This window comes from Streptomyces sp. NPDC096079 (genome assembly GCF_040303145.1).
Taxonomy (GTDB): Bacteria; Actinomycetota; Actinomycetes; order Streptomycetales; family Streptomycetaceae; genus Streptomyces.
In genome coordinates, this window is the sequence record NZ_JBEOST010000001.1 from 226745 (window position 1) to 282481 (window position 55737).

Here is a 55737-nt window from a genome sequence, read left to right on the forward strand (position 1 = left end):
ACCATCGGGTTCGACTCGTCGACCCGCCGGTTGACGGTGGAGACGATCCGCTCGATGGTCTGCATCAGCTGTTCGTGCGAGGCGAAGCGGAGCGGGAGGAGTTCCACGCGGCCGCCGCGCTCGATGAAGATCTGGTCGGGGCCGTTGACCATGATCTCCGTGATGGAGGCGTCTTCGAGGAGCGGTTCGAGGACGCCGAGTCCCAGCGCCTCGTCGACGACCCGGCGGATCAGCTGGGCCCGTTCGGCGGTGGAGAGGACGGGGCCCTCGCGGCTGATGATGTGGCCGAGGACCCGCTCCAGACGGGCCCGGCGCTCGGCCGCCGCGAGCGCCGACATCTCGGTGAGGTCGATCTCCTCCAGGAGCTTGGCCCGGAAGGCGGCGACGAGGTGGCCGTCCTCCCTGGCGGCCGCGGCGCCGCTCTCCTCGGGGGTGTTGATCCGGGCGCGCAGGCTCATGGCAGGTCCCCCTCGGACGACTCGGACGACTCGGACATCGGCATGGTGGCGGTCTTCCGCACGGGGTCGAAGCTCCAGAAGGGGACGACCGAGGGGATGCGTACGGTCACGGTGGCGACGGCCTCGTCCGCGGACGGGTCGACGCTCACGTCGGTGGCCCAGGCGGCGGCCGCGAAGCCGGCCGCGACGGGGTCGGGCGCGTCCTCCGCGTCGCTGCTCGCCGCCCGTGCCGCCGCCCGCGCCGCCGTGCCCGCCTGCTGGGCCGCGTACGCGGCGACGCCCAGCTGGAGGCCGGCGAGTCCGACGACGAGCAGGATCGGGAGGAACCCGAGGTACTCGATCGCGGCCTGCCCCCGGTCGCGCCCGCGGTTCCGGTCGCGCCCCCGGTCGCGGTCCCGCCCCCGTTCCCGCTGCTCTCCGCTCATGGCGTGGTGCCCCTTTCGTCCACGGCGGCCGCCTTGCCGTCCACCCGGAAGAGGCCTCCCACGCCCGGGACGAGGGCCGGCACCTGGAGGCTGACCACGGCGGTCACCATTCCGTCGCCCGTCGGGCAGTCCACCTCGGCCCCGTCCAGCCAGGCCCCGTCGAGGTGCCGCCTCGCCGCCTCGCCGCAGTCGTCGCCGACGGCCCCGGCGCGGGCCGCCTCGTCCGCCGCGTTCCCCGCCAGGGTGTACGTGTAGCCGACCAGGACGATCTGCCAGAGCAGCGCCAGGGTGAGCAGGATCAGCGGCACCATGCCGAGGAACTCCACCGCCACCTGTCCCCTGTCGTCGTCCCGGTGTGCCGCCCGCATCGTTCAGCGTCCTCCGGTGCGGCGGCGGAGGCCGAGCGAGCCGCGGTCGCCGGCGCGGGCCAGTTCCCTGCCGGGGGTCTCGGCGGCGGGCGGGCCGACCAGGCCCAGTTCGGCGGCGAGTGTCCAGAGGGCCTGCTTGACGGTCGACTTGGCGTCGAGTTCGTGGAGGCGGCCGGCGTCGACGACGGCCTGGAGTTCCTTGAAGTGGGCGGGGACGGTGACGCCCGCGACGCGGGTGCCGGTGATCTTCTGGACGAGGGGCGGCTGGATCTCGGTGGAGCGGTGGTGGCGGTTGACGAGGGTGACGGTCTCCTCGGCCTTGCGGACCTGGAGCCGTTCCCACATCCGTACCGTCCGTTTGGCGGCCCGGACGGCGATGACGTCCGGAGTGGTGACGAGGAGCGCGGTGTCGGCCATCTCGATGGCGGCGGCGTTCGCGCTGTCGAGCCGTGAGCCGCAGTCGAGGACGACGACCTCGTGCCGGCCGCGCAGGGCGCTGACGATCTGGCGGGCGGCGCGGTCGGTGACCTCCTCGCCGCGCTCGCCCTCCGCGGGCGCGAGGAGCAGCGAGAGGCCGGTCTCGTGGACGAAGACGGCGTCCTGGAGGACGCGGGGCGAGATGTCGGCGATGGTCGCGAGGTCGGCGACGGAGCGGCGGAACTGGACGTCGAGGTACGAGGCGATGTCGCCGCTCTGGAGGTCCATGTCGACGAGGGCGACGCTGCGTCCGGAGGCGCGGGCGGCGAGGGCGAGGTGGACGGCGGTGACGGTGGCGCCGACGCCGCCCTTGGCGCCGCTGACGGTGACGACGGTGCCGCCGGGTCCGGTGATCCGTTCGGCGCCGGCGCCGAGGTGGCGGCGGACGCCCAGGGACCACTGGGCGGCGGCCTGGACGCGGCTGGCGAGTTCCTCGTAGCCGAGGGGGAGGGTGACGAGGCCCCGGGCGCCGGAGTCCATGGCGGCGGAGAAGAGGACGGGGCTGGCGTCGGCGGTGATGAGGACGACGCCGACGGCGGGGAAGCGGAGGGCGACCTCGCGGACGAGTTCGAGCGCGGGGACGGGCCCGATCCGCTCGTGGACGAGGACGACCTCGGGGAGTTCGTCGAGGGAGGCGGCGGCGAGGCGGGCGAGGGTGTCGACGAGCTGGGTGGAGTCGGTGACCGGCTGGGCGGGTTCGGCGTCGGGGAGCTGGCTGAGCAGCGTGCTGACGGACCGGGCCGCGTCGGGGTCGCCGACGGCCGGCAGGATCCTGGTGGTCATACCGGCCTCACTTGTCCTTGTCGAGCGTGTAGGTGCGGTCGCCCTTGTCGACGGGGGTGCCGGCCGGGGAGCCGTCCGCGGAGGGGGCGACGAGGGCGAGGCGTACGTGCTCGGCGAAGGACTCGGCGTACGCGACGCGCTGGGTGTCGAGGGTGGAGAGCGCGAAGGTGATGGGGACGGTGGAGGTGGCCCGGTCGGCGCGGTCGGAGCGGGCGGAGACGGGGGTGAGCTGGCCGACGTCGAGGACGCGGGCGCCGGCGACGATCATCCGGGACTGGTCGGGGTCGCCCTTCTTCTCGCCGGCGAAGGTGGCGTAGATGTTGACGGTGGAACCGGTGTTGATCTTCCCGGCGACGCCGGTGGCGGCGTCGACCATGATCGCGATCTCCTGCTCGCCCGGCTTGAGCTGGGGCCGGTCGACGATCATGTCGCTCTGGAGGAGGGAGCCGGCCTTGAGGCGGGTGACGGCGATCTTGCCCTCGATCCGGCGGAGGTCGGTGACGGCGGTCGCGGAGAGCCAGCGCTCGGGCATGGAGATCTTCTCGAACTGGTCGGCCTTCAGCGGCTTGTAGGGCTCCACGTCGTCCTTGAGCCGGTACGCCGTGGTCTCCGGTCCGACCTTCGCGTTCACGTCGCTGATGACGGCGAGCACGCCGGCGAAGGCGCCGAGGGCGCACAGGACGGAGAGCAGCAGCAGGATCACGCCGCGGCGCTGGCGGGAGTTCATGACCGTACTTCCTCGATCGGAGACGTGGGGCGGTGGCGGGGACGGGGACCTCGGCGGAGGCGTACGGGACCGCTCACGGCAGCGCGGCGCGGGCGGTACCGGCGCCGGGGGCGAGGGCGCGCGCCCCCCGCTCGGCCGGCGGGCGCAGGGGGGCGGCGCAGAAGCCGCAGCGGTCGCCGATGAGCTCCATCCCGCACCAGTGGCAGATCTCCCGCCGTACGGAGGAGACGAGCTGGTGGAGGACGGGGAGGTCCGGGAGGTACGCGGCGAACTCGACGAGTTTGCCCGTGCCCCACCAGCCGGGCGAGGACGCGGGCAGGGGGGTCTCGTGGACGGGCCCGGGGATCCGCCAGGCGGGGACGAGGGCGGTGGTGGGCCAGTCGGTCTGCAGCTGACCGCGGGCGAGGAGCAGTTCGGTGCCGAACTCGGGTCCGGCGAGGGTCTCCCCGCCGGAGCCGGAGCCGAGCCGCACGAGCTGCGGGGTGGGTCCGGCGAGGACGGCGAAGTGGGCGCCGGGGAGCCAGCCCTTGAGGTGCGAGCCGAGGCTGACGGGGACGCGGTCGAGGCGGGAGACGGAGCCGAGGACGGCGCCGGCGTAGATGTAGTGGGCGAGCAGCCGGGCGGCGGAGGCGAGGACTCCGGGGCTGAAGTCGCAGCCGGCGAGCTGGCGCAGCTGGCGGACGAGGACGGCGGCGCCGAGCGGTGGCAGATCGGTCCTGACGAGGGCGATCCGGTCGCTCTCCAGGAGGGCGCGGACGGCGCGCAGCCGGTGCTCGACCGCGGGGGGCGCGGCGGTGGGGCAGACGACGACCACGTGTCCGTACCGGGCGAGGAGCTGTTGCATGTCCGCGAGGGAGGCGTCGAGCGGGCGGGTCTCGGGGGGCGGGAGCACGGCCGCCTGCGGGGTGCGGGGGTCGGTCGGGGGCAGCACCAGGTCGGCGCTGGTGACGGCGATCGCTGTCGGCACGTCGGACCCCCCGTCCCCTCCGGCCTCCGGTGCCCCGGGGGCCGCGGATCACTTACCGCGTTCGCGGCGTCACCGCAGGGTGCCGCCGTCTCTGCACCTTATCCACGTCCCCCGGGGTGGTGAACAGACAATCCGCCAAGCTGCCCCCACTAATTTGCGCCCTGACCTCGGCCGCCGGCATCCGTCCCGCCGCCCCGGCCGAACTCCGTTCCGTGCCGGAGGTATTGACAACGCGATTGGTCTGGACCAACTTGTTGCGACAGCGGTGGCCACCGCCGGTACCCCCCGTACCCGCACCTCCCCTCCGTACGACGACGTACGGCACCTCCACATCCCCAACTCCCCCACCGGAGGATGCACGTGGACCGCACCACCACCCGCCCGCGCGGACGGCGCCGGCTCTCCGGAGCCCTCGCGCTCGCCGTCGGATCCGGGCTCGTCCTCGTCGGCGGAGCCGGCACCGCGCAGGCGGCGGACGTCAACGTCGCCAAGAACGCCGGATTCGAGAACGGCCTCGCCAACTGGTCCTGCTCCGCCGGGAGCGGCGCCGCCGTCTCCTCGCCGGTCCGCACCGGCACCGGCGCGCTCCGGGCCACCCCCGCCGGGCTCGACAACGCCAAGTGCGTGCAGACCGTGGCCGTGAAGCCCAACTCGACGTACACCCTGAGCGCCTGGGCCCAGGGCGGCTACGCCTACCTCGGCGCCAACAACACCGGGACCGGCACCGGCACGGTCTCCACCTGGACGCCCGACAGCCCCTCCTGGAAGCAGCTCACCACCACCTTCACCACCGGGGCGAGCACCACCTCGGTCGAGATCTACACCCACGGCTGGTACGGCACCTCCCCCTACCTCGTCGACGACGTGAGCGTCTTCGGGCCCGACGGGGGCGGCGGCCAGGACCCCGACCCGGTCGTCCCGTCCACCCCGGCCGGCCTCTCCGCCGGCACGGTCACCAGCAGCTCCGTCGCACTGAGCTGGGGCGCGGTCAACGGCGCCACGGCCTACAAGGTGTACCGGGACGGTGCCAACCCGCAGACGGTGACCGGCACGTCGGCCACCGTCACCGGGCTCACCGCCGACACCGCGTACCAGTTCCAGGTCTCCGCGACGAACTCCGCCGGCGAGTCCGCGAAGTCCGCCGCCGTGTCGGCCCGCACCTCCAAGGCCACCGACCCGGGCCCCGGCCCGGCCGTGCCCAAGCACGCCGTCACCGGCTACTGGCAGAACTTCGACAACGGGGCCGCGAAGCAGAAGCTGCGGGACGTCCAGGCCGCGTACGACATCATCGCGGTCTCGTTCGCCGACTCGACGGCCACGCCCGGTCAGATCACCTTCAACCTCGACCCCGCCGTCGGCTACGCCTCGGTCGCCGACTTCAAGGCGGACGTCGCGGCCAAGAAGGCGGCCGGCAAGTCCGTGATCCTCTCGGTCGGCGGCGAGAAGGGCAACGTCACGATCAACAGTGACGCCACCGCGACCGCCTTCGCCGACAGCGCGTACGCCCTGATGCAGGAGTACGGCTTCAACGGCGTCGACATCGACCTGGAGCACGGCGTCAACGCCACGTACCTCACCAAGGCGCTGCGCCAGCTCTCCGCCAAGGCGGGCTCCTCGATGGTCCTGACGATGGCGCCGCAGACCATCGACATGCAGAACACGAGCTCGGAGTACTTCAAGACCGCGCTGGCCGTGAAGGACATCCTCACGGTCATCAACACCCAGTACTACAACAGCGGTTCGATGCTCGGCTGCGACGGCAAGGTCTACAGCCAGGGCTCGGTGGACTTCCTCACCGCGCTCGCCTGCATCCAGCTCCAGGGCGGACTCGCCCCGTCCCAGGTCGGCCTGGGCGTCCCGGCCTCCACGCGGGGCGCGGGCAGCGGCTACGTCGACCCGCAGATCGTGAAGAACGCGCTCGACTGCCTGACCAGGGGCACCGGCTGCGGCACCTTCAAGCCGGCCCAGACCTGGCCGTCGCTGCGCGGCGCCATGACCTGGTCGACCAACTGGGACGCGACGGCCGGCAACGCCTGGTCGAACGCGGTGGGCCCGCACGTGCACAACCTGCCGTAGCGGACCCGGCCCGTGGGCCCGCGCAGCGCCGCCGCTCCCCCGGCGGCGCTGCGTCGTCTCCTCACGCGGGCAGGTAGTGGCGCAGCACCGGGTCGAGCAGCCGGATCCAGTCGTCGACCCGGGCGGCCCTGCGGCCGTCGACCTCGCAGTCGTAGACCGAGCCGTCGTAGAGGGTGACGGAGACGCGCAGCACCCGGTCGCGCCGCACGCGCTCGTACCGTACGGCCCCGATCTCGCTCCAGAGGAAGTCGGCCTCCTCGCCGAAGAAGTTCAGGAACACGCCGGTGCCGTCGACGTCGACGCCGGAGTTCCGGTCGGCGGCGGTGAACCGCGGCGCGGGCTGCGGCGGGACCAGGGGCGGCGGGGGAACGTAGCGGTACGCGGGATGCGGTACGGGGGCGGGCTCGGGCGCCGGGAGGGATCCGGGTGCGGCACCGGGCACGGCGTCCCGGACGCCGTCCGGCCACGGCGGGGGCACGGCGTCGACGGGCCCGGAGGGGGTCGAGGAGGACGGGGGCGTCGACGGGGCCGAGGGGCCCGGGGGCATCGGGGCGGCCGGGGGCGCCGCGTCGGCGGGCCCCGCCGCGAGCCGGGGGTCCGGGACCACCGCCGGGGCCTGCGCCACCGGTCCCGCCGGCCCCGGCGCCAGCTCGTCCATGAGGGCGTCGGGCGTCGGCCGTTCGGCGGGGTCCTTCGCGAGGCAGCGCCCCACGAGCCCGCGCAGCGCCTCCGGTACGGCGCCGAGGTCGGGCGCCTCGTGCACCGACCGGTACATGAGCCCCATCGGCGTCCCGTCCCCGAAGGGCCGTCCGCCGGCCGCGGCAACGAGGACGGCGCCGAGCGCGAACACGTCGGCGGCTCCGGTCACCTCCTCGCCGAGGGCCTGTTCGGGGGCGAGGTAGCCGGGGGTGCCGAAGGCGCTGCCGGTGGCGGTGAGCCGGGTCGACTCCAGGGCGCGGGCGATCCCGAAGTCCAGGACGCGCGGCCCGTCGGCCGCCATGACGATGTTGCCGGGCTTGAGGTCGCGGTGGACGAGCCCGCAGGCGTGGATGGCCTCCAGGGCCTCGGCGAGCGCGGCCCCGAGGGAGCGCAGCCGCGCCTCGTCCATGGGGCCCTGGGCGGTGACGAGCGCGGACAGGGTGGGGCCCGGGATGTAGGCGGTGGCGAGCCAGGGGGCCTCCGCCTCGGGGTCGGCGTCGACGACCTGCGCGGTGTGGAATCCGCCGACCTGCCGGGCCGCGGCGACCTCGGCGCGGAAGCGGGCGCGGAAGGACGGGTCGGAGGCGAGTTCCGGCCGTGCGACCTTGACGGCGACGGCGCGCCCGCCGCGCGATCGGGCGAGATAGACGGTGCCCATGCCGCCTTCGCCTAGCTTGTGCTCGATGACGTACTTACCGATGAGGGTCCCCACGCGGGACAGTATGGCCGAACTGCATGCCTTGACCCGTCCATGACATAGCCGGACCATGTGGCCCGGACGCCCGGACGCGGCACGCACCGCGCCCTCACGCGCCCGCACACCGGCATGTGCCGGACCGTCACACCCGGACACCCGCACGACCTGGTCGCACTCCCCCACACTCCCCACCCAGGAGACAGCATGCGACGTCCCCTCCGCGGCAGAAGGGCCGCCACCCTCGCGGCCCTCGTGGCGCTCGCCCTCGCGGCGCCCCTCTCCGCCCTCAGTACGCCCGCCGGGGCCGACCCGGCGCCGACCGCCGCCCGCCTCGCGTCCGGCGCGGAGGAGGTGATCCGGCAGTACGAGATCGCCGGACCGTCCACCCCCGCCGAGCGCTCCGCGCTGACCGCCACCGGCGTCTCGATCGACGAGGTCGACGCCCGCTCGGTCGTCGTCAGCGCCAACACCGGGCAGCTCGCCCGCCTCAAGGCCCTCGGCTACCGGCCGGTCGCCCTCCCGGCCCCGCCGGACCGCCGCACCGAGGCCGACAAGACGGCCGGCCCGCTCGACTTCCCCTCCGCCGACGCGAAGTACCACAACTACGCGGAGATGACCTCGGAGATCGACCAGCGCATCGCCGCGTACCCCTCGATCATGAGCAAGCGGGTCATCGGCAAGACGTACCAGGGCCGGGACATCGTCGCCATCAAGATCAGCGACAACGTCGCCACCGACGAGAACGAGCCCGAGGTCCTCTTCACCCACCACCAGCACGCCCGCGAGCACCTCACCGTCGAGATGGCGCTCTACCTGCTCCGCGAGTTCGGCGCGGGCTACGGCACGGACTCCCGCATCACCGGCATGGTGGACAACCGGGAGATCTGGATCGTCCCCGACCTCAACCCGGACGGCGGCGAGTACGACATCGCGAGCGGCTCCTACCGCAGCTGGCGCAAGAACCGGCAGCCCAACTCCGGCTCCTCCTACATCGGCACGGACCTCAACCGGAACTGGAACTACAAGTGGGGCTGCTGCGGCGGCTCCTCCGGCACCAAGAGCTCCGAGACCTACCGGGGCGCGGCCCCCGAGTCCGCCCCCGAGGTGAAGGTCGTCGCCGACTTCGTCCGCTCCCGGGTGGTCGGCGGCAAGCAGCAGATCACCGCGGCCATCGACTTCCACACGTACAGCGAGCTGGTCCTCTGGCCCTTCGGCTGGACCACGGCCAACACCACCACCGGCATGACCCAGGACGACCGCGACGCCTTCGCGACCATCGGCCGGTCGATGGCGGCGAGCAACAACTACACGCCGGAGCAGTCCAGCGACCTGTACATCACGGACGGCTCGATCGACGACTACCTGTGGGGCACGCAGAAGATCTTCGCGTACACCTTCGAGATGTACCCGTCGAACGGCGGCGGGGGCTTCTACCCGCCCGACGAGGTCATCGAGCGCGAGACGAGCCGCAACCGCGACGCCGTCCTCCAGCTCCTGGAGAACGCGGACTGCATGTACCGCTCGATCGGCAAGCAGGCGCAGTACTGCGCGGCCTGACGGCCCGTGGGTGAAGGGGGTGCCCCGGCGGGGGCACCCCCTTCGTCCGCGCTCAGCCGAGGACGGCGAGCGCGTCGATCTCGACGAGGAGGCCGGCCGGCAGTCCGACGTAGACCGTCGTGCGGGCGGAGGCGGGGGCCTTGAGGTCCTGCTCCTCGAAGTACCGGTCGTAGATCTCGTTCATCTCCGCGAAGTGGTCCACGTCCGTGAGGTAGACGCGCATCATCATCACGTCGTCCCAGCTCGCGCCGCCCTCCTCCAGGATCGCCTTGACGTTGGCGAAGGTCTGCAGGGTCTGCTCGCGCAGGGTCGGGCCCGCGACCGTCGGGGCCCGGCCCTCGACGGCGGGCAGGAAGCCGACCTGGCCGGCGACCTGGAGGATGTTCCCCTTGCGCACGCCGTGCGAGAACCTCGCGGGCGGGGCGGTGTGGGTGGCGGGGGTGAGGGCGGTCTTCTCGGTCATGCGGTCGGTTCCTCTGATTCCTTCGTCGGGGCGGCGCCGGAGTACTCGCGGCTGATGGCGTCCGCGGTGTCGCGCACCTGCGGGAGGAGGGTGAGGAGTTCCTCGGCGGTGACGACGACGTTGGGCGCCGAGACCGACATGGCGGCGACGACGCGCCCGTCGGCGCCCCGGATCGGGGCGCCGACGCAGTTGATGGACTCCTCGTGGCCACCGAGGTCGGTGGCCCAGCCCTGCTCGCGCACGGTCGCCAGCTCCTTGAGGAAGGCGGCGGCGTTCGGCGTCGAGCGGGGCGTGTACGGGGGGTAGTCGAGCCGGGCGGCGACGGCGCGCCGCTCCTGCTCGGGCAGATCGGCGAGGAGCAGCTTGGCGACCGCGGCGACGGTGATCGCGACGGGCTTGCCGATGCGCGAGTACATGCGGACCGGGTAGCGGCTCTCCACCTTGTCGATGTAGACGACCTCGCCCTCCTCGTACACCGCCAGGTGGATCGTGTGCCCGATCCGCTCGTTGAGGGCGGTGAGGTACGGGTGGGCGATCTCGCGGACGTCGAGGTTCTCGACGGCCTCCTGCGCGAGCGCGAAGAGACGCGCGCCGAGGCGGTAGCGCTGGTCCTGCTGGCGGTGCACGAGCCCGTGCTCGTGCAGCGTGCGCAGCAGCCGCAGCGCCGTGGACTTGTGCACGCCGAGCCGCTCGGCGACCTGCCCGAGGTCGGCGGGCCCCTGGGCGAGCAGCGGCAGGATGCTGAGCGCCCGGTCGACGGTCTGGCTCATGGCGTACGTACCTCCTGGTCGTCCCCCGTCCAGCCGGGGCCGAGGTGAAGTGTGCCCCAGGCGGCGTCGTCGAGCGCGACGAGACGGTCGGCGTGCTCGCGGCGGGGCGGCGCGGCGAAGTCCCCGGGAACGGTGAGCGCGGCGGCGGCGGCGAGGTGCCCGTGCCTCAGCCGAGCGCCCGTGCCGAGCCCCCGGAGGGTCGCCGACAGGAACCCGGCGACGAACGCGTCACCGGCGCCGACGGGCGAGACGAGGGCGACGCGGGGGGCGGGGACGCGGGTGACGACGTCGGCGCGCGGGTCGGCGTCGACGTCGTCCGAACCGGAGGGCGGCGCGGCGCGCTCGAAGGCCACCGCGCCCTCCCCGCCCCGCTTCACCACCAGCACCGACGGCTCCGGCAGTACCGCGCGGATCGGCTCCGGATCCGCCACCCCCCACAACCGCTCCGCCTCGTCGGCGCCCACGAAGACGACGTCCGCCCGCCGCGCGAGTTCGAGGAGGACCTCGGGGGCGCCGCCTTCGCGCCAGAGCCCCGCCCGGTGGTTCACGTCGAACGACACCAGCGGCCGGCCGGGGCGGGGCGCGGTGAGCTCGCGCAGCAGGGCCAGGCAGTCCGCCGAGAGCGCGGCGGTGATCCCGGTGACGTGCAGGATCCGCGCGCCGGCGACGGAGGCGTACGGCACGGTCGCGGGCGACATCGCGGAGGCGGCGGACCCGGCCCGGTAGTAGACGACCTCGTGCGCGTCGGTGGCCCGGTCCTCGTCCGTGCGGAAGTAGACGCCGGTCGGCCGGTGCGGGTCGCGGCCGACCGCGCCGACGTCGACCCCGTGGGCCGCGATCGTGTCGACGAGGTGCTCGCCGAAGCCGTCGCGCCCGACGCGCCCGACCCACCGCACCCGGTGCCCGGCGGCGGCCAGCGCGCAGGCCACGTTGGACTCGGCGCCGCCGATCGCGCGGGTGAAGGAGGGAACATGGGCGAGGCGTCCGGGCCGGGAGGGCAGGAAGGTCACCATGGACTCACCCAGACAGACGACGTCCGGGGCCGTGCCCGGGGCCGCCGGCACGCGCGCGGGTCCGCTCACTCCCGGGCTCCTCAGACTCGTACGGGTCCATTGACCCGGCCTTGGCCCGGATGTTAGACAGCCATCAGCACCATGCGCAATGAGCGTTGCACCTTGCGCAACGCCCACGATGAGGAGGCCTCATGCCCGACCTGGCGAACGAGCGCGTCGACCACCGCTTCAAGGCCCTGCCCCCGGACGCCGAGGGCCTGACCGTCGGCGAACTCTCCGCCCAGCGGCGCAACCTCTTCACCGGCGGCTACACCACCCCGGTCCTGGCCCTCTCCGCCGAGTCCGTCGAGCACAACCTCCGCCTCCTGGAGACCTACGCCGAGCGCCACGGCCTCGCGTTCGCCCCGCACGGCAAGACCTCCATGGCCCCCCAGCTCTTCGACCGGCAGCTGGAGCACGGCGCCTGGGGCATCACCGCCGCCGTCCCCCACCAGGCCCGCGTCTACCGCGCCCACGGCGTCTCCCGGATCTTCCTGGCGAACGAACTGGTCGACGCCGTCGCCCTGCGCTGGCTCGCCGACGAGCTCGACGCCGACCCGGACTTCCGCCTCGTCTGCTACGTCGACTCCGTGCGCGGCGTCGAGCTGATGGACGAGGCCCTGCGCGCGCACGGCGCTCGCCGCCCCGTCGACGTCGTCGTCGAACTGGCCGCCGGCGCGACCGGCCGGACGGGCGCGCGGACCGAGGCGGACTGCGCCGCGGTCGCCGACGCGGTCGCCGCCGCCCCCACCCTGCGGCTGGTCGGCGTCGCCGGATACGAGGGCACGATGCCCGGGGCGGACGCCGAGCGGGTACGGGAGTGGCTGCACCGCCTCGTGGGGCTCGCCGCCGACTTCGACAAGGCCGGCCGCTTCGACCCGGCCGTCGGCGAGATCGTCGTGAGCGCGGGCGGCAGCGAGTGGTTCGACACGGTCGCCGAGGTCTTCGCGCAGATCCCCGGGCTCTCCCTCCCGGTCCTGAAGCTGCTGCGTTCCGGCGCGTACGTCTCCCACGACGACGGCCAGTACCGCAACCGCACCCCCTTCAACCGGATCCCGGAGGAGGGCGCGCTCCAGCCCGCGTTCCGGCTCTGGTCGCAGGTCGTCTCCCGGCCCACCGACGAGCAGGCCTTCACCAACGCGGGCAAGCGGGACGCCGCCCACGACCTGCACCTCCCCGAGGCCCAGGTGGTCCGTGACGCCCGCACGGGTGAGATCCGCCCCGCCGAGGGCATCACCGTCACGGGACTCTCCGACCAGCACGCCTGGCTCGCCACCGCGCCGGGCGCGGACGTGGAGGTCGGCGACTGGGTGGGCATGGGCCTCTCCCACCCCTGCACGATCTTCGACAAGTGGCAGCTGATCCCGGTCGTCGAGGCGGACGGCACGGTGGTCGACCACATCCGCACGTTCTTCTGACCGGCGGATCGACGAAGGGGGCAGGGCATGGACCTCGTCTTCCGGGACGCGGAGGTCGTCGACGGCAGCGGCGGCGACTCCTACCGGGCCGACGTCGGGATCGAGGGCGGCCGGATCGTCTCGATCGTCAAGGAGGCCGCGGCGGCAGGCTGCCAGCGCCCGACCGCCCGCCGCGTCCTGGACGCCGAGGGCCTCGTCCTCGCCCCCGGTTTCATCGACATGCACGCGCACAGCGACCTCGCGCTGCTCCGCGACCCGGACCACAGCGCGAAGGCGGCGCAGGGCGTGACCCTGGAGGTGCTGGGCCAGGACGGCCTGTCGTACGCGCCGGTGGACGACCGCACCCTCGCCGAGGTCCGCCGGGCGATCGCCGGCTGGAACGGCGGTGCGCCCGGGGACACGACCGTCGACTTCGACTGGCGCACGGTCGGCGGGTACCTGGACCGTCTCGACCGTGCGCACGGCGGTCGGGGCATCGCCGTGAACGCGGCCTACCTGGTCCCGCAGGGCACGGTCCGCATGTACGCGATGGGCTGGGAGGACCGGCCGGCGACGGCGGCCGAGCTCGACCGCATGCGGCGGCTGGTCGCCGAGGGCCTGGAGCAGGGCGCGGTCGGCATGTCCTCCGGCCTCACCTACACCCCCGGGATGTACGCGCCGGACTCCGAGCTCACCGAGCTGTGCCGGGTCGTGGCCGAGCACGGCGGCTACTACTGCCCGCACCACCGCTCGTACGGGGCGGGGGCGCTGCGCGCGTACGAGGAGATGGTGGCGCTCACCCGGGAGGCGGGCTGCGCCCTGCACCTGGCGCACGCCACCATGAACTTCGGCGTGAACGAGGGCAGGGCGCCGGAGCTCCTCGCCCTCCTCGACGCGGCCCTGGACGCGGGCTCCGACATCAGCCTCGACACCTATCCGTACACCCCGGGCAGCACGACGCTGCTCGCGCTGCTCCCGAGCTGGGCGAGCGAGGGCGGCCCGGAGGCGGCCCTGTCCCGCCTGCGGGACGGCACCGCGGCGGAGCGGATCCGGCACCATCTGGAGGAGCTCGGCTCGGACGGCTGCCACGGGGTGCCGGTCGACTGGTCCACGATCGAGGTCTCGGGCGTGACGGACCCGGCCCTCGCGGACCACGTGGGCCGCCGGGTGGACGGCTGGACGACGGCCCGCCGGCTCCTCCTGGAGGACCGGCTCGGCACGACGATCCTCCAGCACGTGGGCCACGAGGAGAACGTCCGGACGATCATGCGCCACCGGGTGCACACGGGCGGCTCGGACGGCATCCTCCAGGGACTCAAGCCGCACCCGCGCGCGTACGGCACGTTTCCGGAGTACCTGGGGCGGTACGTGCGGGAGCTCGGCGTGCTGTCCCTGGAGGAGTGCGTCGCGCACCTCACCTCCCGGCCCGCGGCCCGGCTCCGCCTCCCGGACCGGGGTCTGGTGCGGGAGGGGTACCGGGCGGACCTGGTGCTCTTCGACCCGCTGACGGTCGCGTCGCCCGCGACGTACGAGAAGCCCCGCGCCCTCCCGGTGGGCATCCCGCACGTCCTGATCGACGGCAGGTTCGTCATGGAGGACGGCCGGCGCACGGACGCGCTGGCGGGCCGGTCAGTGCGGCGGACGCAGCCCCGCTGAGTCGCGGGCGGGCGCCCCCGCCCGCGCGGGGCGGGTGCGCTGCGGCGGAAGCGACGGGGCGGCGTCCGCGGGGAGGCCGGCGGGCCACGGCTCCCGCCGGACCCACACCAGACCCGCCACCAGCACGAGTCCCGCCGCCACGAACCCGTACCACGGCGTGTGCCCCGACGGCTGCGTCTCGAACACGAGTGCCGCCGAGAGCACGGCCAGGACCTGCCCCGCCCGGCTCCGCCAGGCGACGGCCGCGACGACGACCGCCCCCCACAGCAGGTACCAGGGCTGGACCATCGGCGAGAGGGCGACGAGCGCGACCAGCGAGAGCCCGAGCCCGAGGACGGGGTCGAGCCGGCCCCGGTACGACCGCCAGGCCAGCGCCGCGACGAACGCCAGGGCGAGCAGCAGCCCGAGCTTCTGTGCCGCCCCCTTCACCGGCTCCGCCTCGCCGCCGAACAGCAGCCCGAGGCCGAGGCCGAGGTCGCTCGTGAGCGACAGGGGCGTGTGGATGGCCGCGGCGACGCCCTGCGTCCGCAGCCAGCCGAACCCGGTCCCGGCGAGCAGCGAGGCCCCCGCCGCCACGGCGCCCGCGACCGCTCCCGGCAGCAGGAGTCCCTTCAGGAAGCCCCGTACGCCGCCCCCGCGCGCGAGGAGCACGCCGATGAAGAGCAGGGCGACCGCCGCCGGGGACTTCACCATCACGGCGAGGCCGACGAGGACGCAGCCGAGCACCCACCGTCCACGGGTGGCGAGCAGGACGCCGGCGAGCACGAGGCCGATCATCAGCCCGTCGTTGTGCATGCCGCCGACGACGTGGATCAGGAGCAGCGGGTTGAGGGCGGCGAGCCAGAGCGCCCCGTCCCGGCCGCCGGGACCGCCGCCGAGCCCGCGCACGGCCCAGACGATCAGGGCGAGCGCGCCGAGGGCGATCAGCCGCAGGCCGAGGACGGCCGGCACGACCGCCCCGCCGGTCACCTTCACGACGGCGGCGGCGAGGAGGAGGAAGGCGGGTCCGTACGGCGCGGGGGTGTCCGTCCAGTTCCCGCCGACGCTCGCCGCCGCGTCCCACCCGAGGTCGTCGGGGCCGAGGACGGAGGGCCCCGCGCCGTACACGTCGTGGCCTTCGAGGACCATGGCGCCCTGGGCGACGTAGCTGTAGACGTCGGCGCTGTGCAGCGGCGGGGCGAGGAGCAGCGGCGCGGTCCAGCAGGCGAGGGTGGCGAGCACCCCGTCGCGCGGGCCGCGGGCGAGCAGGACGCCGTACCGCCACCAGGCGGCGACGAGCAGGGTCAGGCCGAGGCACGCGAGGACGGCGCCGGCGACGGTGAGCGCGGAGCCGCGCGGTTCCCACAGGCCCCAGCCGCCGCGTACGGGCAGTGTTCCGGCGGCCCAGCCGCCCGCGGCGACGGCGAGCGAGCCGCCCGCGCCCAGCCATCGGCATCCGGAAGCACTGAAAGACCACATGACGGGCCAACCTACCCCGAGGGCCCCGCCTCCCCCGATTCGAGGCCGCCGCCCGCCCGCCCGGGGCCCAGGCCCCGGCCCCGGCCCCGGGGCGGACCTACCTCAGCCGCTTGCCCGCTCCCCGGCCCTTCCCCGGCTTCCCGCGGCGTGCGTCGTCCGAGGCGGTGGCGGAGGTCTCCGCCGAGGGCGTGGCGGTCGGCGGGGCGGGGGTCGCGCCCCCGGACGGAGCAGTGGTGGCCGCCGTCTTCGCGCCGGGCGTGCCGGCCGGCCGGCCGGGCGCGGTGCCGCCCGAGGAGCCGGGGGACGTGGCCGTGCCGGAGGTCCCTGCGGTCCCGTCGGCCGGGTCCGCCTGGATCAGCGCGGGCGGTCCCTGGCGGCCGCCCTCGCCCGGGGAGCGGGTGCCGCCGCCCTTGCCGAGGCCGCCGGCGAGCAGCGCGGCGGCGAGCCCGAGGACGGTGGCACCGCCGCCCGCGAGCAGCCACAGGCCTCCCCGGCCCCGGCGGGCGGGGGCGTGGCGGCGGCGGGCGCGCCGTGGTCCGGCGGCTCGGGGGTCGTGGTGGCTCATGGCCGGGATTGTAGGGAGCACGACACCGCGGCCGGGGCCCGGGGCGGGCCCGGGTCACGCGCGCCCCGCTGTCCGACGTGTCCCAAAACACTCCGCGTCGCGCCCGGCCCCGCCGTAAGCTCTCGTCATGCAGGTGATCCAGTCCACGAAGCTCGCCAACGTCTGTTACGAAATCCGGGGTCCGGTGCTCGAAGAGGCGATGCGGCTCGAAGCCGCGGGTCATCGCATCCTCAAGCTGAACACCGGCAATCCGGCCGCCTTCGGCTTCGAGTGCCCGCCCGCCATCCTGGAGGACGTGCTCCGCAACCTCTCCGAGGCGCACGGCTACGGCGACGCGAAGGGGCTGCTCTCGGCCCGCCGGGCGGTGATGAGCCACTACGAGACGAAGGGCATCCCGCTCTCCGTCGAGGACATCTACCTCGGCAACGGCGTCTCGGAGCTGATCCAGATGTCGATGCAGGCGCTGCTCGACGACGGCGACGAGGTGCTCGTCCCGGCGCCCGACTATCCGCTGTGGACGGCCTCGGTCTCGCTCGCGGGCGGTACGGCCGTGCACTACCGCTGCGACGAGCAGGCGGACTGGATGCCGGACCTCGCGGACATCGAGCGGAAGATCACGGACCGCACCAAGGCGATCGTGATCATCAACCCGAACAACCCGACGGGTGCCGTCTACGACGACGAGATGCTCCGCTCGCTGACGGAGATCGCCCGCCGCCACAACCTGGTCGTCTGCTCGGACGAGATCTACGACAAGATCCTCTACGACGGCACCACGCACACCCCGACCGCCGCGATCGCCCCCGATCTCCTCGTCCTCACCTTCAACGGGATGAGCAAGAACTACCGGGTGGCCGGTTTCCGCTCGGGCTGGCTCGCGGTCTGCGGCCCGAAGCACCACGCCTCCTCGTACATCGAGGGCCTCACGATCCTCGCGAACATGCGCCTCTGCGCGAACATGCCGGCGCAGCACGCGGTGGCCGCCGCGCTCCAGGGCCGGCAGTCGATCGAGGACCTGGTGCAGCCGGGCGGGCGGCTCCTGGAGCAGCGCGACACGGCGTACGAGCTGCTCACGCAGATCCCGGGCGTGACGTGCGTGAAGCCGAAGGGCGCGCTGTACCTCTTCCCGCGCCTCGACCCGAACGTCTACAAGATCAAGGACGACCGGCAGATGGTCCTGGACCTGCTGCGGGCCGAGAAGATCATGGTGGTGCACGGGACGGGCTTCAACTGGCACGAGCCGGACCACTTCCGGATCGTGACGCTGCCGGCGGCGGCGGACCTGGCGGACGCGGTGACCCGGATCGGGCGGTTCCTGGACGGGTACAGCCAGCCCTGATCCCACACGCCGGACAAGGCTCAACTTTAGACCTTATCTAAGCTAGGATGGCTCCAGAGCAACCGCAGGAGGCCATCCCCATGTACGAACCGATCCGCACGAAGTCGGTCCACCGGATGGCCGACGACGCCCAGGACGCGTACCCGCACCGCTCCCGCGAGGAGGAGCTGGACATCCAGCTCGCAGGACACCTCGCCGCCCTGCTCGCCGTCACCGACGAGCTGGGCGACACGGAGGCCGGCGAGCTCATCGCCCGGCAGGTGGCGCGGCTGCGCGGCGCACCGCCCGCGCGGCACGCCGGACTGAGCGGCTCGTCCGCGCAGGACCTGCACCGCAAGGCGCACGCCCTCGCGGGCCGCGCCCTGGTCGTCGCCGCCTCCCGGGCCGACACGGCCGCCGCGATCCTCGCCGCCGAGCGGATGGACGCGCACACCGCGGCGCTGGCCGGGGAACCCACCCTGGCCGCGGTCGCCGCCCCCTGACGGCCCCGGGCCGCGCGGCACGAACCGCGCGGCCCGGGAGCCACCCACCCTCCCCGGAGGGCCGCGGGGCACGCCCGCGCGAACCCCCCGCTCCGGTTCGGTACCGGGATCGCTCCTTCACCCCCCGTACACCCGACTCCCCCTGGAATGTGGGTTTCCGCGAGCACGCTGCCCGCGTGAGACGCATCCTGGGAATCATCCTGGCCGTCCTGCTCCTCGGCGGCGTGGCCGCCGTCCTCGTGACGGGCGGCGGCAAGGACACGAGCACGGCAACGAAGACCGTGCGAGGAGTCATCGGATCGGAGAAGGCCGAGTTCTTCGCCGATCCTCAGGTGGTGAAGGCCCTCGCGGCCAAGGGCTTCACCGTGAACACCGAGACCTCCGGGTCCTGGGACATGGAGGAACTGCCGCTCGGCGGCTACGACTTCGCCTTCCCGTCCTCCAAGGGACCGGCCGACGAACTGCGCGCCAAGGCACGGGCGGCCGCCGAGGACAAGGCCCTGTCGGCCCCGCTGCGGCCCTTCTACTCGCCGCTCGTCGTCGTCGCGCACAGCACCGCCGCCCGGGTCCTCGCCGGCAACGGCCTGGCGACCCTCGGCCCGCGCGGCACGAGCGGCACCCTGAAGATGGACGCCTATCTCGCGGCGGCCCGCGCCGACCGGACCTGGCAGCAGCTCAAGGGCTCCGCGGGCCACGCCGAGCTGAGCGGCACCCTCTTCATCACCTCGACCGACCCGGTCGCCTCCAGCTCCGGCGCCCTCTACCTGGCCGCCGCGAGCTACGTCGCCGACGGCGGGCGGGTCGCCGGGGACAAGGCGGCCGTCACCCGCACGGCACCACTCATGCGCAAGCTGGTCATGGTGCAGGGCGCCCAGCAGTCCGGCTCGGACGCGCCCTTCCGGGACTTCGTCAGCGGCGTCGGCAACCCGCTCGTCCTCGTGTACGAGTCGCAGGTCGCCGCCCAGCTGCTCGCCGGGCGGCCCATGGGCGACCTCGTCGTCCTCTACCCGGACACCACGGTCAACAGCGACCACACCCTCGTACCGCTCAGCGAGAACGGCCGGGCGCTGGGTGAACTCCTCGCCACCGACCCCGAGTTGCGCAAGCTCGCGGTCCGCCACGGCTTCCGCCCGCAGGGCGCGGCGAGCGAGTTCACCGCCGCGACCCAGGGCCACACCGCCTACCTCAACCAGACGCTCACCGGAGTCCGCCAGGCGCCCGTGCCCACCAGCAAGGTGCTGCACGAGATGGCGCTGCGGGCCCGCGACCAGGGGGACACCGCATGACCACACCCGAGGATCCGAGAAGCACGATGGCCCTGACTCCGCCCGAGCACGACACCCCGCTCGTCCTCACCCCGCCCGAGCCCGTGCCCACCGTCCGCGCCGCGCAGGCCTCGGGACTGGTGCCGCTGGACGAGTCGGTCCGCACGGAGATGAGCCGCCGGGCCGCCGAGTACGTCGGCTCGCTGTCCGGACTCGACCCGCGCTCGCCCGAGTTCGCCGGCCGCGTCGGGGAGATCGCTGAGCTCGGCGCGGGCGAGATGCGCACCGCCACCCAGCAGTCGAACCGGATGCTGGACCGCACGGTCCGTTCGCTCGGCCAGGGCGGCGGCGACGCCCAGGCCCGGGTCGGCTCCTCGCTCGTCGAGCTCCGTCGCACGGTCGAGGACCTGGACCCCCGGGACACCCCGGCCAAGGGTCTCAAGGGCCTCCTCGCGAAGCTGCCCGGCGGCAACAAGCTGCGCGACCACGTCGCCAGGTACGCCTCGTCGGAGGCCACGCTCAACCGGATCGTCGGGGCGCTGCGCAGCGGCCGGGACGAACTGAGCCGCGACAACGCCGCGTTGCTGACCGAGCGGGCCCGGCTGTGGGAGACCATGGGCAAGCTCCAGGAGTACGCGGTGCTCACCGACGCCCTCGACGCGGCGGTGGAGGAGCGCATCGCGCTCACCCCCGACCCGGCGCAGGCGGACACCCTCCGCGCCGACCTCCTCTTCCCGGTCCGGCAGAAGCACCAGGACCTGCTGACCCAGCTCGCCGTCTGCGCCCAGGGGTACCTGGCGATGGACCTGGTCCGCCGGAACAACGACGAGCTGATCAAGGGCGTGGACCGGGCCGCGACGACGACCGTGTCGGCGCTGCGGATCGCGGTGATGCTCGCCTCGGCCCTGGAGAACCAGCGGAAGGTCACCGAGCAGGTGACCGTGCTGCGCTCGACGACCGAGGACATCATCCGGCGCAACGCCGGCATGCTGGAGGACCAGGCCGGACAGATCCAGGTCCTGGCGGCGAACCCGGCGGTGGGCGCGGAGACGCTCCGTACGGCCTTCCAGCAGATCTACCGGACGCTCGACGCCATCGACACGTACAAGGCGCGGGCGACGGAGTCCATGGCGGCCACCGTCGAGTCGCTGTCCGCCGAACTCCAGGAGGCGAGCGCCCACTTGGAGCGCACCCGGCGCACCGGCACCACCGAAGGCGGCCTCGGATGAAGGGCCGCGCCGCCCGCGCCGTCGTCGCCGCCCTGGCGCTCGCCGTCCTCGCCACCGCCTGCTCCGGCGGTGACGGGTCCGACCGCCCCGACGGGCAGGGGACGGAGTTCGTGCCCGGCACCCTCCGGGTCCTCGCCTCCTCCGAGCTGGCCGACATGGAGCCCGTCCTCGACACGGCCCGCCGGTCGACCGGCGTCACCGTCCGCCTCACCTACGCAGGCACGCTGGACGCCGTCGAGCAGATCGCCTCCGGGAAGGCCGACCAGGCGTACGACGCCGTCTGGCTCTCCTCCAACGACTACCTCCGGCTCCGCCCGGACACCGCGAAGAAGATCACCGGCGAGACACCGGTCATGACCTCCCCGGTGGCCCTCGGCGTGCGGCCCGCAGCCGTCTCCCGGCTCGGCTGGGACCCGGCGAAGGTGACCTGGTCGCAGCTGCACCGGGCGGTCGCCGACGGGAAGCTGACGTACGGCATGACGGACCCGAAGCGCTCCAACTCCGGTTTCTCCGCGCTCGTCTCGGTCGCCTCGGGGCTGTCCGGCGCGCAGTCGGCCCTCACCGAGCAGGACGTCAGCGAGGCGACCCCGAAGCTCAAGGAGTTCTTCACGGGCCAGAAGCTGACCTCGGGCTCCTCCGGCTGGCTGGCGACCGCCTACGGCCGCCGCTCCGACGTGGACGCGCTCGTCAACTACGAGTCGGTGCTGCTGTCCTCGTTCCCGGCCGGTGAGCTGACCGTGATCCGGCCGACCGACGGCGTCGTCACCGCCGACTACCCGTTCACCCTCCTCACCTCCGCCCGGCCCGAGGCGAAGGACGCGGCGCGGCGCCTCACCGACTACCTCCGCACCCCGGAGGTCCAGGACCGCATCACCAGGGCGACCCTGCGCCGCCCGGTGGCCGCCGGGGTGACGCCGGCTCCGGGGCTCGCCCGGGACCAGCGCCGCGAGCTGCCGTTCCCGGGCAGCCGGGCCGTCGCCGACGGGCTCCTCGACGCGTACGACAACACCCTGCGCAGGCCCTCCCGCACGGTCTACGTGCTCGACACCTCGGGCTCGATGGGCGGGGAGCGGCTCGACCGGCTGAAGTCGGCGCTCATCGAGCTGACCGGCGACTTCCGGGACCGGGAGGAGGTGACCCTGATGCCCTTCGGCTCCTCGGTGAAGCAGGACGAGGTGCGTACGCACACGGTCGACCCGGCCTCCCCGAAGGCGGCGCTGGACGCGATCCGCGCCGACGCCGGGAGGCTCTCGGCCTCGGGCGGCACGGCCGTCTACTCCAGCCTCCAGGAGGCGTACACGTACCTGGGGAAGACCCCGTCCGACACGTTCACCTCGGTCGTCCTGATGACGGACGGGGAGAACGACGGCGACCCGGCGTCCACCTTCGACACCTTCTACCGCTCGCTCCCGGCCGAGCAGCAGCGCACACCGGTCTTCCCGATCCTCTTCGGGGACTCCGACCGGGCCGAGCTCGACCACATCGCGGGCATCACCGGCGGCAAGCTCTTCGATGCCACCCGGGGTTCGCTCGACGGCGCCTTCGAGGAGATCCGTGGGTACCAGTAGCCGCCTGCTCGGGTTCGTCGAGTCGCGGAAGAACCTCACCGGCAGCGTCTGCGGCCTGGCCGGGGTCGGGATCAGCCTCACCGGCGCGGCGGGCGGACTCTGGCCGCTGGTCGTCGTGGGGCTCTACGCGGCGGGGGCGCTCGTCGCCCCGCCCGAGCGCCCCGACACCCCGCACTTCCCCGACGCGGGCGAGCAACTCGACGCCCTGCGGGACGACTTCGCGACCCTGCGCGCCTATCTGGCCGACGTCGAGCTGCCGCCCGACACCCGGGAGCGGCTCACCGCGTTCGACGCCCTGGTCGAGGCCCTGCTCGAACCGGGCTGGGTGAGCGACCCGGACCACCTCCACGTCCTGGCCCGCGCGGTCCGCCAGGACGTCCCGGAGGCCGTCGACACCTTCGTACGGACCCGGTGGTGGTCGCGGTTCACACCGGGCGCCGAGCCACCGGAGAGCCACCTCGACCGCCAGCTCGCCGCGCTCCACGAGGAGATGACGGCGATCGCCGCCTCCCTCCGCGACGCGGAGGCCATCCGGCAGGAGGTCCACACGCGGTACGTGGAGGAGCGGGGCCAGTGACCGGCCGATTCAGGCCCGGAAGTATGTTCCGGGCATGACACTTTCCCAGCGCACCGCGTCTCGCCGCACGATCCTCACCGCCCTGGCGGCGGCGACGGCGGGAGCACCTCTGGTCGGCCAACTCGCGGGTGCCGCACCGGCGTACGCCACCGGCGAGAACGACACCTACAAGACCAACACGGACCTCTACACGAGCACGGAGCACCCCGTCGTCGAGGGCACCGACTACGGCCGCCGCTACAGACTGCACCCGCAGCAGGACCGGTACCTGTCCAGGACGGAGCCGTTCAAGAAGACGGCGGTCATGGCGATCCACGGCGGCCAGATCGAGCGCGGCACCTCCGAACTCTGTCTGGCCATCGCCGGGTACGACCCCGCGGACGTCGACACGGCGCTGTCCCCCACCACCTACGACTACTGGATGTTCGAGGGCATGCGCTCGGAGAACAACAGCGAACTGCACGTCACGGCGGTGAACTGCGACGACCACGTGGCGAGGGGCCTGGCCGCCACCCACCTCAATGTGCTGAGCCTGCACGGCTGCAAGTACAGCCAGCTGGGCATGCCCGAGACGGCGATCTGGCCTTCGACCGCCGATCCGAAGCTGGTCGTCGTGGGCGGCCTCAACGACATCTTCCGCGAGCGGCTGGTGACGGAGCTGAACCAGGCCGGATTCCCCGCCGTCGACGCCTTCGATCCCGACCACGCCGCGCACCTGAAGGACTTCGCGGGCGGCGCCGCCACCAACATCTGCAACCGGACGGCGCTCGGAGCGGGTGCGCAGCTGGAGATCACCGAGGACATGCGCCGGTCCCTCTTCGGCACGGGGGAGCACGACTTCGACTGGAAGAGCGGCCGGATCGGGAGCTGGAAGAACGCCCGGTTCACCGCCTTCACCGACGCCTGCCGCCGGGCCATCGCCACCGTCGAGGCCGGCCAGACCATCCTGTAGCCGGACATGCGCCGGCCCCCGGAGCCTGAGGGGGCTCCGGGGGCCGGTTGCGTCGTGATGGACCGTCGTGACCCCACTGGTCAGGGCGGTGTTTCGGGGCAGCCCACCACGAGTTCGGAGGGGACTAGCCCAGGCGCTCCACGAGCGCGTGGTACTGGTCCCACAGCTCCTTCGGCGTGTGGTCGCCGAAGGTGTTCAGGTGGTCCGGGACGAGGGCGGCCTCTTCGCGCCACACCTCACGGTCCACCTTGAGGAGGAACTCCAGGTCCTCGGCCGGCAGGTCCAGGCCTTCGGTGTCGAGGGCCTCGGCGGTCGGCAGGACGCCGATCGGGGTCTCGACGCCCTCGGCCTTGCCGTCGAGGCGCTCGACGATCCACTTGAGGACGCGGCTGTTCTCGCCGAAGCCGGGCCAGACGAACTTGCCGGCGTCGTTCTTGCGGAACCAGTTCACGTAGTAGATCTTCGGCAGCTTCGCCTGGTCGGCGTCCGCGCCCACCTTGACCCAGTGGGCCATGTAGTCGCCCATGTTGTAGCCGCAGAACGGCAGCATGGCGAAGGGGTCGCGGCGCAGCTCGCCGACCTTGCCCTCGGCGGCGGCGGTCTTCTCGGAGGCGACGTTCGCACCGAGGAAGACGCCGTGGTTCCAGTCGAAGGACTCGGTGACCAGCGGGACGGCGGAGGCGCGGCGGCCGCCGAAGAGGATCGCGGAGATCGGGACGCCCTTGGTGTCCTCCCACTCGGGGGCGATCGTCGGGCACTGGCCTGCCGGGACGGTGAAGCGGGCGTTGGGGTGGGCGGCCGGGGTCTCGGACTCCGGCGTCCAGTCGTTGCCCTTCCAGTCCGTGAGGTGGGCGGGCGCCTGCTCGGTCATGCCCTCCCACCAGACGTCGCCGTCGTCGGTGAGCGCGACGTTGGTGAAGACGGAGTTGCCCCAGAGGGTCTTCATGGCGTTGGCGTTGGTGTGCTCGCCGGTGCCGGGCGCGACACCGAAGAAGCCGGCCTCGGGGTTGATCGCGTAGAGGCGGCCGTCCTCGCCGAAGCGCATCCAGGCGATGTCGTCGCCGATGGTCTCGACCGTCCAGCCGGAGATCGTGGGCTCCAGCATGGCCAGGTTGGTCTTGCCGCAGGCGGACGGGAAGGCGGCGGCGACGTACTTGGCCTCGCCCTGCGGCGGGGTGAGCTTCAGGATGAGCATGTGCTCGGCGAGCCAGCCCTCGTCCCGTGCCATGACGGAGGCGATGCGGAGCGCGTAGCACTTCTTGCCCAGCAGGGCGTTGCCGCCGTAGCCCGAGCCGTACGACCAGATCTCACGGCTCTCGGGGAAGTGCGAGATGTACTTGGTGGAGTTGCAGGGCCACGGCACGTCCTCCTGGCCCTCCTCCAGGGGAGCGCCGAGGGTGTGGACGGCCTTGACGAAGAAGCCGTCGGTGCCGAGCTCGTCGAGGACGGCCTGTCCCATGCGGGTCATGGTGCGCATGGAGACGGCGACGTACGCGGAGTCGGTGATCTCGACGCCGATGGCGGAGAGCGGGGAGCCGACCGGGCCCATGCAGAAGGGCACGACGTACATGGTGCGGCCGCGCATGGAGCCGCGGAAGATGCCCTTCTCGCCCGCGAAGATCTCCTTCATCTCCGCCGGGGCCTTCCAGTGGTTGGTCGGGCCCGCGTCCTCCTCCTTCTCGGAGCAGATGAAGGTCCGGTCCTCGACGCGCGCGACGTCGGACGGGTCGGAGGCGGCGTAGTACGAGTTCGGGCGCTTGACCGGGTCGAGCTTCTTGAAGGTCCCCTTGGCGACGAGCTCCTCGCACAGGCGCTCGTACTCGGCCTCGGAGCCGTCGCACCAGACGATGTTGTCCGGCTGGGTGATCTCGGCGATCTCGTTCACCCAGGAGACGAGCTCCTGGTGCTGGGTGGGAAGGGGAGCCGCGTTGTCGCGCGCCACGATTGCTCCTTGTTGAGGGGTGTATTCCGCTGTATGCCCCGTGGGGGCTGCGACCCGGATGCGTCGTAGCTGCTCATCCGGTGCCGACCGCACTCATTTGATCATCCGACGGATTCGCCCATATGTCCAGGGGGGTGCACACGTGAGCATCGCCACTCATATCCGGTACCTACGGGTGCGTAGCTAGGATTCGTTCCCATGACTGCAGCCACGCCGGAAGTGACCCCGATCGAGCGCTCCCTGCCGCTCCCGACGAAGCCCCGGCTCAGAGGATGGCTGCACGCGGGCATGTTTCCCGCCGTGATCGTCGCGGGCCTCGTACTCGTCGCGCTCTCCGACTCCCCCCGCGCCCGCATCGCCTGCGGGATCTACGTCCTCACCGCCTGCCTGCTCTTCGGCATCAGCGCGCTCTACCACCGCGGCAACTGGGGCCCGCGCGGCGAGGCCGTGCTCCGGCGCCTCGACCACGCCAACATCTTCCTGATCATCGCGGGCACCTACACCCCGCTCACCCTGCTGCTGCTCCCCGACTCCACCGCGAAGCCGCTCATGTGGGCGGTGTGGGCCGCGGCCGCGGCCGGCATCGCCTTCCGCGTCTTCTGGGTCGGCGCCCCTCGCTGGCTGTACACGCCCTGCTACATCGCGATGGGCTGGGCCGCCGTCTTCTTCCTGCCCGACTTCATGCGCGCCGGCGGCATCGCCGTCCTCGTCCTCGTGATCGTCGGCGGACTCCTCTACAGCGCGGGCGGCGTCATCTACGGCATGAAGCGCCCGAACCCCTCCCCGCGCTGGTTCGGCTTCCACGAGGTCTTCCACTCGCTGACGCTCGCGGCCTTCATCGTCCATTACGTCGGCATCTCCCTGGTGGCGTACCAGCACTCCTGACCTGGGACGATGGGAGTCATGAACGACGACCGTCCCGGCCTGCGCGCCCGCAAGAAGGCGAAGACCCGCGCGGCGATCCGGAAGGCCGCGTACCGGCTCGCCGCCGAGCACGGCTGGGACGCCACCACCACCGAGCGCATCGCCGAGGCCGCCGAGGTCTCCCCCTCCACCGTCGTGCGCTACTTCCCGGTCCGGGAGGACATCCTCCTCACCGACGAGAACGACGACCTCCTCGAAGCCCGGCTGCGCGCCCGACCCGCGGCCGAGGAACCGCTCGAATCGCTGCGGGCGGTCGTCGTCGAAGCGGTCCGCACCGCCCTCGCCGAGGAGCCCGCGGAGACCTGGCTGCGCGCCCGGCTCATGGTGGAGATCCCCGCCGTGCGCGCCCGGCTCGGCGAGACCACCGCCGCGACCGGCCGCCGCCTGGCCCGCGCGATCGCCGACCGCACCGGCCGGGACGCGGACGACCTGGAGGTACGGGTCTTCACGGCGGCGGTCCTCGGCGCCCTGCGCGAGGCGACCGTCCACTGGGCGGAGCACGGCCGCGCGGACGACCTCGTCGCCCTCCTGAACCGCACGGTCGACACCCTCAAGAACGGTCTGACGCCGCCCCCAGCGCACCCCTGACGAGCCGCGCCGACTCCGGATTGTCGGCGCACTCCCACACGCCGTGCGGGCAGTAGTCGGTGACGGTCTGGTAGACGGGCCGGTGCGCCGCGAACCAGTCGAGCATCCCCCGCACGTACGCCGGGTTGTCCCCGTTCCGGAACAGCCCCCACTCGGGGTACGACACGGGCTTGCCGTGCGCCGCCGCGAACCGCACCTGGTGCGCGAGCCCGTACTCCTCCTCCACCTGCTCCTCGAAGGAGAGCCCGGCGGGCTGGTCGTAGGCGTCCATCCCGATGATGTCGACGACGTCGTCGCCCGGATAGCAGAGCGGCCACGCGATCGCGTCGAGACCGCGGCTCGGCGTGAAGTCGAAGCGGAACCGCTGCCCCGGCACCTCCCGCAGCACCCCCACGATCCGCCGCCAGTACGCCTTCCAGGCCGCCGGGTCCGGGCCGCAGCGGTGGCCGTACGTGGTGCCGTTCATCTCCCAGCCGAGCACCAGGACCGCGTCGCCGAGCCCGTGCTCCACGAGCCCTTCCCCCAGGGTCCTGAAGTGCCCGTCGTACGCGCCGCCCGCGCCCCGCCGCAGCCCCGCCCGCACCTCGGCGTCCGGGAGCCCGGCCTCGTTGCGGTCGAGCAGCGGCACGTTCAGCACGAAGAGACGGCCCGGCCGCTCCGCCTTCCAGCGCGCCCAGGGCCCGAACAGCGCCGGATGGCCCTCGATGTTGGACCAGCGGTCGCCCGGCAGATACGTGTGACCGACCGTCAGGGAGTCCCCGCCGAGCCAGTCCTGCACCTGCGCGATCCGCCGCACGCCCGCCTCGTCGGAGCCGGTGAAGAACCCCGAGGGCACCCCTGTCAGCGGCTCGGGCACGGCCCGCTCCCCGGTGTGCCGGCCGCCGGGCGCGATCCGTTCGGGCACGAGGACGAGCACGGCGACGGCCGCGAGCAGCACGGTCAGTGCGGCCCGCGGCCAGGTGAACCGGGAGAGCCTGGAGGGATCGTGGCCCACGTCAGCTCGTCCAGAAGTCCCACCAGCGGGTCAGGATCAGCATCCCGATGATCCCGATGTGCAGGACGGGCAGGGCGAAGGTGAACTCGCCGAGGAAGGTCCGCAGCCCGGCCGGGGCGGGCAGGATCCGCTCCCGGACGTTGTGCGCGGTGACGTACCAGAACATGACGATGGTCGCGACCCAGGCGAGGCAGCACCACAGACAGAGCGAGTTGATCTCGTACAGCGACTGGTACATCAGCCAGGTGCAGAACCCGACCCCGAAGAGCATCCCGGCGTTCAGGCCGAGCCAGAACCAGCCCCGGTAGCGGGCCCCGGCGAGCAGCCCGGCACCGACGGCGGCGACGACGGCGTACGTGACGAGCCCGAGCATCGGGTTCGGGAAGCCGAACACCGCCGCCTGCTCGCTCTTCATGATGTTGCCGCAGGACACGACCGGGTTCAGGCTGCACCCGGGCTGGAAGCCGGGGTCCTCCAGGAGCAGGAACTTGTCGATCGTGATCACCCAGCCGGCGAGGACGCCCGCCGCCCCGGTGACGAACAGCAGCCAGGCGAGGGAGCGGCCCGCGCCGACCGGCGCGCCGGTCTCCCGCGCGACCTCGTCCTGCCGCTGTCCCGGCACCCCGCCCCGTACGTTCGCCGTCGCCATGACGCGGTCCCTTCCCGCTCAGCCCTGGATGCGGCGGACCGGCAGCAGGACGTGGGCGCTGTCGGCGAGCATCTCCTCGTCCGAGACGAAGGCCCGCAGCCGCGCCTCGTCGACGGGCTGTCCGGGGACGCCCTCGGACCAGGGCCGGACGGAGCAGATGAAGTAGACCTTGCCCTGCTCGCGCGCCGCCGCCTGCCACTCGTCCGGCACCGGGCACTGCACCTTCAGGAAGGGCAGCGTGAGCACGGCGGAGCCGGCCTCGACGAGCAGCGAGGCGTTGATCCCCGCGTCCTTCTCCAGGTCGAAGAGGCGGTCGCCGACCGAGAGGCCCATCGTGTCCAGGGCCGCGCGCATCGCCTGCTGACCGGCCTCCGGCCCGTCGCGGCCGTCGCCGAGCGAATACGCCATCAGAAAGGGCGTCCCCGCCGAGTCGGCGGAGGGCTCGCTGGACCACGGGATCACCGTGAGAGTTCCCAGCGGAGAGGCGCTGCGCGCCGAGGAAACGACGTTGGAAGTGGTCATGGAACCGGATGCTAGTGCGCCAACCACCCTTTCCCCGTGCCGAATTCACTCGAACGGCCGACATTCACGCCGCTGGCATTTCCGCCGCAACGAACACGGGTTTTCATCGTTGTGCCCTGAGGGCATAAGCCGACCACCAGGAGATCACTGATGATCGTCCCGCGCCGCGTCGCACTGCGGTCCCTGTTCGCCCTGGCCGTCACCGCCTTCACCGGCGGTGCGCTCGGCCGTGTCGCGAGCCGCACGGACCGACCGGAACCGGGGGGTGCGAGCGATCCACACGCCTTCGACGAGATGTACCGGGGCCGCCGGCTGCTCGGCTTCTCCGGCCCCGACGGCGCACCGACGGCCCTCGTCGACGGCCGGCCGCTGCATCTGATGCGCTGCGCCGACGGCGGCTGGGTCAGCCCCATCGATCACTACGAGTCCTGTCCGACGCCCCTGGAGGCCACCCGTGCGGCCGTGGACGAGCTGGGCACGGCCCGGCTCTCCCCGCTCGCCGCGGCCCACGGCGTCCCCACCGACCCGACGGGAGGGAGCCCGCGTGGTGTACACGCGTAAGAACCAGCGCGATCTGACCGCCGCCGAGCGCCGTGCGTTCGTCGCCGCCGTACTGGAGCTGAAGCGCACCGGCGCCTACGACCGCTTCGTCCGGACCCACATCGACCACTACACGGCCGACGGCGAGGGCCGGCTGCGCATCGCCCACATGACGCCGAGCTTCCTGCCCTGGCACCGGAAGTTCCTGCTGGAGTTCGAGACGGCCCTGCGCCGGATCGACCCGAAGGTCTCCGTCCCGTACTGGGACTGGACCCGGGACAACTCCCCGGCCTCGTCGATCTGGCGCGAGGACTTCATGGGCGGCAACGGCCGCAGGGCCGACCTCCAGGTGATGACCGGCCCCTTCGCGCACGCCACCGGACGGTGGACGATCACCCAGTCGATGACCGACGGCCGCTTCCTGACCAGGGACTTCGGCCGCCCCCGTGACCCGATCACGCTCCCCACCCCGGCGCAGCTCGACGCCGTGACGCGCGAGCGGGTGTACGACGCGGCTCCCTGGAACTCGACGAGCGCCACCGGCTTCCGCAACGCCCTGGAGGGCTGGGCACCGGGCCGGGGCAACGAAAGGTTCCGGATCCACAACCGGGTGCACCGCTGGGTGGGCGGCCTGATGCTCGGCGGCGGCTCCGTGAACGACCCGGTGTTCTGGCTGCACCACTCCTTCGTCGACCTGGTCTGGTCGCGCTGGCAGCAGCGCAACCCCGGGGCCGCCTATCTGCCGGCGGAGCCGCCGCCGCTGGGCGACGCGCAGTACCGCAAGGTCGCGGCCCGGCACGAGCCGATGGCGCCCTGGGGCGTGACGCCCCAGTCGATGTTCGACCACAGCCGGATCTACCGGTACGCCTGAGCCCGCACACGGATGTCCCCCCGGCCGTCGGCCGGGGGGACATCCGCGGGAGCGGGGTGGGATCAGCCGCCGTAGCCGCCGTCGCCGTGCCCGTGGCCGTCGGCGTTGATGCAGGTGTTGCCGAACGCCGGGTTCAGCAGGCCGATGACGTTGACGGTGTTGCCGCAGAGGTTGACCGGGACGTGGACCGGGACCTGGACGACGTTGCCGGAGGCGACACCGGGCGAGTGGGCGGCGACGGCCTCGGCGCCCGAGTCGGCGACGGCCAGGCCGGCTCCGCTGAGGGCAACGGCACCCGTGCCGGCGAGAACAGCGGCAGCCTTCGCGATGCGAGACATCAAGAACTCCTTGGACGTGGAAAGCGACCGCAGGAATCACGGCCGTCACTCCCGTTCAACGCCGATCTCCGCGAGGGGTCACGGGCTTTGGGCTGAACGGGAAGAAGGAAGAACGAAGAAATGGCCCGCGAATCGAACACCGTCCGCCGCCGGATACGACGGGACGTGTTCGGCCCGCGGGCCGCGGCCATGCGACAAGCCTTCTGTTGCAACGACCGGGAGCCCTTGGGGTGGCGGGGAAGAATCGTGTCTTCACCCGCCCGGTCAATGGTCGTACGAACGCGCGAGGAATACGCCGGGGGTCCGGTCGCGTCAGTCCGCTTCCGGCGCCAGACCCAGCTGGGGGTCGAGTGCGCCGCTCAGCACCGGGGTGAGGAGGCCGACCTGAGGCTTCGTGAGGTCCGGCAGTCCGGCCAGCCCGTTGCCGTGCGGGGCCTCCACCGGGTTGCCGACGACGGCACCGGGGGTGGCGGCCTCCATCTCCGAGTGGGGGCTGCTGAACAGCGCCCGGCCGGGCTCGCTGCCCTTGAGGACCTGGGGCAGCGGCGCGTCGACGACGGTCTCCGGCAGGGTGCCGGTGAGCGGGACGCTGGGCAGGGCCACGTCCGGGAGCGAGCCGAGGCCCTTCTGGAAGCCGGTGGGCGCGCCGGGCATCGGAACGGGAACGCCGGTCGCCACGGTCGGCGCGTCCATCGGCAGGACCGGCTCCAGGCCCTGGAGCGGGACGATCACCGGCGCCTCGACGGCGGCGGCGGGGGAGGCCAGGGCGGCGGAGGCGAGTGCGGTCATGAGGAGTCCCATGCCCGCGTGAGAACGCAGAGTCATGTGAGGAGAACGAGTCCCTCGGCCGAAACGTCGCGGGGCTAACCCATGTGCAGCAACGCGTGGGGCCCTCACCGGTGAAGGCGAGGGCCCGTGTTGACGCGGTTCCGGCACGCGGGGATCAGTGCCGGCGGGCGACGCGTCCGCCGCGGAGGTACACGACGGCGCCTCCGACGATCAGGGCGGCGCTGATCGCGGCCGCGCCCATGAGGGCGGCCTCGCTACCGGTGTCGGGAAGCTGCGGGTGCCCGGGGTGCCCCGGGTGCCCGGGCTGCGACGGCGAGCCCGAGGGCCCCTCGCACCCCTCGTCGCCGTAGCCGTTCTCCTCACAGTCCCCGGGCCCGCCGGGGTGGCCGGGGTGCGTGGTGTGCGGGGGCGGCGTGGTGTGCGGCGGCGTCGTGTGAGGCGGGGTGGTGTGCGGGGGCGGGGTGGTGTGGGGAGGCGTCGTGTGAGGGGGCGGGGTGGTGTGCGGCGGCGTGGTGTGCGGGGGCGGGGTGGTGTGCGGCGGCGTCGTGTGAGGCGGCGGCGTGGTGTGGGGAGGCGTCGTGTGAGGCGGCGGCGTGGTGTGCGGCGGCGTCGTGTGGGGAGGCGGCGTCGAATGGGGCGGGTGTGTCGTGGGGTGCGTGGGATGGGGCGCGGTGTGCGTGGGGTGCGGCGCGGTGTGCGTCGGGTGGGGCGTCGGGGGATGGGTCGGCCCGCCCGGCTCCTCGCCGTAGCCGCCGGATTCCTCCGCGGGCCCGCAGAGGTCGCCGACGGCGTCCGCGACGGCACCGCCGAGCTCCATGGTCTTGTCGCAGACGTCCGGGGGCAGGGGGGCCCGGACATGGCCGGCCGCGCCGGAACCGGGTCCGTCGCCGGCACCGGGGTGCGCGTTGGCGGCCAGGGCGAGACCGCCGCTCAGCGACAGGATGCCGGTCGCAGCCGCCGCGGTGAGTACTTTCCTGCTGATGATGGACCGCATACCGCTCTTCCTCTGAGAAAGGGAGAGACCGGCGAGGATCCCCCCTCGCTCCGACCGGCCTGATCCGCACCGACGTTCACGTGGGATCGGCCAGAGGGTATGGGTCGGCGCCCGGCGTTTCACCGGGGCCACACGGCAGCTGATCAGAAAATCATTCGATCAGCCGACCGTGAGGAACAGCGGCGCGCGGGGCCGCCGTAAGTGCCCGTGAGGAAAGGTCTACTGAGGCGGTGTCAGCCGCCGAGGCCGCCGGGGACCGGGAGGCCGCCGAGCAGCGGGGCGCCCTTGGTGGCGGTGTTGAGCTGGTCGGCCGCCTTCGTGACGGTCTGGACCGGGGAGCCGTCCGTGGTGCTGCTCAGCATGTCGCTCTTCAGCCCGTTGGCGGCGATCGCTTCGAGTCCACCGTTCAGGCTGGTGGGGGTCATCGCCTCGGAGGCCATGGCGGGCGCGGCGGCACCCAGGGCCATCAGAGAACCGGCGACGACCGCGGCGACCTTGGTGGGCTTCATGGAGTGAATCCTTCCTCTGTGCTTTCAAGTCACGTTCTGTACAGGGCTCTTGGCCGAATCCTGTACATCGTTCTGCTTCTGTAACGAGGAGTGAGCGCCCCGGAAACTCCGGGAGGAAGGATTTCTCGGTACTGCACCCGATCGATGCGGGCCGGTGCTATTTGCCGATCGCACACGCCCGCACCGGCCCGGGGGACGCCGGGCCGGTGCGGGAGCGCGGGCCACTACCGGACGGGCGGCGTCACCGGCAGGTCCGGCGCGGCGACGGGGAGGCCGGGCACGGCGACCGGAAGGTCCGGCACGGCAGCCGGGAGGCCGGGCACGGCAGCCGGAAGGTCGGGCACGGCGGCCGGGAGGTCGGCGGGGAGTGCGGGCACGGCGGCCGGGAGGGCCGGGAGCGCGGGGAGTCCGCCGAGCACGGTGGAGAGGAGACCGCCGACCAGTGAGGTCAGCGTGGAGGTGACCTGCGGTACGACGCCGGAGGTGACGGAGGCGAGCAGGGCGGCGACCGCCTGCTGGACGCTCGCGAGGGCGTCGTCCACCCCGTCCGCGGGCGCGGAGGCGGCGCGGTCGGCCGCGGTGGACGGATGGAGTTCGCCGGCGAGGGCGGGAGCCGCCGTGCCGAGGGTGAGGGCGGCGGATATCGCCAGGACGGTGAGACGGCGTGTGACCAGGGGACGCATATGTGTTCCTTTTCCTTATGCGTCGGACAACTGCCCTCTCACGGTGCCTGCGGGTATAGCCCTCCGCAACCGCAGAACTACGGAGCGCCACGGCCTCCGTTCGGGTGAATCCCGTGCCGCGACCTGCCCCTCCGAGGGGCGTACGCCGTTGCACCGGACGGCGCACCCGGGTGCGGCCGAACGAGTAACGAACCAGTGGCGGCAAGGGAAAAGCCGGTGCGCCCACCCCGTGGGGTGGGCGCACCGGCTTCGGAAGGACCGATCGGACGTGCGTGATCAGGCGTTGACGCAGGTGTTGCCGAAGGCCGGGTTCAGCGCGCCGATGACGCTCACGGTGTTGCCGCAGAGGTTGACCGGGATGTGCACCGGGACCTGGACGACGTTGCCGGAGATGACACCGGGGGACTTCACGGCCGCGGCCTCGGCACCGGCGTCGGCAGCGGCGACACCGGCGGCCCCGGCGACGGTGGCGGCGGCACCCACGGTGAGGACAACGGCCTTGGCGATACGGGACATGGGGAGGTGCTCCTCGATCGAATTCATCCAACTCGGACTGCGCGGACTGTTCGGCCCGGCTCCCTCAACAACGCCCCGGGTTTTCATCGGTTGCTCTCCCGAACGGGTGACGTTCAACCGATCTTTGGGCCATAGGAGGGCCATTGGAGGGACTGGGCGTGGAATGGCGCAACACGCTCAACGAGGAACCGGGCCCCCGGATACGGGAGTTAGCGTTTCCGGGCATCTAATGCTTACTATCGCCCCGCATCGGGGTTATAACGTTCCCGAACGTTGCTTCCGGGCCCGCCGCGCGTTCACCCATTTCGTGCGGACGACACCTTCTTCTCCCCCGGCCTACTCGGGTCTTCCCTCCCTTCTCTCATCAAAGCGGAGAACCTGTATGCGGAATTCAGCGCTTCTTGCCGTGCGCCGCAGCGTGTTGTGCGCCTTGTCGTGTGCGGCCCTGTCCGCCGCGCTGCCCGGCGCCTCCGCAGCCGCGCCCCGGCCCCGGGAGGCGACCCGAGTCCCCTTCGCGGCGCGCCACCAGGCCGTGCAGCACGGGGGGATCGTGCGCGCCGCCAACACCTCGGCGAAGGGCGCGAAGGGAACCGAGGCGGTCAACGACGGCGCCTCGATCGCGTACGTCGACGTGGACAGCGACCCGAACACGTACAACTCCAGCCGCGCCGAGCTGGCGGTGCCGAAGGGCTCCCGGGTCACCTGGGCCCGTCTCTACTGGGGCGGGAACCTGCGGGTGGGCGAGCAGAAGCCGCCGAAGGACAACGGGCGCGTCCTGATCGCCGAGCCGGGCGGAGCGTACAAGGCGCTGCTCGCCGACTCCGTGATCGGCCACCGCACGGCCGACGGCGCCGACGCCTTCCAGGCCTCCGCCGACGTCACCGAGCTGGTCCGCCGGTCGAGGCCCGGCCTGTGGACCGTCGCCCAGGTCAATGTGGCCATGGGGCGTTCCGCGGTGGGCGGATGGGGCGGCTGGACGCTCGTCGCCGCGTACGAGAAGGCCTCGGAACCGCTGCGCAGGATCAGCGTCTGGGACGGTTTCGAAACGGTCGGTCCCCGTGCCGGCGAGCTGCGCGTCCCGGTCGACGGAAACCGTTTTCCCAAGGGCGTCTCCGGCCGTCTCGGGCTGATCGCCTATGACGGCGACCGCGGCACGTCCGGGGATTACCTGACCGTGGAAACGAGCCGTTCGCGGAGCACCCGTCTCTCCGATTCCGCCAATTCCGCGGACGACGTGCTGAACTCCAGCATCACCGAATTCGGCGCCGGTGTGACCGTACGCCGTCCCGATGGTACGAACACCCTCGGATACGACTCCGACGTGTTCGACCTCCGGGACGCCCTGCGCGCGGGGGGCGACCGGGTGCGCGTCCGGGTCGGCAGCCGGAAGGACACCGTCTGGCTCGGCGCGGTGTACCTCCAGGCCGACGTCCGGCGCTGACGTGCTGTCACCACTCGATACGGACCCCGGGTCCGTCACCGTCCTGCACGTGGTCCAGCCCGGCGACGGCGGGGTCGCCCGCGTCGTCGCCGACCTGGTCCGCGCCCAGCGGGCCGCCGGCCTGCGGGTCGTGGTCGCCTGCCCGCCCGGCACCGGGCTCTCCGCCGCCGTCCGCGCCGAGGGCGCCGGGACGCGTGACTGGCGGGCCGGCCGTGACCCCGGCCCCGCCGTCCTCCGCGAGACCCGGGACCTGGCGCGGATCGTCCGTGCGCTGCGGCCCTCGCTCGTCCACGCGCACAGCGCCAAGGCCGGTCTGTGCGCCCGGCTCGCCGTGCGGGGCCGGATCCCGACGGTGTACCAGCCGCACGCCTGGTCCTTCGAGGCCGTCGAGGGGAGGACCGCCGCGCTGGCCCGCCGCTGGGAGCGGTTCGGCGCCCGCTGGGCGGACCGGATCCTGTGCGTGAGCGAGGCCGAGCGGCGTACCGGCGAGGCCGCCGGGGTCGCGGCGGACTGGTCGGTCGTCCACAACGGCGTGGACACGGCACGGTTCGCGAGCGACGGGCCGCCCGGCAACCCCGCGCCCACCGTCGTCTGCGTGGGCCGGCTCTGCCGCCAGAAGGGGCAGGACGTCCTGCTCGCCGCCTGGCCCGCCGTCCTCGCGGAGGTTCCCGCGGCCCGGCTCGTCCTGGTCGGCGACGGCCCGGACGAGGAGGCCCTGCGGTCCGCCGCCGGCCCGTCGGTGCGGTTCACCGGGGCCGTCGAGGACACCGTGCCCTGGTACCGGGCCGCCGACGTGGTCGTCCTGCCGTCCCGCTGGGAGGGCATGGCGCTCGCGCCCCTGGAGGCCATGGCCGCCGGCCGGCCGGTCGTCGTCAGCGACGTCGACGGGGCCCGCGAGAGCCTGCCGCCCGCCCATGAACCCCTGTGCCTGGTCCCCTCCGAGGACCCGGCCGCGCTCGCCGCCGCTCTGGGCCGCCTCCTCGGCAGGCCGGAGCTGCGGCACCGCCTGGGCCGCGAGGCCCACGAGCACGTCTTCAGCACATTCGATGTCCGGCGCACCGGCGCGGCCGTCGCGGACGTCTACCGCGAGCTGACCGGTGTGCGGGGGGCCGAGCACAGAGAGCCGATTGCGCAGTGACCACGGAAAGTACCAGCGTTCCCTCATCACCGGGCCCCTGGCCCACGGCGGGCCAGGCCTTCGGCCTCGTCTCCCTCGCACCGCGCCGGGGCACGCCCGGACGGCTGGCGCTGCCGCGCCACCGCCGCGCGCGGCCACGGTCCGGCGCGCCGGCGCTCGTGGCGGTCGACGCCCTGGCGGTCCTCGCCGCCGCGTCGGTGCTGAGCGCGGCGCACCAGGACCTCCGGCTCGTGCTGCCCGTCCTGGCGGTGGTCCTCGTCCTCGACGGGCACGCGGGGCTCTACCGGCCGGCGGCGCACGCCCGGGCCCTCGACGAGCTGCCCGCGCTCGGTTCCCGCGCCGGGTTCGCCTGGTGCCTGGCGGCGGCCGCGGTCGCCGCGTACTCCCCCGCACTGGCGATCGGGCCGCTGCGGCTCTGCGCCGCCTACGGCACGCACGTCGCCCTGGTCTGTCTGGTCCGGGCGGTGCTGCTCGCGCGGCGCCGCCGGATCGCGCGGGAGCGCCCGCGCTCGGCGCTCGTCGTCGGCGGGACGGGGGCCGCGCGCCGGTTCGCCGCGGCGGCGGCCCAGCATCCCGAGTACGGGGTGCGGCCGGTGGGGATCGTCGGCGTCCCCGAACAGGGCGGCGCGTCCCGGGCGGGCGGGGAGCCCGGACTCCCGGTGCTCACGACCACCGAGGAGATCCACCGGGCGGTCATCCAGAACACCGTGCTCGACGCCGTGTTCCTCGACGACGACCCGGGCCTGGTGTCGCTGTTCCAGCAGTACGGCTGCGCCACCTGGCGGGTCGGCGGCCGGCAGCAGGACGGGCCGATGGGCGCGCACATGTGGGGATACGCCTGGCAGCCGTTCGTCCCGCTGGGCGAGCGGCGCGGGCGGGCCGCGAAGCGGGCCCTCGACCTCGTGCTCGCCGTGCCCGCGCTCGCGGTCGCGCTGCCGGTGCTGCTGCTGTGCGCGCTGGCCGTGCGGCTCTCGGACGGTCCCGGGGTGCTCTTCCGGCAGGAGCGGGTGGGCCAGCACGGGCGGCACTTCACGCTGCTCAAGTTCCGTACCCTGCGCCCGACCGACGACACCGAGTCGGCGACCCGCTGGAACGTGGCGGGCGACCGCCGCATGAGCGCGGCCGGGAGCTTCCTGCGGAAGACCTCGCTGGACGAGCTGCCGCAGCTGTGGAACGTGCTGCGCGGCGACATGAGCCTGGTCGGGCCCCGGCCCGAACGCCCGTACTTCGTCGCCCAGTTCAGCAAGCTCCACACGGGATACGCGGCCCGGCACCGGATGCCGGTGGGGCTCACCGGGCTCGCCCAGGTGCACGGGCTGCGCGGCGACACCTCGATCGAGGACCGCTGCCGCTTCGACAACCACTACATCGACCACTGGTCGCTGTGGCAGGACGTGTGCATCCTGCTGCGCACGGCGGCCGGACTCGTCCGACCCACGGGGAGCTGAGGATGGCCACGGCCGTGACCGTGACGGTGCCGGACGCCGGTGCCGGGGTGCGGGACTGGGCGCGTCGGGCCGGGGCGCTGTCCCCGGTCCTCGCCGTGATCGCGCTGCTGCTGGTCCCGGGCGGCGGCGGAGCGCAGGGCGGCACCGGCGGCACGGGCACGGTCGCGGACGCGGCCTCCGGGCTGCTGGTCCTCATCTGTCTGGTGCGGGTGCTGCGCGGCGGGGCCCGGCCGCTGACCCGGGCGGCGGCCGTCGTCCTCGGTCTGCCGGTGCTCGGAATCTGTCTGGCCGCGATCGCCTCGCACGACCCGGCGGCGAGCCTGCCGGGCGTCGCCCGCTACCTCCAGGTCTTCGTCCTGGTGCCGGCGGCCGTGCTCCTGACGATCCGTGACCGGCGGGACTTCGCCGTGGTCGCGTGGGGCCTGGTCGCCTTCGCGCTGCTCCAGGGCGCGGTGGGCGTCGCCCAGTTCCTGACCGGCACGGGCGCCTCGTACCAGGGCGAGGACATCCGGGCCGTCGGCACCTTCGGGGCGACCGATGTGATGGGCATGGCGACGGTCGTCGCGTACGGCCTGGTCGTCGCCACCGGGATCGCGCTCGGCAGCGGTCCCGGGCGGGTCCGTACGGCCGCCACGGTCTGCGCGGGGCTGCTCTTCCTGCCGCTGGTCCTGTCGTTCAGCCGGGGCGCGTGGATCGCGACCGTGCTCGCCTGCGCGATCCAGCTGCTGTTCGGCGGGGTGCGGCGGGCGGCGCGGGTGGCGCTCGCGGCGGGCGCGCTCGGGGTGGTCCTCGTCGGCGGCCTCGGGATCGGTTCGGAGATGGTGGAGGAGCGCGTCACGAGCATCACGCAGGTGGCGGCCGCGCCGGACCAGTCGGTGACGGACCGGTACACGATGTGGGCGGCGGCCGGGCGGATGTGGCGCGCGGAGCCCGTCACCGGCGTCGGCCTCAAGGGCTTCCCCCAGTACCGCGACTCGAACGCCTCGCTGGCGCTGTCCTCCGGCAGCGACACGGCCGGCGCGGGCGCCGCGTTCGCGCGTCAGCCGCTGCTCTCCCCGCACAACATGTACCTGCTCGTCCTGAGCGAGCAGGGCCTGGTGGGGCTGCTCGCCCTGGCGGGCAGCTGGGTGGCGCTGCTCGTCGGCGCGCTGCGGCGGCAGCGGCTCGGCGCGGACTGCGCGCTGGTCGCGACGGGCCTGCTGGTCTGGCAGCTCATCGACTTCTTCTACGCGGACATCGGCGGCCCCTCGACGGTGCTGATGTCCGTCGTGTTCGGTCTGGCGGCCTGGTGGTCGCTGGCGGAGGTGAGGCGTGCGTGACCCGTGGGCCGGGGAACCGGAGCCCACGGACGCGGCCCGGGCCGAGGGGCCGCGCCCCGCGTCCCGGCCGCCGTGCGGCACCCCGCTGACGGACCCCTGGCCGGCCTCGCCTCCGGGGCCCACGGACTCCCCGTGGCCCCCGGGGGCCGTCGTGCGTCCCGCCGTGGCCGTGGGCTCCCCCCGGGACCCGCGGCTCGTCGCCGGGGCCCGATGGGTGGCACGCCGGCCCGCCGGGGTCCCGGCCGCCTCGCGTGCGGGATCCGGGGCCCCGGCCGCCGCGCGCGCGGGACGGCGGGCGCACGCGCGCGTGGCCGGGGGCGGGGGCGTCGGGGGCGGGTTCCTGGCGCGGGCGGCTGCCGTGACCGCCGGGCTCACCGCGGCGGGCGCGGTCCTCGGGCTGGTGCGGGACCAGATCATGGCCGGGTACTTCGGGGCCGGGGCGGGGACCGACGCGTTCCTGGTGGCGTGGACGGTGCCGGAGTTCGCCTCGACGCTGCTCATCGAGGACGCGATGGCGCTGATCATGGTGCCCGCCTTCTCCCGCGCCCTGGCCCGCCGCCCGGCCGCCGTGTCCGAGGATCCGGTGCGCGCCCTGGTGCGCGGGACGCTGCCCCGGATCGTCCTCGCCCTAGGGCTCGCCGCCGTCGCCCTGATCGTCGCCGCGCCGCTGCTGGTGGCCGCGCTCGCGCCGGGTCTGCCCGACCCGGCCCTCGCCGTCGACTGCACCCGGCTCACCGGGACCTGTGTGCTGACGTTCGCGCTGGTGGGCTACTGCTCGGCGGCGCTGCGCGCGCACGGCCGGTTCCTGCCTCCGGCGGCGATCTACGTCGCGTACAACGTGGGGATCATCGGCACGATCCTGGTGCTGCGCGAACCGTGGGGGGTGCGGTCGGCCGCCGCCGGGGTCGCCGTCGGCGGGGTCCTCATGGTCCTCGTCCAGGCGCCCACGCTCCTGTGCGCGCTGCGGGACCCCCGGCGGACGGAGCCCGCGGCGCCCGCGCCCGCCTCCGTCTCCACCGGCGAGGGACGGATCCTGGCGCTCGGACTGATCGCGCCCGTCGTCGCGTTCTCGCTGTGCCGCCAGTCCCAGACCCTGATCGAGCGGTTCCTCGCCTCCCCGCTGCCCGCCGGCGCCATCTCGCATCTGAACTACGCGCAGAAGGTCGCGCAGATGCCGATGATCCTCTCCCTGATGCTGTGCACGGTCAGCTTCCCGGTGGTGGCCCGCGCGCTCGCCGCGGGCGATCCCGAGGCGGCCCGCCGCCGGGTCGAGCGGGATCTGCTGCTCGCCGCCGTCGTCGTGCTCGTCGGCTCGTCCACGGTGATCGCCGCCGCCCCCCGCATCGTCGAGCTCCTCTTCGAGCGCGGCGAGTTCACGAGCGCCGACACCACCGCCACCGCCGCCGTCATGCGGGTGTACGCGCTCGGCCTGCTCGGCCAGACGACGGTCGGCGCCCTCGTCCGCTGCTACTTCTCCGCCGCCCGCCCGCTCTGGTACCCGGCCGCCGCCATGGCCACCGGTCTCCTCACCACCGCGGCCGCCGGAGTCCCCGCCGCCCACTACTGGGGCGCGGTCGGCATCGCCGGCGCCAACGCCCTCGGCATCACCCTCAGCGCCGTCCTGCTGCTGCGCGGCGCGCACCGCCAGGCCGTCCCCGTCCGGGTCGACCGGCTCGGCGAGGGACTGCTCCGGCTCGCCACCGCCGGCGCCTGGGCCACCGGCGCCGGCTGGCTCTGTCAGCTGGCGATCGACTCGGCCGCCCTCGCCGTCGCCGCCGCGGGCCTGGTCGTCGGCGGCGTCTTCCTGCTCTTCATCGCCTGCGCCGCCAAGGCGCCCGACATCCCGCCCCTGCCCCGCTCCGCCTTCCGGAGGACCCCCCATGCCCGCCGCCACCGCGCTGCGCCGCCTGCTGCCGAAGCCGTCCCTGTGGAAGCCTCCCCCGTGGGTGGCGATGTACCACTCGATCACGGACACCGCTGACGATCCGTACCGGGTGACCGTCTCCCCGGTGCGCTTCGCCCGGCAGCTGCACTGGCTCGGCGACCGCGGGCTGCGCGGCGTCTCGGTGCGCGAACTGCTCGACGCCACCGCCGAGGGACGCGCCCGCGGACTCGTGGGCCTGACCTTCGACGACGGATACGCGGACTTCCTCGACTCGGCGCTGCCGCTGCTGCGCCGGCACGGCTTCACCGCGACCGTGTACGTCCTCCCGGGCCGCCTCGGCGGTGTGAACGACTGGGACACGGACGGGCCCCGGAAGCGGCTGCTCGACGAGGACGGCATCCGGCGGATCGCCGAGGCCGGCATGGAGATCGGCTCGCACGGCATGCGGCACGTCCCGCTGACCGAGGCCGACGACGCGACGCTCGCCGTCGAGACCCGGCGCAGCCGCGAGCTCCTGGAGGACATGACCGGCCGGACCGTGGACGGCTTCTGCTACCCGTACGGGCAGGTCGACCCGCGTGCCGTGCGCGCCGTCCGCAAGGCGGGCTACCGCTACGCCTGCGCGATCGACCCGGGCCCGCACACCGGCACGTACGCCCTGCCCCGCGTCCACATCGGCGAGAACGACACCCCGGTGCGGCTCCACGCCAAGCGCGTCCTGCACCCGCTGCGCCGCCGCCACCCCGCCGACCTGTTCCCCGCCCCGCACGGCCCGGCCCCGGTCGGTGCGTCGTGAGGGTCCTGCACGTCATCACCGGCCTCGGCATCGGCGGCGCCGAGCAGCAGCTGCGGCTGCTGCTGCGCCATCTTCCGGTGAACGGCGGGGTCGTCACGCTGACCAACCCGGGCGCGGTGGCCGCGGGCATCGAGGCGGACGGCACGCCCGTCACGCACCTCGGCATGACCGGGAACCGGGACCTCGGCGCGCTGCCGCGGCTGGCCCGGATCGTCCGGCAGGGCCGCTACGACCTCGTCCACACGCACCTCTACCGGGCGTGCGTCTACGGCAGGACGGCGGCCCGGCTCGCCGGGGTCCGCCGGGTCATCGCCACCGAGCACTCCCTCGGCGAGACCCAGATCGAGGGCCGGCCGCTGTCCGCGGGCACCCGCGCCCTGTACCTGGCGTCCGAGCGGCTCGGCACCTCCACGGTCGCCGTCTCGCCCAGCGTCGCCCGCCGGCTGGCGGACTGGGGGGTGTCGCCGGAGCGCATCCGGGTGGTGCCGAACGGCATCGAGACCGGACGGTTCGCCTTCGACGCGCGGGCCCGCCGCCTCACCCGGGGGGTGCTCGGCATCCCCGAGGACGCGTACGTCGTCGGCGGGGTCGGGCGGCTCACGCCGGGGAAGCGGTTCGACCGGCTGGTCCGGGCGGTGGCCTCGGTGCCGGAGGCCCGGCTGCTCCTCGTCGGCGAGGGCGAGCACCGCGCGGAGCTGCTGCGGGTCGCCCGGGAGTGCGGGGCCGGCGGCCGGATCATGCTCTTCGGGGCCTGCGAGGACCCGCCGACGCACGGGCCGCACGGGCCCACGCTGCCCGAACTCCTGGCCGCCATGGACGCCTTCGTGTCCACGTCCCCCGACGAGACCTTCGGGCTCGCCGTCGTCGAGGCGCTCGCCGCGGGCCTCCCCGTGCTGTACGTGGCCTGCCCGGCGATCGACGACCTGCCCCCGGACGCGGCACCCGGCGCACGCCGGATCGGCGAGTCCGTGCCCGAGCTGATCTCCGCGCTGCGCGGCATCCGGGACGCCCGGCTCGCCCGGCTCCCGCTGCCGGCGGCCGCCCGCCGCTACGACATCGCGCACAGCGCACGGCAGTTGATGTCCCTCTACGACCAGGCCGTCCACGGCACCCCCTCCCCCGCGAAGTGAGAGAGCCAGCACCATGAACACCACCCCACCCCGTGCCTTCCTCCCCGCAGGTCTGCGCGCCCCCGGCCGCTGGGCGGTCCTCCCGGCGGCGGTCCTCGCCGGGGCGGTCCTCGGCGGCGGCTACGGCGCCCTGAAGACCCCGGAGTACGCGGCGACGAGCTACGTCATCGTCGTACCGGCCGAGAAGTCCGACCCGGCGGCGGCGCTCGGCTTCGCCCAGGCGTACGGGCGGGTCGCCACGGACATCGCGGTGACCGGCGACGCCCAGGTGTGGGCGGGGGTCACCGCCGACACCCTGCGGAGGAACGTGCAGGCCGCGACCTCGCCGGACGCGCCGATGATCTCGATCACCGCCCGGTCGGCGAAGCCCGCCCAGGCGGTCTCGATGGCCGACGGGGTGGCCCGCTCGCTCGTCCTGAACAGCACGCACGTCGCCGGGAGCACCGGGGTGAAGGTCGTCCAGTTCTCCCGCGCGACCAAGCCCGTCGCCCCCGTCTCCCCCTCGGCGGCGCTCTCCGCCCTCGTCGGCGGCTGCGCGGGCGGTCTCCTCGGCGGCCTGGTCCTCCTGGTCCGCCCGAAGCGCTCCGCCTCGCGCGACGGGGCCCGGCACTCCCGGCAGGGGGCCGCGGTGCCCGCCCCGGCGGCCGGCACGCACCAGCCGGAGGCGGTGTGAGCCCGAGAGCCCTGCGGACCGAGGTCTGCCGTGACGAGGAGGGGTTCGGGCGGCTCTCGGCCGAGTGGACGGCGCTGTACGGGCGCTGCTCCTCCGCCACCCCCTTCCAGTCCCACTCCTGGCTGCACTCCTGGTGGCTCTCCTACGGGCGGCCCGGTGCGCTGCGGGTGGTGCTCGTACGGCGCGAGGACGGCGAACTCGTCGCCGCCGCGCCCCTGATGCGGGCGCACGGACCGCTGCCCGTCCTCACCCAGCTCGGCGGCACCATCACCGACTTCACGGACGTCCTGCTCGACGACGGCTGCCCCGAGGCGGCGCCCGCCCTGGCCGGGGCCCTCGCCCGGGCCGCCCGGGGCGCGGTCGTCGACCTGCGGGAGGTCCGGCCCGGCGCGGCCTGCGAACGGGTCTTCGCGCAGTGGCGCGGCCCGCGCCGGCGGCTGCCCGACTCGCTCTGCCTCGAGCTGCCCGCCGTCCCCATGGAGGGGCTCCTCGAACGGATCCCGTCCGGGAAGGCCCAGCGGGTCCGCGCCAAGCTGCGCAAGCTGGACGCGCTCGGCATCGACGCGCACGTGGTGACCGGCGAGGAGGTCCCGGCCGCGCTCGACCGGCTCCTGAGGCTCCACCAGCTGCAGTGGCAGGGGCGGGGCGTGACCGCCGAGCACACCAGCGAGCGGTTCGCCCAGCACCTCACCCGGGCCGTGCGGCCCATGGTCGAGCGCGGCGACGCGATGGTCACCGAGTTCCGGCTCGCCGGGGACGTGGTCGCCGCCGACCTGACCCTGATGTCACCCCGGCTCGCGGGCGGCTATCTGTACGGCGCCGATCCGGCGCTGCGCGCCCGCAAGGTCGACGTGGCCACGATGCTGCTACGCCACGGGGCGCGCGAGACCAGCGCGGGCGGGCGGGCCACGCTGAGCATGCTGCGGGGCAGCGAGTCGTACAAGCAGCACTGGCGGCCCGAGCCTGTCCGCAACCGTCGGCTGCTCCTCACCGGACGCGGTACGGCCCCGCTCCTCTGGCTGCGCGCGGGCGCCGCCGACGCACGCCGCTGGGCGGCAGGGCAGGCGCGGGAGCGGGCCTGGGTGCGGCGGGTGCTGGGCCGTGGCGGCGGAGCCGGATGAGCTCCGCCGCCGTGGGGCGGGTCAGAAGGGCCAGTACTCCTTCAGGGCGTCCTTCCAGTCGAGGTCGACCTCGTCCTTCCAGTTGTCCTTCGGGACGCAGACGGGCCCACCGATCCAGCTCTCCACCCACGAACCGAGCTCGACGGTCCAGCAGTCGGGCTTGGGCTCGGGCTTCGGTTCCGGCTTGGGCTCGGGCTTCGGTTCCGGCTTGGGCTCGGGCTTCGGTTCCGGCGTGGGCTCGGGCTTCGGTTCCGGCTTGGGCTCGGGCTTCGGTTCCGGCTTCGGTTCCGGCTTGGGCTCAGGCTTCGGCTCAGGCTTCGGTTCCGGCTTCGGCTCAGGCTTCGGTTCCGGCTTCGGCTCAGGCTTCGGCTCAGGCTTCGGCTCAGGCTTCGGCTCAGGCTTGGGCTCAGGCTTCGGCTCGGGCTTCGGCTCAGGCTTCGGTTCCGGCTTGGGCTCCGGCTTCGGCTCAGGCTTCGGTTCCGGCTTCGGCTCAGGCTTCGGCTCAGGGATCGTCGGATCCGTCGGGTCGGTCGGGTCCGTGGGGTCCACCGGGTCCGTCGGCTCGGTGGGCTCCGTCGGCTCGGTGGGCTCGGTGGGCTCCGTCGGCTCCGTCGGGACTTCCGGTTCCGTCCCGTACAGCATCTGCCGGAACACCAGCGACGACCGCGGATTGTCGTCGCACTGCCAGACGCCGTGCGGGCAGTAGTCGGTGATCGTGTGGTAGAGCGGTTTGTGCTGCTTCATCCAGTCCAGCATGCGCCGCATGTATTCCGGGTTGTCGCCGTTCCGGAAGAGCCCCCATTCGGGGTAGGAGATCTGCTTTCCGTGCTCGGCGGCGAAGTCGACCTGCTTCTGGAGCCCGTACGGCTCGCTGACGTGCTGGTCGAAACTGCTCCCCGGCGGCTGGTCGTACGAATCCATGCCGATGATGTCGACGACGTCGTCGCCCGGGTAGCACTCGGTCCAGGGAATCGCGTCGCGGCCGCGGCTCGGGTTGAAGTCGAATCGGAACTTCTGGCCGGGCACGGAGCGCATCGCGGTGACGATCCGGTTCCAGTACTTCTTCCACGCGGTGGGATCGGGAGCGCACCGGTGGGTGTAGGTGGTGCCGTTCATCTCCCAGCCGAGGACGATGACGGTGTCCTTGGCGTTCAGTTCGACGAGGCGTTCGGCGAGGGTCCTGAAGTGGTGGTCGAAGTACCCGGCGGCGCCGAGCTGGAGCTGGCGGCGGACCTCGTGGTCGGGGACGCGGGCCTCGTTGCGCTCCAGCATGGGCACGTTGAGGACGAAGAGCCGGTCGGACCGCCCGTTGCGCCAGTCGGCCCAGGCGTCGAGGAACCCCGGGGGGCTTTCGATGTTCTTCCAGAGGTCGCCCGGGAGGTAGGTGTGGCCGACGCGGAGTTCATGGCCGCCGAGCCAGCGTTCGAGCTGCCCGATGCGGGCGACCCCGAGCGCGCCCGAATCGAGGAACGCTCCCATGGCGGTGGCCGGAGTCGGTGTGGGGTCTTTCGTCGTTACGGATTCGGTGGCGTGCGCGGGGGACGAGAGCGCGACCGAGCCCGAGGCGAGGAGACCGGCGGTGAACACCCCCAGCCATTTTCTCGACGTTCTCCGGTGTGCAGTTCCCATGGCCGCTCCTTGGCGCCGCGCGCCCTTTGATGGTCCGTCAATCAGATGTTCCGAAAGTATTCCTAATGAGCCGACCGTGACTCGGCTCCCCTCTGATCCGTAGTCCATTAGTGGATTTCATCGCCCAGTTGGGGCACCGAGATGAAGGGCCTGCCGTGCTGAGCCGTCAGCATTTCGACACCAGCGTCCCCACCGTCCTCGTGCGGCTCGACCGGAACCCCTTCCATCACGGCACTCTCGGCGCCGCGCGCTCGCTGGGAAGGGCCGGAATTCCGGTCCACGCCGTCATCGAATCGAGCACCAGTCCGGTCGCCCGCTCCCGCTACGTCCGCTCGGCCCGCGCCCGCCCCGGGTCGTCCTCCTCCGCCGAGCTGTGCGCCCTGCTGGGCCGCGTCGGGGACGAGATCACCGACAGCCCGTCACATCCCGTCCTGGCCGTGCCGCTGGACGACGTCAGCGCCCTGGCCCTGGCCGCCCGTCGGCGCTCCGGACTCGCCCCGCGCTTCCTGCTCCCCGAGCAGACCGAGGAGCAGCTGCTGAGGGTCGCGGACAAGGCGGCGCTCGCCGAGACCTGCGCGGACCTGGGCCTGCCCCACCCCCGTACCGAACTCCCCGAGGGTGCCGACGAGGCCGCCGCCATGGCCTGGTCGCTCGGGCTGCCGGTGGTCGCCAAGTGGAGCCGTCCCTGGCTGCTCCCGGCCGGCGGCGGGCTGCGGAGCACCACGATCGTCGGCTCCCTGGCCGAGGTGCGGGAGCTGTACGCGCGCACCCCGGAGGCGGGCAGCCGGCTGCTGCTCCAGGAGATGCTCCCCGACGGCCGGGACCTCGACTGGTTCTTCCACGGGTACGTGGACTCCGCGGGCCGCTGCGCCACCGGGGCGACCGGGCGCAAGGAGCGGTCCTGGCCCGACGGGGCCGGGCTCACCGCCTCCGGCCGCTGGACGGTGAACCCGACCGTAGAACGGACGGCGCGGGAGCTGCTCGCCGCGCTCGGATACCGGGGGGTGTGCGACCTGGACTTCCGGCTGAACAGGGCGACCGGCGCGTACCACCTGCTCGACTTCAACCCCCGGGCCGGGGCGCAGTTCCGGCTCTTCACGGACCCGGAGGGGCTCGACGTGGTCCGGGCGCTGCACCTGGACCTCACCGGCCGTCCCGTGCCGCCGGTCTCCCCCGCGTACGGCCGCCGGTTCGTGGTGGAGAACTACGCGGCGCTGTCGCTGCTCGCCTCCCCGCGCCGCCGGTACGCGCCCGAGCCGGACGGCAGCCGGCGGACCGAGTACGCCTGGTTCGCCGCCGACGATCCGCTGCCCGCGCTCGCGATGGGCCGCGCCTGGCTCGCGCACCTGCTCCGCAAGGCCTGGAGGGCCCTGCGCCGGGCGCTAGGGGCCCGCCGGTCGGGCGCGGCCCTCACCGGCGCGGCGCCCCCGGCCCGTACCTCCACCGATCAACTGACCCGACGATGAACGCGGAAGGCACGATGTCGACGTCGATCCACGACCTGGTGGTCGTCGGGGCCGGACCCTACGGCCTCTCCGTGGCCGCCCACGCGGCGGCCCACGGTCTGCGCCTGCGGACCTTCGGCCGCCCGATGGAGTCCTGGCACGCCATGCCCTCCGGCATGTTCCTGAAGTCGGAGCCCTGGGCCTCCCATCTCTCCGACCCGGAGGGCCGGTTCGGACTCGACGCCTACGCGGCGGCGAGGGGCGTCCGCGCCGAGCACGGCGTCCCCCTCCCCGTGGACTTCTTCGCGGCGTACGGCGACTGGTTCGCCCGGCAGGCCGTGCCCGCGGTCGACGAGCGGCTGGTCGCTTCGGTCGCTCCCGCCGCCGGGGGCTTCGAGCTGCGCACCGAGGACGGCGAGACGCTGCGGGCCCGGACGGTGGCGCTGGCCGTCGGCGTCCTGCCCTTCCTGGAGATCCCCGGGCCGCTGCGGGGTCTGCCCCGGCGGTACGTGACCCACTCCAGCCACCACGGCGGGCTCGACGCCTTCGCCGGCCGGGACGTCACCGTCGTCGGGGCCGGACAGGCGGCCCTGGAGACCGCCGCGCTCCTCGCGGAGCGGGGCGCCGCGGCCGTACGGATCGTCGCGCGGGCCGCGCGCCTGGACTGGAACACCCTGCCGCCGCCCCTCGACCGCGGCCTCTGGCCCTCGCTGCGCGCCCCGCACACGGGGCTCGGCTGCGGCTGGCACAACAAGCTGTACGCGGACACCCCGGGGGTCTTCCGACGGCTGCCGGCCGCCACCCGGGAGCGGATCTTCGACCGGGCGCTCGGCCCGGCGGGCGCCTGGTGGCTGCGCGAGCGGTTCGCCGCGGTCGGCGACGTCCGTCTGGGGCAGCGGATCGCCCGCGCGACCGTCACCGGGGACGAGCGGCTCCGGCTCGACGTGACGGGTCCGGACGGGCCGACGGTCCTGGAGACGGACCACGTGATCGCGGCCACCGGCTTCGTCCCGAGCCTGGACCGGGCCGGGGTGCTCTCCCCGGCGCTTCGCGGGGCGCTGCGCAGGGTCGGCGCGGGCGCCGCCCCGGAGGTCGGCGGTCTCTTCGAGTCCTCCTGGCCGGGCCTCTTCGTCGCCGGGCTGCTCACGGCCCCTTCGTACGGGCCGTCGATGCGGTTCGTGTTCGGCGCCGAGTACACGGCGGGACGCCTGGTGAAGGGGGTGCGGCAGCGGCTGCGGTCGGGGGCCGGGCGCGGTCTGCCGGGCCGGCCCCGCGCGGGCGGGAAGGCACCGGTCTCGGCATGACGGAGGACCGGTCCCGGGGAGCGCTGCTCTCCGGGACCGGTCCTCCGTGCCTGCGGGGCGCCGGGACTCAGGCGTTGATGCAGGTGTTGCCGACGGCCGGGTTCAGCAGGCCGATGACGTTCACGCTGTTGCCGCAGACGTTGATCGGCACGTGGATCGGGACCTGCACGACGTTCCCGGAGAGGACGCCCGGCGAACCGGCGGCGATGCCGGTCGCGTCCGCGTCGGCGAAGGCGGGCGACGCCACACCCATGGCCATGACGATGCCGGCGACGACGGCCGCAGCCTTCTTACAGTTCATTTCGTCTGGATCCTTTCCTCGGCGGAATGCATTTCCGCTGCACACAACACAACGAACATCCCGCACAAAGGAAACCGTAATCACATCGGCACCTTCTGTTTCACTCCATTGCGCGCACGGAACAGGGCCGGAGGGAACGACCACGTTCCCTCCGGCCCTGCCGCGCGCGATACGGAATCAGCCGTTGAAGGCGCCGTTCCCGGAGAGGACCGGGATGTCCTCGACGAGGTGCGACAGCGGCTCGTCACCCTTGGCCTGGGTGGAGTTCTCCGCGCACTGCTGGTTCTGCGGGGAGGACAGGACGTTGATGTCCTGGACGGCGACCGGGACCAGGATGCCCACGAGGGAACCGGCGTTGGCCTTCACGGGGACACCGAGGCAGAGCTTGTTCAGCGAGCCCTGGACGGCCGAGAACTGCGGGCTGAGGTCGCCGGTGGTCTTCGAGTTGCCGAAGGACTGGTGCGCGCCGTTGCCGCTGAGCGAGGTCGTGCCGCCGTCGTCGGAGAGGGCGAGCGCCGGGGAGGCCGCCGCAGCAGAAGCGCCGACAACAGAGGCCGCAAGGGCCGCAGCCGCCATAATCTTCTTGTTCACGGTGATTCCGTTCCTGTTCCCACCAATCGACCTGATTGATGCGACGGGATCAACTGCGGTCACGGACTTTGGTTCCGGGCCTTCACCCGATCGACTGCGTCCGTGTTTCGCGCTGCCGCGTGCGCTCCGCCAAGGGAGTGACACAGCGGAACTCCGGCGTCCGAGGCCCTGTTGATCAGGTCGCTCCCTGCACGGAGCCGGTTCTAGAAGGGAACTCCCGTGATCAAGAAGGTTATGGCCACCGCGGCCACGGCCGCGGCCATCGTCGGCGCCTCCGCCGCCGTGGCCTCTCCGGCGCTCGCCATCGCCAACGACGGCGGCACCACGTCGCTCTCGGGCAACGGCGCGCACCAGGAGTTCGGCAACTCCGCCACGTACGGCAACATGAGCCCGCAGTTCGCGCTCGTCCAGGGCTCCCTGAACAAGCCGTGCATCGGCCTGCCCGCCAAGGTCAACGCCGGTTCGCTGATCGGTGCCATCCCGATCGCCGTCCAGGACATCAACGTCCTGTCGTCCCCGCAGAACCAGCAGTGCACCGAGAACTCCACCCAGGCCAAGGGTGACGAGGCTCTGTCGCACATCCTGGACGACATCCCGGTCCTCTCGGGCAACGGCGTCGGCAACCACTGACGTTCCACCCGAGCGCGACGACGTTCACACGTCAGGGGCCGCCCTCCGGGGCGGCCCCTTTCGTGTCGCGCCGAACCCCTACCAGGTGGGCCAGACCGGCGTCGCCATCAGGCGCTCCCACTCCCGGTCGGGCATCCCCGGCACCGCGCGTCCCGCCTGCACCCACTGGGTGACCAGTGCGGAATAGACAGGGAACGGCGTACTGTCGGCCGGGGCGGGGTCACTCACATATCGGCTCTTCGGAATGAAGGCCATCCGTTCCCATTTTCCGGGATCCGGCGCCATTTTCGCTCCTTCCGCTGCGATTCCCGCATCATTCCACAGGCGCCGCAGGAGAGTGATTCGTCCTGTCCATGTCGCGTCGCGTACCTGTGTGCGAGCGGGTCGAAATACGGTGCGGACATGGAATTCCCGCGCCTTCGGAACGCCCGCCGTCCGCTGCTCGCCGGGACGGCCCTCGCCGCCCTCGCCGCCCTCGCTCCCGGCGCCCTCGCCGTCGCCCCCGCCGGTCTCCCCTCCCCCGAGAAGGGACTGAACCTGCTGGTCGTCGGCGTCGACAGCCGCAAGGGCGTCACCCCGGAGGAGAAGGAACGTTTCCACCTCGGTGGAAAGGGGTGCGACTGCACCGACGTGATGATGCTCGTGCACGTCTCCGCGGCCGGCGACCGGGTCTCGGTCGTCAGCCTGCCGCGCGACTCCCTCACCTCCTTCCCCGGAGGACACGTCGACCGGCGCACCGGGAAGACGCACGCGGCCCACCGGGCGAAGATCAACGGCGCCTGGGCGGAGGGCGGCTCCGCGTTCACGGTGAGCACCGTCGAGGCGATGACCGGCCTTTCCGTCCACCGCTACCTGGAGATCGACTTCCGGCGCTTCATGGACACCGTGGACGGCGTCGACGGCGGGGTCCCCGTCTGCACGGAGCAGCCGCTCAAGGACCCCTCCACCGGCATCGACCTCCAGCCCGGCACCAAGCGGGTCACGGGCGGCGAGGCACTCCAGTACGTGCGGTCCCGCAAGGCCGACGGGCAGATGGACTTCGGACGCATCAGGAAGCAGCAGAAGTTCGTCGTCAACACCCTGCACCGGCTCCACGACGGCGTCCTCGACGACCCGCGGCGGCTCAAGGCCCTCGCGGCCACGCTGCGCGGGACGGCCGCGGCCGAGCGGGGGATCTCCACGTGGGAGCTGCTGCGGCTCGCCGTCCGCCTGCGGGACCTGCCCCCGGAGCGCACGGAGTTCGCGACCGTGCCCGTACGGGGCTTCCATGCGCCCATCGAGGGCGTCGGGTCCACGGTCGGGTGGGACGAGAAGGGGGCCGGCGAGGTCTTCCGGCGGCTCGCCGAGGACCGGCCGCTGCCCGCCGCCGCGGCCGTCGCGCCGAGCGAGGTCCCGGCGGCGACGTACCGGCCCGCCACGGGGTCATCGCTCATCTGCCCGTAGTCCGTCCGGTGGACTTCACGGAACCTCCGGGCCTCTGACCAGTTGATCAGCGCGGCTCGGCATTCAGCTAGCCAGTACCGGAAAGGCCAGAACCATGAAGAAGCTCCTCGCGACGGCTGCCGTGGCCGCGTCCGTCCTCGGCGCGACGGCGGCGGGTGCCGGGCAGGCGCTCGCGATCGCCGACGACGGTGGCACCACCTCGCTCTCCGGCAACGGCGCGCACCAGGAGTTCGGCAACTCCTCGACCCACGGCGACATGAGCCCCCAGTTCGCGCTCGTCCAGGGCTCCCTGAACAAGCCGTGCGTCGGCCTGCCGGCCAAGGTCAACGCCGGTTCGCTGATCGGCCTGATCCCGATCTCGGTCCAGGACGTCAACGTCCTGTCCTCCCCGCAGAACCAGCAGTGCACCGAGAACTCCACCCAGGCCAAGGGCGACGAGCCGCTGTCGCACATCCTCAGCGACATCCCGGTCCTCTCGGGCAACGGCGCCGGCAACAGCTGAGCGACGCCACCCCGCCACGGCGCGGCCCCGCCACCCCTCCGACGAGGGGCGGCGGGGCCGTCCCCGTTCCCGCGTCAGAGCTTCCGGCGCAGCTCGGCCGGGTCGGTGACGGGGGCGTCGCAGGTGAAGTGACGGCACACGTACGCGGCGGGCGCACCGCCGACGAGCGGCCGGTCCCTCAGCAGCGGGAACTCCTCGCCGTCGGGGGTCCCGGTGGCGACCACCGCCCCGGGGGTGGCCGCCGCCAGGGCCGTACGGCGCAGCTCCCGGAACGCCGGGTCGGCGGGGTCGCCGACGACGGCGATCTCGCGGGGCCCGTCGAGGAGGGCCTCGGCGACGGCCAGGCCCCAGCCGATGAAGCGGGGCGCGCGCGGACCGAGGGCCTTGACCACGCCGAGGGCGTTCTCGGCGGCGGTGCGGTGGGCCTCCGAGCCGGTGTGCGCGGCGTACGAGAGGAGCGCTCCGGCGGCCGCGGTCCAGCCCGACGGGGTGGCGTTGTCCGTGGGGTCCTGGGGGCGCCGGATGAGGGTCTCGGCGTCGTGGGCCGTGTCGTACAGCGCGCCGCCCTCGGCGGTGAAGCGGTCGAGGACGAGGTCCAGGAGGAAGCCGGCGAACTCCAGCCAGGCGCCCTCGCCGGTGACGGCGGCGAGGGCGAGGAACCCCTCGGCGACGTCGGCGTAGTCCTCCAGGACACCCGCGTTGGTGCCCGCCCGGCCGTCCTTGGACGTCCGGGTGAGGCGGGCGGACTCGTCCATGTGGACGCGGACGAGGAGGTCGGCGGCCTCGGTGGCGCGCTCGATCAGGTCGGGGCGGTCGAAGAGGGCGCCGGTCTCGGCGAGGGCGGCGATCGCGAGGCCGTTCCAGGCCGCGACGACCTTGTCGTCCCGGCCCGGGCGCTCGCGCTCCTCGCGGGCGGCGAGGAGCCGGGCGGCGAGGGAGGCGATCCGGCCGGCGTCGGCGGGGCCCGCCTCCTGCGGGAGCTGGAGGACGGAGCTGCCGTGCTCGAAGGTGCCGTCCTCGGTGACGCCGTAGTGGGCGGCGGCGAGGGCGGCGTCCTCCGCGCCGAGGACCTCCGTGAGCTGCGCGGGGGTCCACACGTAGTAGGCGCCCTCGACGTGCTTCCCGGTGCCGTCGTCGGAGTCGGCGTCCAGCGCCGAGGCGAAGCCGCCCTCGGGGGTGCGGAGTTCACGGACCAGGAAGTCCGCCGTCTCCAGGGCGATCCGGCGGGCCAGGTCGCTGCCGGTGGCCTTCCACAGGTGCGCGTACACCCGGCACAGCAGGGCGTTGTCGTAGAGCATCTTCTCGAAGTGCGGGACGACCCACGCCCGGTCCACGGCGTAGCGGGCGAAACCGCCGCCGAGTTGGTCGTAGATGCCGCCGCGGGCCATCGCCTCACAGGTGTCGGAGGCCATCTGGAGGGCGCCCTCGGAGCCCGTACGGGCGTGGTGGCGGAGCAGGAACTCCAGGGCCATCGACGGCGGGAACTTGGGGGCGCCGCCGAAGCCGCCGCGGGTGGCGTCGTACTCCCGGGTGAGGGCGAGCAGGGCCTGCGCGAGCTCCTCCTCGCCGGGGACGCCGTCGCCGCCGTACGCCAGGGAGCGGCCCGCGAGGTCCCGCACGATGCGGTCCGCGACCTCGGCGACCTCCTCGCGCCGGCCGGCCCAGGCGTCCTTGACTCCCTCCAGGACCTCGGGGAAGGACGGCATGCCGTGGCGGGGCTCGGGCGGGAAGTACGTGCCGAAGTAGAAGGGGGCGGCGTCCGGCGTCAGGAAGACGGTCATCGGCCAGCCGCCCTGGCCGGTCGCCGCCTGCACGGCCTCCATGTACACGGCGTCGACGTCGGGGCGCTCCTCGCGGTCGACCTTGACCGCGACGAAGTGGTCGTTGACCAGGGCGGCGGTGGTGTCGTCCTCGAAGGACTCGTGCGCCATGACGTGGCACCAGTGGCAGGAGCTGTACCCGACGCTGAGCAGCACCGGGACGTCGCGGCGGCGGGCCTCCTCGAAGGCCTCGGCCGACCACGGCCACCAGTCGACCGGGTTGTCGGCGTGCTGCAGGAGGTACGGGGAGGTCTC

General features: G+C 73.4%; 55 protein-coding genes and 1 pseudogene (2 of these 56 only partly in view). 29 read left to right on the forward strand and 27 right to left on the reverse strand.

Going from position 1 to position 55737, the window contains the following annotated elements; all coding sequences use genetic code 11:
* The 6 genes from ABTY59_RS01035 to ABTY59_RS01060 all read right to left on the reverse strand — a co-directional run.
* On the reverse strand, nt 1–458 hold the beginning of the coding sequence (locus tag ABTY59_RS01035; RefSeq protein WP_352016788.1) for a TadA family conjugal transfer-associated ATPase. 886 nt of this gene lie to the left of the window's left edge; 458 of the gene's 1344 nt are visible here — the first part of the coding sequence; its start codon is at nt 456–458; its stop codon lies beyond the left edge, outside the window.
* Complete coding sequence (locus ABTY59_RS01040; protein ID WP_352016789.1) at nt 455–883, reverse strand: TadE/TadG family type IV pilus assembly protein; 429 nt, start codon at nt 881–883, stop codon at nt 455–457. The genes ABTY59_RS01035 and ABTY59_RS01040 overlap by 4 nt, the downstream gene beginning before the upstream one ends.
* Nucleotides 880–1251, reverse strand: a complete 372-nt coding sequence (locus ABTY59_RS01045) for a TadE/TadG family type IV pilus assembly protein (protein WP_352016790.1) — start codon at nt 1249–1251, stop codon at nt 880–882. Before ABTY59_RS01045 ends, ABTY59_RS01040 begins: the two co-directional genes overlap by 4 nt.
* A gap of 3 nt (nt 1252–1254) precedes the next feature.
* A complete protein-coding gene (locus tag ABTY59_RS01050; protein WP_352016791.1) occupies nt 1255–2511 on the reverse strand; it encodes a CpaE/TadZ family protein in 1257 nt (418 codons plus the stop codon).
* A 7-nt stretch (nt 2512–2518) separates the two neighbouring features.
* Nucleotides 2519–3238 carry a Flp pilus assembly protein CpaB gene (gene cpaB / locus ABTY59_RS01055; RefSeq protein ID WP_352016792.1) on the reverse strand — a complete coding sequence of 240 codons (720 nt, stop codon included), beginning with the start codon at nt 3236–3238 and terminating at the stop codon, nt 2519–2521.
* A gap of 73 nt (nt 3239–3311) precedes the next feature.
* Entirely contained in the window at nt 3312–4205 is an 894-nt protein-coding gene (locus ABTY59_RS01060; protein WP_352016793.1) for a hypothetical protein, read from the reverse strand.
* A 354-nt stretch (nt 4206–4559) separates the two neighbouring features.
* Here ABTY59_RS01060 and ABTY59_RS01065 point away from each other — a divergent pair, with 354 nt between their 5' ends.
* Nucleotides 4560–6281: a chitinase gene (locus ABTY59_RS01065; RefSeq protein WP_502995320.1), complete on the forward strand. Its 1722-nt coding sequence runs from the start codon at nt 4560–4562 to the stop codon at nt 6279–6281.
* A 61-nt stretch (nt 6282–6342) separates the two neighbouring features.
* On the opposite strand, the gene ABTY59_RS01070 is transcribed toward ABTY59_RS01065, so the two are convergent.
* The gene (locus tag ABTY59_RS01070; protein ID WP_352016795.1) at nt 6343–7692 is read right to left on the reverse strand and encodes a serine/threonine-protein kinase; all 1350 of its coding nucleotides are present in this window, start codon (nt 7690–7692) and stop codon (nt 6343–6345) included.
* Nucleotides 7693–7881: 189 nt separating this feature from the next.
* Here ABTY59_RS01070 and ABTY59_RS01075 point away from each other — a divergent pair, with 189 nt between their 5' ends.
* On the forward strand, nt 7882–9234 hold the full coding sequence (locus ABTY59_RS01075; protein WP_352016796.1) for a M14 family metallopeptidase: 1353 nt from the start codon (nt 7882–7884) through the stop codon (nt 9232–9234).
* Nucleotides 9235–9286: 52 nt separating this feature from the next.
* Here ABTY59_RS01075 and ABTY59_RS01080 read toward each other — a convergent pair whose 3' ends face one another.
* The 3 genes from ABTY59_RS01080 to ABTY59_RS01090 are packed head-to-tail and all read right to left on the reverse strand — an operon-like array spanning nt 9287 to nt 11549.
* Nucleotides 9287–9697: a RidA family protein gene (locus tag ABTY59_RS01080; RefSeq protein WP_352016797.1), complete on the reverse strand. Its 411-nt coding sequence runs from the start codon at nt 9695–9697 to the stop codon at nt 9287–9289.
* Nucleotides 9694–10467, reverse strand: coding sequence for an IclR family transcriptional regulator (locus tag ABTY59_RS01085; RefSeq protein ID WP_352016798.1), 774 nt, complete (start codon nt 10465–10467; stop codon nt 9694–9696). Before ABTY59_RS01085 ends, ABTY59_RS01080 begins: the two co-directional genes overlap by 4 nt.
* A complete protein-coding gene (locus ABTY59_RS01090) occupies nt 10464–11549 on the reverse strand; it encodes a sugar kinase (protein WP_352016799.1) in 1086 nt (361 codons plus the stop codon). The genes ABTY59_RS01085 and ABTY59_RS01090 overlap by 4 nt, the downstream gene beginning before the upstream one ends.
* A gap of 122 nt (nt 11550–11671) precedes the next feature.
* Between ABTY59_RS01090 and ABTY59_RS01095 the strand changes: the two genes are divergently transcribed.
* Nucleotides 11672–12937, forward strand: coding sequence for an alanine racemase (locus ABTY59_RS01095; RefSeq protein WP_352016800.1), 1266 nt, complete (start codon nt 11672–11674; stop codon nt 12935–12937).
* Between the two features lie 27 nt (nt 12938–12964).
* Entirely contained in the window at nt 12965–14572 is a 1608-nt protein-coding gene (locus tag ABTY59_RS01100; RefSeq protein WP_352016801.1) for an N-acyl-D-amino-acid deacylase family protein, read from the forward strand.
* On the opposite strand, the gene mptB is transcribed toward ABTY59_RS01100, so the two are convergent.
* A complete protein-coding gene (gene mptB, locus ABTY59_RS01105) occupies nt 14546–16030 on the reverse strand; it encodes a polyprenol phosphomannose-dependent alpha 1,6 mannosyltransferase MptB (protein ID WP_352016802.1) in 1485 nt (494 codons plus the stop codon). The two genes, ABTY59_RS01100 and mptB, sit on opposite strands and share 27 nt — an antisense overlap.
* Nucleotides 16031–16127: 97 nt before the next feature.
* A complete protein-coding gene (locus ABTY59_RS01110; protein WP_352016803.1) occupies nt 16128–16595 on the reverse strand; it encodes a hypothetical protein in 468 nt (155 codons plus the stop codon).
* A 127-nt stretch (nt 16596–16722) separates the two neighbouring features.
* Between ABTY59_RS01110 and ABTY59_RS01115 the strand changes: the two genes are divergently transcribed.
* The 7 genes from ABTY59_RS01115 (at nt 16723) to ABTY59_RS01145 (ending at nt 24007) form a co-directional block, all read left to right on the forward strand.
* Nucleotides 16723–17934, forward strand: coding sequence for a pyridoxal phosphate-dependent aminotransferase (locus tag ABTY59_RS01115; protein WP_352016804.1), 1212 nt, complete (start codon nt 16723–16725; stop codon nt 17932–17934).
* A gap of 80 nt (nt 17935–18014) precedes the next feature.
* On the forward strand, nt 18015–18416 hold the full coding sequence (locus tag ABTY59_RS01120; RefSeq protein WP_352016805.1) for an SCO4983 family protein: 402 nt from the start codon (nt 18015–18017) through the stop codon (nt 18414–18416).
* A gap of 149 nt (nt 18417–18565) precedes the next feature.
* Nucleotides 18566–19702 carry a hypothetical protein gene (locus tag ABTY59_RS01125; RefSeq protein ID WP_352016806.1) on the forward strand — a complete coding sequence of 379 codons (1137 nt, stop codon included), beginning with the start codon at nt 18566–18568 and terminating at the stop codon, nt 19700–19702.
* On the forward strand, nt 19699–20910 hold the full coding sequence (locus ABTY59_RS01130; RefSeq protein ID WP_352016807.1) for a toxic anion resistance protein: 1212 nt from the start codon (nt 19699–19701) through the stop codon (nt 20908–20910). The genes ABTY59_RS01125 and ABTY59_RS01130 overlap by 4 nt, the downstream gene beginning before the upstream one ends.
* Entirely contained in the window at nt 20907–22478 is a 1572-nt protein-coding gene (locus tag ABTY59_RS01135; RefSeq protein WP_352016808.1) for a substrate-binding and vWA domain-containing protein, read from the forward strand. The genes ABTY59_RS01130 and ABTY59_RS01135 overlap by 4 nt, the downstream gene beginning before the upstream one ends.
* On the forward strand, nt 22465–23055 hold the full coding sequence (locus ABTY59_RS01140; RefSeq protein ID WP_352016809.1) for a hypothetical protein: 591 nt from the start codon (nt 22465–22467) through the stop codon (nt 23053–23055). Before ABTY59_RS01135 ends, ABTY59_RS01140 begins: the two co-directional genes overlap by 14 nt.
* Nucleotides 23056–23089: 34 nt before the next feature.
* Entirely contained in the window at nt 23090–24007 is a 918-nt protein-coding gene (locus ABTY59_RS01145) for a poly-gamma-glutamate hydrolase family protein (protein ID WP_352016810.1), read from the forward strand.
* Nucleotides 24008–24131: 124 nt separating this feature from the next.
* On the opposite strand, the gene ABTY59_RS01150 is transcribed toward ABTY59_RS01145, so the two are convergent.
* The gene (locus ABTY59_RS01150; protein ID WP_352016811.1) at nt 24132–25949 is read right to left on the reverse strand and encodes a phosphoenolpyruvate carboxykinase (GTP); all 1818 of its coding nucleotides are present in this window, start codon (nt 25947–25949) and stop codon (nt 24132–24134) included.
* A 198-nt stretch (nt 25950–26147) separates the two neighbouring features.
* Between ABTY59_RS01150 and trhA the strand changes: the two genes are divergently transcribed.
* Nucleotides 26148–26834 (forward strand): PAQR family membrane homeostasis protein TrhA, encoded by a 687-nt coding sequence (trhA, locus tag ABTY59_RS01155; RefSeq protein WP_352016812.1) that lies wholly within the window; start codon nt 26148–26150, stop codon nt 26832–26834.
* An 18-nt stretch (nt 26835–26852) separates the two neighbouring features.
* Nucleotides 26853–27461, forward strand: coding sequence for a TetR/AcrR family transcriptional regulator (locus tag ABTY59_RS01160; RefSeq protein WP_352016813.1), 609 nt, complete (start codon nt 26853–26855; stop codon nt 27459–27461).
* Here ABTY59_RS01160 and ABTY59_RS01165 read toward each other — a convergent pair.
* From ABTY59_RS01165 to ABTY59_RS01175, 3 genes are read right to left on the reverse strand one after another with little or no spacing between them, the layout of a single operon-like run.
* Complete coding sequence (locus tag ABTY59_RS01165; protein WP_352016814.1) at nt 27424–28455, reverse strand: glycoside hydrolase family 26 protein; 1032 nt, start codon at nt 28453–28455, stop codon at nt 27424–27426. The two genes, ABTY59_RS01160 and ABTY59_RS01165, sit on opposite strands and share 38 nt — an antisense overlap.
* 1 nt (nt 28456) lies before the next feature.
* Nucleotides 28457–29104 carry a vitamin K epoxide reductase family protein gene (locus tag ABTY59_RS01170; protein WP_352016815.1) on the reverse strand — a complete coding sequence of 216 codons (648 nt, stop codon included), beginning with the start codon at nt 29102–29104 and terminating at the stop codon, nt 28457–28459.
* An 18-nt stretch (nt 29105–29122) separates the two neighbouring features.
* Entirely contained in the window at nt 29123–29626 is a 504-nt protein-coding gene (locus ABTY59_RS01175) for a DUF5949 family protein (protein WP_352016816.1), read from the reverse strand.
* A gap of 150 nt (nt 29627–29776) precedes the next feature.
* Between ABTY59_RS01175 and ABTY59_RS01180 the strand changes: the two genes are divergently transcribed.
* Entirely contained in the window at nt 29777–30187 is a 411-nt protein-coding gene (locus tag ABTY59_RS01180; protein WP_352016817.1) for a tyrosinase family oxidase copper chaperone, read from the forward strand.
* On the forward strand, nt 30171–31037 hold the full coding sequence (locus ABTY59_RS01185) for a tyrosinase family protein (protein WP_352016818.1): 867 nt from the start codon (nt 30171–30173) through the stop codon (nt 31035–31037). The genes ABTY59_RS01180 and ABTY59_RS01185 overlap by 17 nt, the downstream gene beginning before the upstream one ends.
* 62 nt (nt 31038–31099) lie before the next feature.
* On the opposite strand, the gene ABTY59_RS01190 is transcribed toward ABTY59_RS01185, so the two are convergent.
* The 6 genes from ABTY59_RS01190 to ABTY59_RS01215 form a co-directional block, all read right to left on the reverse strand.
* On the reverse strand, nt 31100–31375 hold the full coding sequence (locus tag ABTY59_RS01190) for a chaplin (RefSeq protein WP_150266565.1): 276 nt from the start codon (nt 31373–31375) through the stop codon (nt 31100–31102).
* 312 nt (nt 31376–31687) lie between these two features.
* Nucleotides 31688–32200: a hypothetical protein gene (locus ABTY59_RS01195; RefSeq protein WP_352016819.1), complete on the reverse strand. Its 513-nt coding sequence runs from the start codon at nt 32198–32200 to the stop codon at nt 31688–31690.
* A gap of 118 nt (nt 32201–32318) precedes the next feature.
* Nucleotides 32319–33158 carry a hypothetical protein gene (locus ABTY59_RS01200; protein WP_352016820.1) on the reverse strand — a complete coding sequence of 280 codons (840 nt, stop codon included), beginning with the start codon at nt 33156–33158 and terminating at the stop codon, nt 32319–32321.
* Nucleotides 33159–33391: 233 nt separating this feature from the next.
* Complete coding sequence (locus ABTY59_RS01205; RefSeq protein ID WP_352016821.1) at nt 33392–33667, reverse strand: hypothetical protein; 276 nt, start codon at nt 33665–33667, stop codon at nt 33392–33394.
* A gap of 224 nt (nt 33668–33891) precedes the next feature.
* On the reverse strand, nt 33892–34350 hold the full coding sequence (locus ABTY59_RS01210; protein WP_352016822.1) for a hypothetical protein: 459 nt from the start codon (nt 34348–34350) through the stop codon (nt 33892–33894).
* Between the two features lie 276 nt (nt 34351–34626).
* On the reverse strand, nt 34627–34866 hold the full coding sequence (locus ABTY59_RS01215) for a chaplin (RefSeq protein WP_352016823.1): 240 nt from the start codon (nt 34864–34866) through the stop codon (nt 34627–34629).
* 382 nt (nt 34867–35248) lie between these two features.
* Here ABTY59_RS01215 and ABTY59_RS01220 point away from each other — a divergent pair, with 382 nt between their 5' ends.
* The 9 genes from ABTY59_RS01220 (at nt 35249) to ABTY59_RS01260 (ending at nt 45817) form a co-directional block, all read left to right on the forward strand.
* On the forward strand, nt 35249–36307 hold the full coding sequence (locus ABTY59_RS01220) for a DUF3344 domain-containing protein (RefSeq protein ID WP_352016824.1): 1059 nt from the start codon (nt 35249–35251) through the stop codon (nt 36305–36307).
* Between the two features lies 1 nt (nt 36308).
* Nucleotides 36309–37445, forward strand: a complete 1137-nt coding sequence (locus tag ABTY59_RS01225; RefSeq protein WP_352016825.1) for a glycosyltransferase — start codon at nt 36309–36311, stop codon at nt 37443–37445.
* Nucleotides 37442–38893 (forward strand): sugar transferase, encoded by a 1452-nt coding sequence (locus ABTY59_RS01230; RefSeq protein ID WP_352016826.1) that lies wholly within the window; start codon nt 37442–37444, stop codon nt 38891–38893. The genes ABTY59_RS01225 and ABTY59_RS01230 overlap by 4 nt, the downstream gene beginning before the upstream one ends.
* A 2-nt stretch (nt 38894–38895) precedes the next feature.
* The gene (locus ABTY59_RS01235; RefSeq protein WP_352016827.1) at nt 38896–40212 is read left to right on the forward strand and encodes an O-antigen ligase family protein; all 1317 of its coding nucleotides are present in this window, start codon (nt 38896–38898) and stop codon (nt 40210–40212) included.
* 358 nt (nt 40213–40570) lie between these two features.
* Nucleotides 40571–42193: a lipid II flippase MurJ gene (locus ABTY59_RS01240; RefSeq protein WP_502995321.1), complete on the forward strand. Its 1623-nt coding sequence runs from the start codon at nt 40571–40573 to the stop codon at nt 42191–42193.
* A complete protein-coding gene (locus ABTY59_RS01245; protein ID WP_352016828.1) occupies nt 42093–42893 on the forward strand; it encodes a polysaccharide deacetylase family protein in 801 nt (266 codons plus the stop codon). Before ABTY59_RS01240 ends, ABTY59_RS01245 begins: the two co-directional genes overlap by 101 nt.
* Nucleotides 42890–44023, forward strand: a complete 1134-nt coding sequence (locus tag ABTY59_RS01250; RefSeq protein ID WP_352016829.1) for a glycosyltransferase — start codon at nt 42890–42892, stop codon at nt 44021–44023. Before ABTY59_RS01245 ends, ABTY59_RS01250 begins: the two co-directional genes overlap by 4 nt.
* Nucleotides 44024–44036: 13 nt before the next feature.
* The gene (locus ABTY59_RS01255; RefSeq protein ID WP_352016830.1) at nt 44037–44696 is read left to right on the forward strand and encodes a YveK family protein; all 660 of its coding nucleotides are present in this window, start codon (nt 44037–44039) and stop codon (nt 44694–44696) included.
* Entirely contained in the window at nt 44693–45817 is a 1125-nt protein-coding gene (locus ABTY59_RS01260) for a GNAT family N-acetyltransferase (RefSeq protein WP_352016831.1), read from the forward strand. The genes ABTY59_RS01255 and ABTY59_RS01260 overlap by 4 nt, the downstream gene beginning before the upstream one ends.
* Nucleotides 45818–46324: 507 nt before the next feature.
* Here ABTY59_RS01260 and ABTY59_RS01265 read toward each other — a convergent pair.
* Nucleotides 46325–47446 (reverse strand): annotated as a pseudogene (locus ABTY59_RS01265) (glycoside hydrolase family 26 protein); the annotation flags it as partial.
* Nucleotides 47447–47601: 155 nt separating this feature from the next.
* Between ABTY59_RS01265 and ABTY59_RS01270 the strand changes: the two are divergent.
* Both ABTY59_RS01270 and ABTY59_RS01275 read left to right on the forward strand, forming a co-directional pair.
* A complete protein-coding gene (locus ABTY59_RS01270) occupies nt 47602–48912 on the forward strand; it encodes a carboxylate--amine ligase (RefSeq protein WP_352016833.1) in 1311 nt (436 codons plus the stop codon).
* Between the two features lie 26 nt (nt 48913–48938).
* On the forward strand, nt 48939–50195 hold the full coding sequence (locus tag ABTY59_RS01275; protein ID WP_352017296.1) for an FAD-dependent oxidoreductase: 1257 nt from the start codon (nt 48939–48941) through the stop codon (nt 50193–50195).
* 67 nt (nt 50196–50262) lie between these two features.
* On the opposite strand, the gene ABTY59_RS01280 is transcribed toward ABTY59_RS01275, so the two are convergent.
* Both ABTY59_RS01280 and ABTY59_RS01285 read right to left on the reverse strand, forming a co-directional pair.
* Nucleotides 50263–50496: a chaplin gene (locus tag ABTY59_RS01280; protein ID WP_352016834.1), complete on the reverse strand. Its 234-nt coding sequence runs from the start codon at nt 50494–50496 to the stop codon at nt 50263–50265.
* 177 nt (nt 50497–50673) lie between these two features.
* Nucleotides 50674–51087, reverse strand: coding sequence for a rodlin (locus tag ABTY59_RS01285; RefSeq protein WP_352016835.1), 414 nt, complete (start codon nt 51085–51087; stop codon nt 50674–50676).
* A gap of 219 nt (nt 51088–51306) precedes the next feature.
* On the opposite strand from ABTY59_RS01285, the gene ABTY59_RS01290 reads away from it, so the two are divergent.
* Nucleotides 51307–51717, forward strand: coding sequence for a rodlin (locus tag ABTY59_RS01290; RefSeq protein ID WP_189800178.1), 411 nt, complete (start codon nt 51307–51309; stop codon nt 51715–51717).
* A 78-nt stretch (nt 51718–51795) separates the two neighbouring features.
* Here the strand turns inward: ABTY59_RS01290 and ABTY59_RS01295 are convergent, their stop codons facing one another.
* Nucleotides 51796–52002 carry a hypothetical protein gene (locus tag ABTY59_RS01295; protein ID WP_352016836.1) on the reverse strand — a complete coding sequence of 69 codons (207 nt, stop codon included), beginning with the start codon at nt 52000–52002 and terminating at the stop codon, nt 51796–51798.
* 117 nt (nt 52003–52119) lie between these two features.
* Here ABTY59_RS01295 and ABTY59_RS01300 point away from each other — a divergent pair, with 117 nt between their 5' ends.
* Nucleotides 52120–53160, forward strand: a complete 1041-nt coding sequence (locus ABTY59_RS01300) for an LCP family protein (RefSeq protein WP_352016837.1) — start codon at nt 52120–52122, stop codon at nt 53158–53160.
* 94 nt (nt 53161–53254) lie between these two features.
* Nucleotides 53255–53662 (forward strand): rodlin, encoded by a 408-nt coding sequence (locus ABTY59_RS01305; RefSeq protein ID WP_189800180.1) that lies wholly within the window; start codon nt 53255–53257, stop codon nt 53660–53662.
* A 74-nt stretch (nt 53663–53736) separates the two neighbouring features.
* On the opposite strand, the gene ABTY59_RS01310 is transcribed toward ABTY59_RS01305, so the two are convergent.
* A protein-coding gene (locus tag ABTY59_RS01310; RefSeq protein WP_352016838.1) for a thioredoxin domain-containing protein crosses the window boundary here: on the reverse strand, nt 53737–55737 show its 3' portion. Its footprint extends 21 nt past the window's final position; only the last 2001 of its 2022 coding nucleotides appear in the window; its start codon lies off the right edge, out of view; the stop codon is at nt 53737–53739.

Excerpts from the sequence above, each read along its gene's own strand:
- ABTY59_RS01040 (WP_352016789.1), bottom strand. The coding sequence starts at position 883 with ATGAGCGGAGAGCAGCGGGAACGGGGGCGGGACCGCGACCGGGGGCGC.
- ABTY59_RS01045 (WP_352016790.1), bottom strand. The coding sequence starts at position 1,251 with ATGCGGGCGGCACACCGGGACGACGACAGGGGACAGGTGGCGGTGGAG.
- ABTY59_RS01050 (WP_352016791.1), bottom strand. The coding sequence starts at position 2,511 with ATGACCACCAGGATCCTGCCGGCCGTCGGCGACCCCGACGCGGCCCGG.
- cpaB (WP_352016792.1), bottom strand. The coding sequence starts at position 3,238 with ATGAACTCCCGCCAGCGCCGCGGCGTGATCCTGCTGCTGCTCTCCGTC.
- ABTY59_RS01065 (WP_502995320.1), top strand. The coding sequence starts at position 4,560 with ATGCACGTGGACCGCACCACCACCCGCCCGCGCGGACGGCGCCGGCTC.
- ABTY59_RS01075 (WP_352016796.1), top strand. The coding sequence starts at position 7,882 with ATGCGACGTCCCCTCCGCGGCAGAAGGGCCGCCACCCTCGCGGCCCTC.
- ABTY59_RS01080 (WP_352016797.1), bottom strand. The coding sequence starts at position 9,697 with ATGACCGAGAAGACCGCCCTCACCCCCGCCACCCACACCGCCCCGCCC.
- ABTY59_RS01085 (WP_352016798.1), bottom strand. The coding sequence starts at position 10,467 with ATGAGCCAGACCGTCGACCGGGCGCTCAGCATCCTGCCGCTGCTCGCC.
- ABTY59_RS01095 (WP_352016800.1), top strand. The coding sequence starts at position 11,672 with ATGCCCGACCTGGCGAACGAGCGCGTCGACCACCGCTTCAAGGCCCTG.
- ABTY59_RS01100 (WP_352016801.1), top strand. The coding sequence starts at position 12,965 with ATGGACCTCGTCTTCCGGGACGCGGAGGTCGTCGACGGCAGCGGCGGC.
- mptB (WP_352016802.1), bottom strand. The coding sequence starts at position 16,030 with ATGTGGTCTTTCAGTGCTTCCGGATGCCGATGGCTGGGCGCGGGCGGC.
- ABTY59_RS01110 (WP_352016803.1), bottom strand. The coding sequence starts at position 16,595 with ATGAGCCACCACGACCCCCGAGCCGCCGGACCACGGCGCGCCCGCCGC.
- ABTY59_RS01115 (WP_352016804.1), top strand. The coding sequence starts at position 16,723 with ATGCAGGTGATCCAGTCCACGAAGCTCGCCAACGTCTGTTACGAAATC.
- ABTY59_RS01120 (WP_352016805.1), top strand. The coding sequence starts at position 18,015 with ATGTACGAACCGATCCGCACGAAGTCGGTCCACCGGATGGCCGACGAC.
- ABTY59_RS01130 (WP_352016807.1), top strand. The coding sequence starts at position 19,699 with ATGACCACACCCGAGGATCCGAGAAGCACGATGGCCCTGACTCCGCCC.
- ABTY59_RS01135 (WP_352016808.1), top strand. The coding sequence starts at position 20,907 with ATGAAGGGCCGCGCCGCCCGCGCCGTCGTCGCCGCCCTGGCGCTCGCC.
- ABTY59_RS01145 (WP_352016810.1), top strand. The coding sequence starts at position 23,090 with ATGACACTTTCCCAGCGCACCGCGTCTCGCCGCACGATCCTCACCGCC.
- trhA (WP_352016812.1), top strand. The coding sequence starts at position 26,148 with ATGACTGCAGCCACGCCGGAAGTGACCCCGATCGAGCGCTCCCTGCCG.
- ABTY59_RS01160 (WP_352016813.1), top strand. The coding sequence starts at position 26,853 with ATGAACGACGACCGTCCCGGCCTGCGCGCCCGCAAGAAGGCGAAGACC.
- ABTY59_RS01170 (WP_352016815.1), bottom strand. The coding sequence starts at position 29,104 with ATGGCGACGGCGAACGTACGGGGCGGGGTGCCGGGACAGCGGCAGGAC.
- ABTY59_RS01175 (WP_352016816.1), bottom strand. The coding sequence starts at position 29,626 with ATGACCACTTCCAACGTCGTTTCCTCGGCGCGCAGCGCCTCTCCGCTG.
- ABTY59_RS01180 (WP_352016817.1), top strand. The coding sequence starts at position 29,777 with ATGATCGTCCCGCGCCGCGTCGCACTGCGGTCCCTGTTCGCCCTGGCC.
- ABTY59_RS01190 (WP_150266565.1), bottom strand. The coding sequence starts at position 31,375 with ATGTCTCGCATCGCGAAGGCTGCCGCTGTTCTCGCCGGCACGGGTGCC.
- ABTY59_RS01195 (WP_352016819.1), bottom strand. The coding sequence starts at position 32,200 with ATGACTCTGCGTTCTCACGCGGGCATGGGACTCCTCATGACCGCACTC.
- ABTY59_RS01200 (WP_352016820.1), bottom strand. The coding sequence starts at position 33,158 with ATGCGGTCCATCATCAGCAGGAAAGTACTCACCGCGGCGGCTGCGACC.
- ABTY59_RS01205 (WP_352016821.1), bottom strand. The coding sequence starts at position 33,667 with ATGAAGCCCACCAAGGTCGCCGCGGTCGTCGCCGGTTCTCTGATGGCC.
- ABTY59_RS01210 (WP_352016822.1), bottom strand. The coding sequence starts at position 34,350 with ATGCGTCCCCTGGTCACACGCCGTCTCACCGTCCTGGCGATATCCGCC.
- ABTY59_RS01215 (WP_352016823.1), bottom strand. The coding sequence starts at position 34,866 with ATGTCCCGTATCGCCAAGGCCGTTGTCCTCACCGTGGGTGCCGCCGCC.
- ABTY59_RS01220 (WP_352016824.1), top strand. The coding sequence starts at position 35,249 with ATGCGGAATTCAGCGCTTCTTGCCGTGCGCCGCAGCGTGTTGTGCGCC.
- ABTY59_RS01235 (WP_352016827.1), top strand. The coding sequence starts at position 38,896 with ATGGCCACGGCCGTGACCGTGACGGTGCCGGACGCCGGTGCCGGGGTG.
- ABTY59_RS01245 (WP_352016828.1), top strand. The coding sequence starts at position 42,093 with ATGCCCGCCGCCACCGCGCTGCGCCGCCTGCTGCCGAAGCCGTCCCTG.
- ABTY59_RS01255 (WP_352016830.1), top strand. The coding sequence starts at position 44,037 with ATGAACACCACCCCACCCCGTGCCTTCCTCCCCGCAGGTCTGCGCGCC.
- ABTY59_RS01280 (WP_352016834.1), bottom strand. The coding sequence starts at position 50,496 with ATGAACTGTAAGAAGGCTGCGGCCGTCGTCGCCGGCATCGTCATGGCC.
- ABTY59_RS01295 (WP_352016836.1), bottom strand. The coding sequence starts at position 52,002 with ATGGCGCCGGATCCCGGAAAATGGGAACGGATGGCCTTCATTCCGAAG.
- ABTY59_RS01300 (WP_352016837.1), top strand. The coding sequence starts at position 52,120 with ATGGAATTCCCGCGCCTTCGGAACGCCCGCCGTCCGCTGCTCGCCGGG.
- ABTY59_RS01305 (WP_189800180.1), top strand. The coding sequence starts at position 53,255 with ATGAAGAAGCTCCTCGCGACGGCTGCCGTGGCCGCGTCCGTCCTCGGC.